This window comes from Anoxybacteroides rupiense (genome assembly GCF_014196195.1).
Classification (GTDB): domain Bacteria; phylum Bacillota; class Bacilli; order Bacillales; family Anoxybacillaceae; genus Anoxybacteroides; species Anoxybacteroides rupiense.
Genome location: NZ_JACIDF010000011.1, coordinates 57,672 through 109,326 on the forward strand (window position 1 = coordinate 57,672; position 51,655 = coordinate 109,326).

Here is a 51,655-nt window from a genome sequence, read left to right on the forward strand (position 1 = left end):
ATTGCTGCGTTGGTCGGTTTTGGCTTGGGAATTGCCGGAGCGACCATCCAAGGAATTAGCCGGAATGGTTTGGCTGATCCAGGAATTTTGGGCATTAATGCTGGAGCTGGAGCCATGATCGTCATTTTTATGCTTTTCTTTGGAGGGCGCATGACAGTGGAAAGCGATTGGTTATCAATTTTAGCGATGCCGCTGTTTGGATGGGTTGGCGGATTGGGTGCCGCCCTGCTGATTTATCTATTTGCTCGACAGAATGGCCATTTAGATACGCAGCGCCTCATTCTTGTGGGAATTGCCGCGGGGTCTGGCTTTGGGGCTCTATCCTTATATTTATCGTTAAAGATGAATCCACAGGATTTTGAAATGGCGACGGTATGGCTGGCGGGAAGCATTTGGAACGCCAATTGGCAATATATTGTTGCCATGTTGCCGTGGATCATTCTGCTGGTGCCGATTATTATAAGCAAAGCTTATATTCTCGATTTGTTCCAATTGGGGGAAGATAGTGCAAAAAGCTTAGGGGTTTCTACTGAAAAGGAAAAAAATATATTGCTACTGACGAGTATTGGTATTGTCAGTGCGTGCGTGTCTGTGTCTGGAAACATCGGCTTTGTTGGTTTGATTGCTCCCCATATCGCCAAGCGTCTCGTCGGCATTTATCATCAGCGCGTCATCCCTATTAGCGGAACGATTGGCATGTTGCTAGTAGTGGTTTCAGACTTTATTGCTAAAACGGTTTTTGCACCTGTCGAACTGTCTGTCGGAATTGTCATCGCCATCATTGGCATTCCTTACTTCGTGTACTTGCTATTTAAAACGAAAGTGTAAGCGAACAGGGGACATCTCGAAAACTGAAAAATGGAGGGTTGCTTATGGAGCTGAGCCAATTGCTGCGAGATCGCCGTTCCGTTCATATATTTGAAGATCGTTCTGTATCACCTGAGCTTGTAATGGAGCTGCTTGATACAGCTGTTTGGGCTCCTAATCACCGTCTGACTCAGCCTTGGCGGTTTATTTTAACATATGGAGAAGGCCGTAGAAAAATTGCTGATGCCGTGCGGAAAATGAAAGAAAACAAAGAAGCGGACCCATTGAAAAGAAAGGAAATCGGCCAAAAATTTTACGATAAAATCATGTCTATTCCGATGATTTTAACGGTGTTGATGAGGGAGGACCCTAATTTGGTGGTTAGAGAAGAAGATTATGCAGCAACGAGTTGTGTGATCCATAATTTTAGTCTGCTCGCATGGGAAAAGGGGATCGGCATGGTGTGGGAGACATATGGATGGCTGCATGATCCTATTTTTCGGAAAGCGATGGGAATTCAGCCCGGAGAGAAAGCCGTTGGCAATCTCCATATCGGCTATCCTGCAAAGATTCCACCCGCTCGGCCGCGTATTCCAGCTGCGCAATTGACCACTATTTTTAATCAAGCATAAAGCCGAGGTTCGTCGTATGTTACAGGAAAGTCATATTAGGGGAACATTGATGACGGAGAGTTGGAGAGGGAGAACGCTGTTGATTTATCTTCCTCCCTCCTATGCAAAAGGCGTTAGCCGATATCCAGTTGTTTATGTTCAAGATGGAGGATATTTATTTGATCCCTTTCAAAGTGATGCTCTAGTCCAGCTTGAGCGGATGTTTGCCCACGGGGAGCTTCCGGAGCTTTTATTTGTGGGGATTGAGACAAAGAACCGATTGGATGAATATACACCGTGGCATGCGAAGGCGCTATCTGAACGGTTTGCCGATTTTGGCGGAAAGGGCTCACATTACCTCGCCTTTCTTGCCGAAGAACTTAAACCATATATAGATGCTTCCTATCAAACAGATGGATGTCAGCGACAAACAGGCCTGGTCGGAGCTTCTCTTGGCGGTCTCATCTCGATGTATGCGGCTTATTTATATCCGCATGTATTTGGCAAAATCGGCTGTCTTTCAGGTTCATTTTGGTATGAAGGTTTTCTTCATTTCATGGAGTCACATATAGTTGCCTCCGATTTAAAGATTTATATGGACGTAGGAAGCATAGAGGGCATTGAAAAACAAAATGTTCAACGAGAAATGGTTTCAAGAACAAAAGCAGCCTATGCGATATTAATGAATCAACAGCTAAGCAACAAGAGACTCAAATTTGTCATAGAGGAGGGGGCTCCTCATGCTCGCCCTTTTTTTATTAAACGATTTCCAAGCGCAGTGAAGTGGTTATATTCAAATACAGAAGGGGAGCAGTAGAAGGCGGCTGATGATTCGATGAGCAAGAAAGGAGGGAGTAGGGTTGGATGCTAAAAAAAGTGAGTTGTTTTCTTCAGCTGTTCATACGGCAGGCGTTAGTGAGTTCACAATTCCGCGAACGAAGCAGCGTGTGATGTATTCTCACTATGGGAATCGTGAATATCGGATTTTTGTCGCTCAACCTTATGCGGATCCGCCTCCTTCGGGATTTCCGGTGATTTATGTACTTGATGCCAATTCGGTATTTGGCACGATGGTGGAAGCGATGCGCGTGCAGGCAGGACGTTCTGATCGCACAGGAGTTGTTCCTGCGGTGATTGTTGGTATTGGTTATCCAACAGAAAAGCCATTTTCTCCTGCCCGTTTTTACGATTTTACCATGTCTGTTCCGGAAAGCGAATTACCTGCTCGTCCAGATGGAACCGCATGGCCGGAAATGGGAGGAGCAGCGGCTTTTTTGGAATTTATTGAAACGGAACTGAAGCCTGAAATAGAGCGAGAATGGCCAATTGATCGGGCGAGGCAGGCCATTTTTGGCCATTCTCTCGGCGGCCTCTTTGCTCTGCAGGTGCTTTTTACGAAGCCGACTGCTTTCAGAACGTATATTGCTGGAAGCCCTTCGATTCATTGGAGCAAACAGCTATTGCTTGAAGCGGAACAACGCTTTGTTGCTCGCATCAAACAAGAAGCGCTCAACGTTGACGTACTTCTGGCGGCTGGAGAGTTGGAAAGAAGCCACAAAAGCCGAATTAACGCTCATGCTGAAGAACTGGCGGAACGCCTTTCCGCTTTAGCTGATTTGGGGGTATATGTGGAGTTTCAGGAATTTGCCGGAGAAGGGCATGTTTCGGTATTGCCAGCCCTCATCAGCCGAGCTCTACGGTTTGTATCGAGAAACAGCGTATAACGAATCGTTTCGTCCTTAGGTTGCATCAAATGTTCATCTTCACATGTTAGGCAATAAAAATATCAGTGCCATTAGAGATGGCAGACAAAAAGGGCTCGGATCGGAAGATCTGAGCCCTTATTATTATTTGAATCTCAATCGGATACAAGCTGCTTTTCTATGAGAGCCATTCTCTTATTCTTAAGTTAGGAGCGGGGGATATCAAGGTGTTATTATTGGCATCATCAGGTAAATGGTATGGTTCTAACCTTCACCCCATGAATGCCAGATCCCGTCCATTCATAAAGAATGCAAACATTCGAAGGTAAGCTTTATCCATTATCGCTGTTCATTTTTATATCATTTTCTTTAATTGGGGGATTCATTTATTTCTTTAATAGCAAGTAAATAAAATAAGGTGCGCCAATTAAAGAGACCATAATCCCGGCTGGAATGCTATTGGGATCAAAGATATTTCGGCCGATCAAATCAGCGATTAATAAAAACCATCCGCCAAGGAGCAGCGCGATAGGAATAAATAGTTGGTTTCTCGGTCCTACTAACGCTTTTGCCATATGCGGTGCCATCAGCCCGATGAAAGAGATTCCGCCCGTCACTGAAACGGTGGAGGCGGCCAAGGCTACGGCTGCGAGAAGCAAAGAAATTCGTTCTTTTTCAACCGACATGCCGACGCCAACGGCTACCGGTTCACTTAACCCAAGCAAATTCAAGCGATTAGCTTTATATAAAGTAAAAGGAATAAGCGTGATTAACCAAGGAAGCAAGGCCAAAATAAAGGGCCAATCATCGCCCCAAATATTCCCGGCAAGCCATTTAGCGATAAAATCGACTTTTGCCCGTTCAGCGGATGAGATTAAGACAATCATCACTCCAGAAAGCGCCATTGAACATCCGACACCAATGAGCACGAGTTTTACTGGTTGGAGACCTGCCTCCTTTTTATATGACAACCCATAAATGAGAACCGCTGTAAACAAAGCGCCTATAAAAGCAAGGAGCGGAATCAAATACACAAAGGAATCAGCACTGACAGGAAAAAAGAGAAAGAAAATGGCTACAGCAACGCCGGCGCCGGAATTAATTCCTAAAATACCGGGATCCGCTAAATCGTTTCGTGTTACTCCTTGTAAAATCGCCCCAGATAGTGCCAACGCCATCCCCGCTAATAAGGTAATGATGATGCGAGGGAGACGGATCGAAAATAAGATAAATTCTTCTTTAAACGTTCCTTGGCCAAACAAAGTCGGAATAAGCCGATCATAAGAGAGAGAAGCATAGCCCATTCCCATTCCAACCACGATTGTCAAGATAATGAGTGCGAGTAAAATACATATAATAATGCGCTGTTTTTTGATTAAAGCCGATTGAATCATGAGAATGTTTTTCCTCCTTTATGCACGATGAACAGGAAGAAAGGCAATCCCATCATCGCTACAATGGCTGCCACTGGCGTTTCATATGGTGCATTGACCGTGCGCCCAAGCGTATCAGCTAAAAGCATAAGCGTCGCTCCAACAATAGAGGACATAGGGATAATGTAACGATAATCCGTGCCGACAATCGCCCGAACGATATGAGGAACCATTAAGCCAATAAAAGTCATATTGCCGACAAGGGCGACTGAGGCGCCAGCCAGCAAAATAACAACGATGTACAAAGTCGCTTTAATTTGCGTAATTTTTTGTCCTAATCCAACGGCTACTTCTTCATTTAAACTCAAAATCGTAAGCTGCTTTGAGAGTAAAAGCGAAACAAGGATACCAAGCAAAATAAACGGAGCGATCACTTGAAGCTGTCCCCATGTTGTTCCAATCACACCGCCGGCGGTCCACATCGATACATCTTTTGATATTTTAAAATAAATCCCAATTCCTTCTGCGACCGCATATAGAAAAGTAGAAACAGCGGAACCGGCTAAAACAATGCGCAGTGGGGAAAAACCGCCTTTTTTGATAGTGCCAATGCCGAATACGAGGAATCCTCCGGCGGCAGCACCGATAAAGCAGGCCACCATCATACTAAAATAATTAGCCGAAGGCATAAAAGCAATGGTGATCGCCAATGCGGCATTGGCGCCAGCAGTAAGTCCAAGCAACCCCGGATCGGCTAAGGGATTTCGCGTCATTCCTTGCATAATCGCTCCAGAGGTGGATAAGGCAGCTCCTACGAACATGGCCGCCACCTCGCGGGGAAAGCGAAGCTCGCGAATAATCGAAAAGGGCTCTCCTTTGATATCAGTGGTGAGAGCGAGCCACACCTCTTTTAGCGTAGTATCTGCCGCCCCGAAGACCATGGCAGCTGAAAACATAGCGATCAATACAAATAAGGCGATTATAAGCTTGTATATAAATGGAATCGAACGATTTAAGTTCGCTTTCATGTAGTTCCCTCTTTTCGTGTGTATGTACATAAAGGACGAGGAATTCTTGCTTTAAGAATTCCTCGTCTGTGCTTTACCATATACTAATGGAGTGCTCGTGATATAGAAACGGATAACGCTCTTTTTATTTGTCTAAAAAATGCTTAATAAAGAAATCGAGCTGATAATCCAATGTAAGTGGATCGTTAAAGTAAAATTCTCTAGCATCTGCTTCAAATACATGATTGTTTTTGACTGCTGGAATGTTTTTATAGGTTTCTGTTTCTTGGAATGAGTTATCAGTATCTGGGTTTTTGCTAATAATTAGATAGTCGCCAGCAAATTGAGGTAATGCCTCTAGCGATAATGCATAGTAGCCTGGCTTTAACGCTGTTTCTTCTACTTTTTTCGGCATTTTTAGTTTCATTTCTTGATACAGTATCTCAGTTCCTCTTCCCCAATTATTACCAAATACATAAATTTGTTTGTCAAAATTTTCGATGACAGAAACAGTAGCATTCTCGCCAATTTTAGCCCGAATTTCTTCTCCGGCTTTTTGTGCGCGTTTCTTAAAGTCGTCGATCCAAGCTTTAGCTTCTTTTTCTTTATTTAAAAGTTTTCCGATTTCCAAAAATTGTGTGAGGTAATCTACTTTTCCGTATGTATACGTGACAGTAGGAGCGATTTTGCTTAGTTTATCAATATTTTTAATATTGGATAACCCAATAATCAGATCGGGCTTTAATTCTATGATTTTCTCGATGTCTTCATCCGATACTTCCGCTACGTCTTTTAGTTTATCTTGGAAGCGGGGATTCATTTTAGACCATGAGTCAACACCAACTAAATTTACTCCTAAAGCCATGACATGGCCCGCAAAAGAAGAGAGCACTACTACGCGCTTTGGATGTGCAGGAACTTCGATTGGACCATTTTCAGATTGGTACGTAATCGTTTCCGCTTCTTTTTCTTTGGAAGCCGAACTGTTTTTCGTTTCGGTTGTTTTGCCACTGCAAGCGCTCATAATAAGCAAAAATAGGAGCATGATCGGGATTAAGATTTTTTTCATTGGATGTATTCCTCCTTAAGTAGACTATATGTGAGACACATTGGTTTCTGCGTGCGAGGATCCTGCCCGATTTCGGCATCAATATGAAAGACCTGCTTGAGCACGTCACGCGTAATGACTTCTTCGCAGCTTCCCGCCTTGACAATTTCCCCGTTCTTAAGGGCAATAATATAATCTGCGAAACGAGCTGCTTGATTTAAATCATGAAGAACCATGACAATCGTTCGTTTTTGTTCTTCGTTTAATTTTTGCAGAAGCTCTAAAACTTCCAATTGATGTGCCATATCGAGATAAGTAGTCGGCTCATCAAGGAAAATGATATCGGTTTCCTGTGCAAGCGCCATGGCAATCCACACGCGTTGGCGCTGTCCCCCAGACAAAGCGTCAACAGATCGGAATTTGAAATCTTTTGTTCCGGTCACTTCAAGCGCCCAGTCAATGACTTCATAATCTTTTTTGGTCAAGCGCCCGAAACCTTTTTGATATGGAAAGCGGCCATAAGAAACCAATTCCCCGACCGTCAGGCCCCCCGGACTTTCCGGAGTTTGCGGAAGAATGGCCATTTTTCTTGCGAGAATCTTCGTGTTTTCGCTTGTGATTTGCTTGCCGTCTAATATCACGGTTCCAGCTTGTGGTGCGATAATACGAGTCAGCGCTTTTAATAGTGTGGATTTTCCGCATCCATTTGGTCCAATAATGGTTGTGATTTTTTGATCGGGAATTTGTATGCTTAAATTTTTAACAATTAAGCGCTCATTGTAGCCAATACTTAATTCATTTGTATATAAGCGAACCATGCTCCTACCCCCCTTTATACATATCCGCAAAAGGATAAAAACGATAATCATTATCAATTCAATATATAATTTAAAGCTATTTTTTTTCAATTGTCAATCACTATTTGTTGTAAAATAGGTCAAAAGGATGTATATTTAATTGAGAATGATAATCAGTGTTTGAGTTCTGGGAGAGGTGGAATATAGATGAATCATGATGAATTATATGATGTGACGATTATTGGCGGCGGGCCGGCGGGTTTGTATGCTGCATTTTATAGCGGATTGCGAGAAATGAAAACAAAGCTGATTGAGTATCAGCCGCAATTGGGAGGCAAGCTCCATGTCTACCCGGAGAAAATGATTTGGGATGTGGGAGGACATGCACCGATCACAGGGGAACAATTAATTGAACAGCTTGTCAAGCAAGGATTAACCTTTAATCCTACCGTGGTTCTCAATGAAAAGATTGAAGCGATGAAACGAATGGAAGATGGCACGTTTATATTGCAGGCCGCTTCTGGGCGTCAGCATTTTTCGAAAACGGTCATTGTTGCAGTGGGGAGCGGGATATTAAAGCCGCAAAAATTGGAGATCGAGGGCGCGGAAAAGTTTGAAGTAGCTAATCTGCACTATACAGTGAAGTCGTTAAAGCGCTTCAAAAATAAAACGGTCATTATTTCAGGAGGAGGCAATGCGGCTATTGACTGGGCGAATGAATTAGTGCCGATTGCTAAAAAAGTGTATTTGACGTATCGGGGGGAGATGCTGAAAGGCCATGAATCGCAGGTGACGCAGCTTCTGAACAGCTCGGCCACTTGTTATTTTCATACCTCGATTACGAAATTGATTGCCAGTGAGGATCATGAACGGATTGAACGAGTCGAGCTAACCAATCAAGAAACAGGAGAGGTCATCTATTTGGCAATTGATGAAGTCATTGTGAACCATGGCTATGAGCGCGATTCCTCCTTGTTGGAAAAAAGTGAACTGAATATTCAAATGATGGATCATTACTACATCGCGGGCAATGCCAATAGTGAATCTTCTGTACCAGGGCTTTATGCGGCGGGGGATATTTTAAAATACGATGGGAAATTGCATTTGATTGCGGGAGCCTTTCAAGATGCCGCCAATGCAGTCAATAGCGCGAAACAATTTATCGAACCTAAGGCTGATAAATTTGGCATGGTATCATCCCATAACGAAATCTTTAAAGAGCGTAACCGAGAATTGATAAAACAAATGATGAAATAAACGTTTTTAGCTGCAAGCCCAAGATGGCGCTTTGGAAATGTAGCTGGAAGGTATCACATATGACTTGATGAATGGGAGCTTTTGTATTACAGTAATAAATAAAGATTTGTAAGAAAAGGAGTTTTTTCCGTTGGCAGTATTTATGAGACTTCGATTTCCAGTTCTTTGAACCATCAATTGAATATCGTTCAAAGACTCTGCCTATGTGCAGGGAATGGGATTGGTCTGCCTATTTGCGGGAAAACGAGATCCATATAGATGTTATATGGTGTTCCATTGGCTAAGACGCCGATGGATGCTGCTTAATCATGCAATCATAAAAAAGGGGGAGACAAGTGCCCCCTTTTTATTGTTAGATCGATGCAAGCAATCTAAATACCGATGGCTTTTTTATGGCAGTTATCAAGCAGCCAAACAGCAAAAAGATCAACATGCTCTTCAGATTCCGCCACTGAAATGTGAGGGGGAAATTTGATGTGAACATCGATTGTCGAGCGAAAAGGGGGCTTACACACAGTGAAAGCTCATTTCACATGGCCCCCATCGTTGAATCGTGCTTCATCGCTTTCCTTTTATTTTGGAAGAGACTGTCTTATATTGAAAGGCTAGATCCATACTTCCATCCTCTGGATAGAAAGCATTTTTTCTATGCAGCAAAATGCACAGATGGGTCAGGTCTTGACAAGACAGTCTCTTTTATTTTGCATCATGCTGGAATGATAATGGTTATTTTTAATGATGGCGATCACTGGAGAACACTATGTGAAGGAAAAACGATGGAGGAATTGAGATGTCAAATAAAAAAAGGTTAGCAGCTCAGCTGATGGCTGCGTCTTCTGCGATCTTTCGTTGTCCGGTCTGCTCTGCAGCTATGGAGCTTCAGCATGTGAAAAGCTTGGAATGCATAAATCGTCATACATTTGATTTATCAAAGGTAGGATATGTAAATTTATTTACTCACTCTCCTAAAGTGAAATATGAAAAGCAAATGTTTGAAGCAAGGCATCTCTTATGCCAAGCCGGCCTTTTCGCGCCGATGAACCAGGTGATTAGCGACTACATGATTCATGAGTTAGTTGATACAGATCAAGTGATTAAGCTATTGGATGCAGGCTGCGGAGAAGGCTCTCATTTATTTCATCTCAAGAAATATGTAGAGAGAAAAACGGCCAGTCGCTTGCTCGGCGTTGGAATCGATCTTGCTAAAGAAGGGGTTTATATAGCCGCAAGAGAATACCCGAATTTGATTTGGTGCGTTGCGGATATTGCTAACTGTCCATTTAGGGATCGACAATTTCATTTTATTATGAATATTTTATCGCCGGCTAATTATGCAGAATTTCAGAGAGTGTTAATGAATGGTGGAACGATGATAAAGGTGGTTCCCGGCAAGCAGCATTTGCAAGAGATAAGAGAATATTTTTATGGACAGACAGCTAGAAAAGCCTATACAAATGATCGCACGATTCAACGATTTCAAGACGACTTTCGAATAACAGCTATCGAACGTGTCACATATAAAGCAGCCATCGCTCAAGAATGGATGGCTGCGGTCATTCAAATGACCCCTTTATCTTGGGGAATTGCAGCCGAAAAGCAGCAGCAAGCGTTGCGGATGGAAGTGAATGAAATCACGATGGATTTGACCATTTTATTTGGAAAAAAATAAATAAAATTGTTTCAGGAATTTATAATTTTTAACACACCATGCACCGAGAAGTCTCCCACCTCTACACGAAGGCAAGATAGGAGAGGATCATCATTCATTGGTGCTTGTAATGGAGTTGATTGGATATGGTCGAGATGGTTTGGCGTGGTCTGGTGCTGAATAGCACGGCTTCGATGCGTGAAAGCGGCATTGTTTACGACTTCGTTACGAAAATACCTTCAACTGTGTGGGTGTTTATGACATCATTTTTTAGGATGGAAAAAATTTTTATCAATCGCCTATTTACATTTACGCTACGTAAAGGATTATAGTGAAGATGTCAGGAGGTGAAAGCGTGGAATATACGGTGCATCAGCTGGCGAAGCTGGCCGGAGTGACGGGACGAACATTGCGGTATTATGATGAAATTGGGCTTCTCAAGCCCGCTAGAATCAGCTCATCTGGCTACCGCATCTATGGGCAAAAGGAAGTCGATATGCTCCAGCAGATTTTATTTTATCGCGAGCTTGAAGTGGACTTAGAGACGATTAAGCAGATGATTTATTCTCCCAGCTTCGATGAAGTGGAGGCACTGAAAGAACACCGTACACAGCTTCTGGAAAAACGCAGGCAATTAGATTTATTAATTGCCAATGTAGAGAAAACATTAGATGCGAAGGAAGGGAGAAGAATTATGAGTGATCAAGAAAAATTTGCGGCGTTTAAGCAAAAATTGATCGACGAAAATGAGCAAAAATACGGAAAAGAAATTAGAGAAAAATATGGAGATCAAACGATTGACCGTGCCAATCAGAAGGTGCTGAACATGACAGAGGAACAGTATGCCGAGGTGAAGAAGCTGGAACAGGAAGTGCTTGATACGTTGAATGAGGCTTTTTTGACGGGAGATCCAGCAAGCGATTTAGCGCAAAAAGCCGCTGATCTGCATCGGCAATGGCTCAGTCATTTTTGGGAAAGCTATACGAAAGAAGCTCATGTGGGAGTTACGCAAATGTATGTGGATGATGAACGGTTTGCTGCTTATTATAACCGCAAACACGCTGGAGCAGCCGAGTTTCTGCGAGATGCGGTGCTGATTTATACCGGAATGAAAAAGCAATAGTCAAAAAACAAAGAAGAAGGGAGTCGGCTTGGTCCACTCTCTTCTTTTTGTGCTTGGCCAGCATCTGATGACAAACAAAGGAGTTGAACAGATTTTGGATGATTCGCTACAATAGACAATACAGATTGAATGTGGAGGAGATCCAATGAAAATTGAAGTATGGTCAGATTTTGTCTGTCCGTTTTGCTATATTGGAAAACGGAGATTAGAGCAAGCACTTGAGCAACTTTCGTATAAAGACCAAATTGAAGTTATTTTTCGCAGCTTTGAGCTAGATCCGAATGCAAAAACACAAGATGATATGACGATTGTGGAGCATCTGGCTGAGAAGTATGGCATTTCCACCGAAGAAGCAAAACGAATGACTGACAATGTGGCCAAGCAGGCAGAATCTGTTGGTTTAGTGTTTCGTTTTGAGAAAATGAAGCCATTGAACACATTCGATGCTCATCGCCTCGCTCAATATGCGAAAAAGCAGGGGAAGATGAGCGAAATGGCTGAAAAGCTGTTTTATGCCTACTTTACTGATTCTCGAGAGATCAGTGATCATCATGTGCTAGCAGAGCTTGCTGAAGCCATTGGCTTGAAGGGGGAAGAAGTAAAGCAGATGCTTAAAACAGAACAGCATGCCGAAGAGGTAAGAAGTGATGAGGCAGAAGCGCAACGCTTCGGTGTAAGAGCCGTTCCTTTTTTTGTTGTGAATCGCCAGTATGCGATTTCAGGAGCTCAGCCGACAGAGATATTTGTGCAAGTTTTGCAAAAAGCATGGGGGGAGCAGCAGTCTTCATCTCGAAAAGAGATCGCGCCAAATGACGGCGCAGCTTGTGAAAATGGCAGCTGTTCGCCGCGTTCATGAAAAAATTCATGCTGAAAGCGCTGATTCAAGGCTATATGGCCGTCCTCCTACAGTTTATTTATCGATCGTGAAAAAACGGGGCTCGGTTTTGACAGAACCGTCTGTTTTCAGCAAGGCCGTGTTCATTGTTTCGATAAAACATCATGGAAAAAAGGGAGCTTTACACAGCTCCCTTTTTATTTTTGCTCTATTTTTTCTTCTTTTTTGTCTTCGTAATTATTGTAGTCGTATTTTGTTCGATCGACTGGCTTAAATCCTTTCGGTGTATAAAAGCGCAATAGATCTTCATAGACGACTTTATCAGAAAGGCTTAATTTTGTTCGTACAATTTGTTCGTCACGTTCGATCTCTTTATTTTTCTCAATTGGTTCGCCTGTTGGCGTTTCGTAATATTTTCCATTGATTGCTGTAACGGTCGGAGTGACGAAATCACCATTACGGAATGGCACAATTTGTTGATGATCTGGCGACAATAGATCCGTACCGAATTGAATATAATTTTTCGTGTCAATTCCTAATAAATGAAGCACTGTTGGCAATAAATCGATTTGTCCGCCATATTGGTGCATCACGCCGCCTTTTACTCCCGGAACACGGATAAATAACGGTACTCGTTGCAATTGTGCATGTTCAAAAGGAGTAATTTCTTTACCAATCACTTGCGACATGGCTTCATTGTGATTTTCAGAAATGCCGTAATGGTCTCCATACAAGATGATGACCGAGCGATCATACAAACCAGACTGCTTCAAATAATCGAAGAACTCTTTGATCGCTTCATCTAAATATCGAGCCGTTTGGAAATAACGGTCTACTGAACCATCACCTGTTGTCGCAGGCTGAATCGTTGCTTCCTTATCATTAATCAAATAAGGGAAGTGGTTGGACAACGTAATAAATTTAACATAGAACGGTTCTTTTAATGTTTGCAACAACGGTATGGACTCTCTAAAGAACGGCTTGTCTTTTAAACCATAGTTTAACACGTCTTCGTCATTCATATCATAGTAGCTTGCATCAAAGAAATGGCTAAATCCGAACGATTTATAAATTTCGTTGCGGTTCCAAAATGTTTTATAGTTGCCGTGGAATACCGCAGATGTATAGCCAAGCTGGCCTAAAATCGCAGGCGCTGCTTGGTACGTATTTTGTCCTTTTGTTGTAAATACCGATCCTTGTGGCAAGCCAAATAAGGAGTTCTCTAGCATAAATTCAGCATCAGACGTTTTCCCTTGTCCAGTCTGATGGAAAAAGTTATCAAAATACATGGTGTTAGGGTCGCGTGTTAACGAATTTAAAAACGGCGTAACTTCCTGTCCATTTAATTTGTAGTTAATGAGGAAGTTTTGGAATGACTCTAAATGAATATAGATGACGTTCATTCCTTTTGCTTTACCAAAATATTCAGGATTAGGCTTTGCATAAGTCGCTTGCACATGGTTCAGTACGGTCGTGACATCGCTCTTATTCGCAAATGCGCGTTGTGTCGATGACTTCATGCTTTGAATCGCATCATAAATCACATAGTTATACATACCCAAATATTTGACAATATAGTTACGGTCAAACGTTCTTGTTAGCAGCTGCGGACGGTCAATTTCCGCTAGCGCCAAGTTGGTAACAAACGTAAAAATGGCGGTAGCAAACAGCAAGTTCTTTTTATAGCGCTCTAAGAAAATAGGCTGTAATTTTGCGCGCTGTTTAATAATAACAGCAGCGATAATGATGGTATCTAAGAAATAAATAAAATCGTACCATTTTAACAGCTCTAATACACTTCCGCCTAAGCTGCTGAAATTGTTCGTCTGCGTTAGAGTCGGAAATGTGATAAAGTCGCTGAAAAAGCGATAATATACAATGTTAGCATATAAAATAAACGACAAAACAAAATCAATCAAAATCAGCCAAATATATGAACGCTTTCCTTTAGCCAGCAAAGACAGACCTAAGAAGAAAAGCGCCGAACTGACGGGATTTATAAACAGCAACCACTGTTGCATAGAGTTGCTGATGCCTAGATTGAATTCCATTCGATAGGCAGTATATGTTTTCATCCAAAACAATAAAACCGCTAATGCAAAAAAGCGGAGGTGTGAGTCGGATATGCGCTGGAACCATCGTATAACACTACTACTGATCCCCTTCATCTTTTTATTCACCTCTATTTTCTCTTATTCTCTCATTCTAGATTTTTAATATATGGAGCACGAATTGCATTTATGACCAATTGCTGAGATTTATATATAAATGTCTAACTACTATATTATACAGGAAAACGCTCATGTCAACTAGCATAAAGTTGTGAATATTCTTTAAAACAACGAAGCACATGGCCATTAAGCAGCAAGTATTCTTTGTTTTTAGAGCATTTAAACGTTCAGCATAAAAAGTTGGGTCGTTCCCTTGTGGAATAATTTACCTCAAACAAAATGAAAAAGCAACTATTATACATGTGAACATTTACATCAATATGAAATTTGCCTGTTTTTTGCGATCACTGGATTAGACAACATGGCTTATAGACAAATCAATGTGTCTGGGAGCGTCTGGTTGTTCGATTTTGGGTCGCGCTGGAGCGTAACCGAGACAAGTCACGGATTTGTCTCCAACTATCGAGAATAGGGAATTCGGTTTTTGAGTATATGTCCCATCTTTTAGTTGTATCTAAGCATAGGATTCGCGGGAGATCGTGATGCTTAAAAATGAGGATTGCCAATCTTGCATTTATCACAGTTTGGCAAGCAAAAGCTCGTCGCGAATGGGAATATCATCCTATCTATTCAATGGGCTGCTTGGTTTTAAGCTCCTTGCCTTTTCTACAGCATTGGGAAATACTTGAATAATCGGATCTCCTCTGTTTGGATAAAACCGTAAGTTGTGATCAGTTCCATACGGCGACAGCCTTGTTTTTGAGCAAACATTTCCAATGTCGTCAATAAAGCAGTGCCTATTCCTTTTCCCTCTTCGCGGCTGTCTAATAAACAATTTCACAAACGGCTTCTTTCATAAATATATGCGAGAAGTCCTGCGATGTCTCCGCAATAATTAAGTGCAGCAAATCCATTCAGTGTGCTCCATTCGTATATTTCTATGGAAATGACCATGGTTGAGCTGCTCGGTGTTCGCTGAAAAAACGTTGGACGGATTTAGGATCAAGATGATGAATCGAAACGATCTTCATCTTTCCACTCGTTGTTATTCTTTGCTAAAATCATGGTACAAGACAGATGCATTTTTTGGTATATTTTTGACATGTATGATGAAGGGTAAGGAGTATCAGCCTATAGGTGTGACTAAGGGAGGAAGGCATAACATGATGAATATGAGGAGATATATATTTGACCCTCCGAAAGTGCTAGTGGCGGGTTTTGCACTCATTATTTTGCTAGGTGCAACGCTATTAACGCTTCCGGTTGCTACAAACGATGGCAAGGGGCTTCCGTGGATTGATGCTTTATTTACAGCGACATCAGCAACCTGCGTGACAGGGCTTGTCGTAGTGGATACAGGAACGACGTTTACGTTATTTGGACAGCTGGTGATTTTAGCTTTAATTCAGGTTGGCGGTTTAGGGTTTATGACCTTTGCCACATTTTTTGCTTTTTTAATCGGCAAACGCATCTCATTAAAAGAGCGGCTTCTGCTTCAAGAAGCATTAAATAACTTGTCAATTGAGGGAATCGTCCGGCTTGTCAAACGGATATTGGTGTTTACAGTAGTCATCGAATTGATCGGGGGGCTGCTGTTGACGATTCGCTTTGCCTTCGATATGCCTCTAGCAAAGGCGTTTTATTTTGGAATGTTTCATGCCATTTCCAACTTTAATAATGCTGGATTTGATTTAATGGGCGAATTTCGCAGCCTGACAGGATACGTGGAGGACCCTGTTGTCACTCTTGTCGTATGTGCATTAATTACGCTTGGCGGAATCGGGTTTATCGTTATGAACGAAATATATGAATACCGGCAAACGCGCCGCTTTTCGTTGCATACCAAATTAGTTTTGATAACGAGCGGTCTGCTTGTTGTGTTCGGTACGCTGTTTATTTTTTTATTGGAGTTTCATAACTCCAAAACATTGCAACCGTTGTCCCCGTTAGGGAAATTTTTGGCATCCCTTTTTCAAGCCGTAACGCCGCGAACTGCTGGAGCGAACACATTAAACATTCCGGATTTAACGCAGCCTACGCTGTTCCTCATTATTTTCCTTATGTTTGTCGGGGCATCGCCAGGGTCGACAGGTGGAGGAATTAAGACCACAACTTTTGTAACCCTTTTAGGGGCGGTTTGGTCGCAAATTAAGGGAAAAGAAGATGTTACTTTCTTTAAGAAACGGATTGTTTATGACACGATTTATAAGGCATTGACCGTGACATTAAGCGGTTTATTTATCGTCATAGTAATTACAATGCTGTTAACGATTACAGAGCCCGGCCAAGATTTTTTAATGATTTTATTTGAGGCCACATCAGCGTTTGGTACGGTTGGTTTGTCGATGGGATTGACCCCGCAGCTGTCTCCGATCGGAAAGGTGTTGATTATGTTAACGATGTTTGCCGGCCGTGTAGGTCCGTTGACGATTGCTTATGCTGTTACGTTGCATCGCAAGCCCGATCCGTTTCGTTATCCAAAGGGGAGAATTATGATTGGATAAAAAACGTTAAAAATCAAAGCAAGCGTGAGAAAACAGCAAAAATAAAAGTAAAACGACAATAAAATACGGTTATTCCTTCCAAATCTCTTCTTTCTGCTTCTTTACAATAAAAATCGAAGAGAGTAAGATAACACCTATAATTCATAGATACATGAATCGCTGAATCCGTTATGGAGCGGGGGAACCAATATTGTAACCATTTTGTTACTTGGGGTGAATCCTTAAATAGGAGGGGCTACTCTCATAGTCCCAACCCGACAGCTAACCTCGTAAGCGTTTTGGGAGGGATGTGGAGCGCGCTGTGCAACCGTTAAGGACATCCTTGACGGTTTTTTGCGTTTTTGGGAATTCTATGTGTAAGCATAAAAAGTTCATGAGAAATTGATCGTTAAAAGGAGTAGAAATAATGGCGTCATTAAAACGTTTATTAATTGGTTCGCCGATGGAGACGAAGCGGCTGAAGCATGAGAAATTGCCGAAATGGAAAGCGTTGGCTGTATTCTCATCTGATGCTCTATCATCGGTTGCGTATGCAACAGAGGAAATTTTGCTTGTGCTGATGTTGTTAGGAACGAGCGTGTTTTTCTATTCGTTGCCGATTGCGTTAGCGATTATAGTACTGCTTTTGGTTGTCACACTATCTTATCGGCAAATTATTTATGCCTTCCCTTCAGGCGGGGGCGCCTATGTGGTGGCGCGGGATCATTTGGGCACGACGACAAGCTTGGTCGCTGGTGCAGCGCTCATGATTGATTACGTTCTTACGGTGGCTGTTAGCATTAGCTCTGGTGTTGCGGCGCTTACATCGGCTTTTCCCGCTTTGCTTTCTTGGAAAGTCGAAATCGCCGTACTTCTTGTGCTATTGCTTATGATTTTAAATCTTCGCGGCATTACAGAATCCGCCACTGTCTTTGCGTATCCGACGTATTTGTTTATTATTTCTGTACTTGTGTTAATAGCTGTTGGCGGATGGCAGCTTTGGCATGAAGGGTGGAACGGATTTAATCATAAAGAGCATGCTTCTTTTGAACATTTCTTTACATCTGGATATAGCATGTTTATTTTGTTTCGAGCGTTTGCATCCGGATGTTCAGCTATGACAGGAGTAGAGGCCATTAGTAACGGCGTTCCCTCCTTTAAGCCGGATTGCTCCAAAAATGCGGCGCTTACGATGGGATGGATGTCTGTTTTATTGGGGACGATGTTTTTAGGGATAACGATTTTAGCTACAGGTTTTGGGGTAACACCTGTAGAGCATAAAACCGTTATTTCACAGATCGGCCATCATGTGTTTGGCAACAGCCTACTCTTTTATTTATTTCAGCTGATTACGATGCTTATTTTAGTTTTGGCGGCGAATACAAGCTTTGCTGGGTTTCCGCAGCTGGCATCCATTATTGCAAATGATCGATTTTTGCCAAGAAGTTTAGCAGCACGAGGAGATCGTCTAGTGTTTTCAAACGGTATTATTTTGCTTAGCGTATTAGCGATTCTTTTAATCATCTTGTTCCAGGGAGAAACTCATTCACTCATTCCACTTTACGCTGTTGGGGTTTTCCTCTCCTTTACGATAGGCCAGGGAGGAATGGTGAAAAAATTATGGAAGGATAAGAAGCGTGCTACTACATTAGCTATGACGATGGCGGGTATGATCGCAACAGGATTGGTAACGATTATTACGATTGTGGCTAAGTTCACGCAAGGAGCATGGCTTGTGATCTTGTCTATTCCGCTTCTCGTCATGATGTTTTACCGAATTCGTTCTCACTACGATAATCTGGGCGAACAGTTAAAGCTTGATGAGCAAGAATGGGAGAGCCGAGAAAAGGTGATGAAACCAAAAGTGGTCATTCCGATTTCAGGAGTGAGTAAACTGGTAGCCCAGTCAATTCAATATGCGAGAAGTATTTCTGGGGATATTACCGCTATCTCCATTGTCTTTCATGAGGAAGAGGAGCAAAAGCTGCGTGCGAAATGGGAGAGATTTTATCCAAATATTGAATTAAAGGTCATTTATTCACCATATCGGACGATTCTTTCACCGATGCTCGACTATATTAGCCAACTGGAAAAAGAGACAATGGGAGCTCCTATTACAATTTTAATGCCGCAATTCATTGTGAAAAAATGGTGGCATACGCTGTTGCATAACCAGACAGCCATTTTCTTGCGTTTCTTTTTGATTTTGAAAAAGGATATTGTCATTGCTACATTGCCATATCACTTAAAAGAATAGCTGCAGGAAATGTCGAGGCAGGGAAAAATATTTCCCCGGAAATCGAACAGTGTCGAATATGGTATATAGAGCATGAACGAGTTTCCCTTGCGATTGGTGATGCATATAGTATCGCAGGGGGAACGAACAATGCTAAAATATGTATCTATGGTGATGTTGGCTTTAGCGGTAAGCCTAGATAGCTTGAGTGTTGGCGTGACATATGGGCTGCGGAAGATGAAGTTCCCGCTCTCATCCATGATTGTCATTGCTCTGTTTTCTGGCGCCATGCTGCTAGTATCCATGTACGTCGGAACATTTCTTATACCATGGCTGCCTGTTCGGGTCGAGCAATCGTTGGCTGCATTCATTTTAATTGCGCTAGGTGTATGGGCGATTTACAATGTATTAAAAAAGCGTGAAGATGAGCTTGAAGAGGCGATGTCTGAATCACCTGCCACTTCAAAAACAGTGAGAATATGGCGTGTTCATTTGAAGCGATTTGGGATTGTCATCCAAGTACTGAAGCGCCCTTCATTAGCCGATCTTGATGGATCAGGCAGCATCAGTGCAAAAGAAGCGATGCTCATCGGTTTCGCGTTATCAATGGATGCGTTCGGTGCCGGCCTAAGCGCTTCATTTCTTGGATATCAGCCGCTTGTTCTTGCTTTGCTCGTATCTGTCATGAACGTAGTCTTTATTCGTTTTGGCCTGAGAGCAGGCTACAAATTTTCGAATGTGAAAATCATGAAAAAAGCGACAATGGTCCCGGGAATGATTTTAATTTTTCTCGGGTTGATGAAAATGTTTGTGTAGCCTAAAAAATCCTAAAGGCCTTGCTTGCCTTTAGGATTTTTTGAATCTTGCTTTTGGAGAGCATAAGTGTTCCGTTATATTTATCCATCGTAGAAATCGGATGGAGCGAATAGTTTTCGGAAAAGAAAGTCATGGATTTTTTCGGCACCCGAAAGCAAACGTTAACCTGTTTTTGCTAACCAAATATGTAAAAGAGCCATAGGCAACGCGCTGTTTCATAATGAACGCGGTATTGCCCGAACATTCGCTTGCTTAAAATCAGCCTGAATTTTACATGTTTAAAAGCTAAGTTTCGTTTGACTAACCTGCGGCTTCTTGAACATCATCCACCGAGAAGTCTCCCGTCTCTTAATAGAGTGGAGGAGTTTTTATTCGTTTGCTTGAATCCTTCTTTTGCCTTCGTTCGTAAACAAAATAGCATAATCATGAGGAGGGTAAAGTATGTTTAAGAAACTATTGTCGAAGCTCGGTGTGGACTCTGCAAAAGTGAATCTTATTTTACAGCAGCCCCATGTGCGACTTGGCGAAAAGATAGAAGGAGAGTTTATCATTGAAGGAGGAACGGTAGAACAGCATATCCGCAAACTCGATGTGGAACTGCATCTTATTGTACGTCATAACGGCCAAGAATATCGCCGCGCAGTAGCAGTCATTCCGGTTGCTCCGTCATTTACTGTGCATGCAGGAGAGAGAAAAGTATGGCCGTTTTCTTATATCGTTCCGCTTCATTTACCGATTACACGCTACAGCGTTGATTATATATTTGTTACACGTCTTGATATTGCTGATGGAGTCGATGCGATGGATAAAGATGCTGTGCGGATTTTGCCGCCAGCTCCATTGGAAAAGCTGTTTGCCGCATTGGACAAGCTCGATTTTCGGGAAAAAGCGGATTCTGGAAAAATCACTACGTATGGCCAGGAGTTTGCGTTTTTCCCAGTAGGAGAGTTTCGCGGCATCATTCAAGAAGTGGAATGTTTCGTTTTCTTTGAAGAACAGGGACTGCGCTTGCGGCTGGAAGTAGATGTGTTAAGCGGATCTTATGGCTATGGGGAGATAGAATTAAAACGGGATATCTTTTTCACATATGATGAAATGAATGAGGAAGAAGCCGTTATGCAAAAGCTTCGTTTATTATTGCAGGAAATGGTGCAACAGCCTCGTGTTCATCCCAGTGTCCATTCCGCTCCTTTTTATCCGCAGGCTGCTCCATACAGCTCTCATTCTGCACGTCATTCTCACGGAATGATGGGGGCGATTGGCGGATTTGCGGCCGGAATGCTTGCGGGCATGGTGGCGGAAGAACTGCTTGATGATGTCATAGACAATGCCTTTGATCTGGATGATGGAGTAGAAGATATCGTGGATGATTGGTTGGACGGAGATGATGATGGCGGCGATTGGCTGTGATGAACGGAACGGTACAGGTTCATTTTATGCTTTTCGCTTATTGATTGAAATGTGAACGCAAGTGGTGAGTGATTCATTAGCCCTTTGTCGTGTGGCTAGTGAATGGCGTATAATCTAGCCAAATGCACGTTCACCATGAATCAGAGAAGCGCTTGGCAGGAAAAGGGGACGGACGGCCAAGCGCTTTAACATCTAGAGAAATAAGCAAGCACGGTTATTTATGAACGGCGCCGCATTTTTTAGTGACGTTTTTCTCCATTTTTATATATATAGTAAATGGCGATGGGCCGATTGTTATGAGGTGGAGAAAAACATGAATACCGACATCCGCCATTTGGCATGGCATAAGACACTAGAGCTGCATGAATGAATGGGTGAATAAAAAAGCCATTTTGTTCAGTCTTCTGTTTCATAAATAACGTGGCAGGAGGGCAAGTCTATAGACTTGCCCTTTGTTATCGGTTTTACAAAGATGGCTTATGATGATAGGAATGCCAACCATGTTTTCGCTCAAACCATTCTTGGCTAACCACGTTTAATGAAGAATGGAAGCGTTTCGTGCCCCATTTCGCGCACATAGACAAACAGTTGGCCTTTATGGTGGATTTCGTGGTCCATGGCTGTTTGCAGAAATTGGGCAACAGAAAAAGGCGCGCCAAAAATTTTGGTTAGATCAAGCGTACGCTCAAAATCCTCATCTGTTAAAGATTCTAACAAGTTTTTTGTTTTTTCTGTGTACACTTCCGCTAGCTTACGAAGGTCGGTTTCATTTTCTTCGATTTTTTCAGTCAATACCCTCGGATTTCCTTCTTTCGCTGTTTGAGCGAACTGATAGAAGGTAAACAGCATATGGGTAGCCAGTTCCTTTGCCGACATAGAAGTTGGCGCCGGCTTGTAATCGTAACGTTCAGGCTCAATTTTTTGAATGAGTTCGACCGTTACGTGGCGATGTGATAAAAAGTATTGGACAAATTGCTGAGCGCGGCTCATAAACAGTCTCTCCTTTGATCATCAAATTTTTCCTAGCCTTATGTTAAAATGAAAATCAGTTTTTTGCAAAAAATAGGTTTTCGATTGGGCTCATTTGGCTTGGAAATAAGGGGATGCTCTTTGTTTCGTTGACCGGCTATGTGTTTTGGTTAGGGGAATTTTGCCTTTGTTCGTTCGTAACACGCAAGGATTGATCATGGAATCTGCAGCTTTTTCACAAAAGCGGTTTTACACGGTGTTCATCCTTCTGATTGTATGGATCTGGGATTGGATGTGCAAGGTTTGCCTGCTTAGGAAAAGGCTCAGACAAAAGGTTAGTTTTTAAAAAACACATGGCGATCGTTTGCTGAGTTTTGCCATCTAAATGGAGGAGGATGCGGAATGAAGATACATATCGTTTTTAGCAAGCAACGGCAGGAGGACTAGAAGTGGCGAGATTGAAATAACGGGAGTATATTTAAGAGGAGTGAAATATAAGCAGGGCGCTGCGGGGATTTACAGAGGAATCCTTGATCCCCGCAACATTTCTGCTTATCATCGAGACAGCAGCTGCTTTTTCAAAGGAATGCGGCATTCTGCAATCGGTTTGACGATACGAATGACGGGTCTGCTTCCCAGTAAAAATATCAGGGCTATTGAAATAATGATTAGTAACGGATAGCCGTTAATTTTAGCAATGATATCCGGAAAAGGCGTCGCGTCGTGCAAATATTTTAAAATAAACCCATGCAAAATATACACATAGAACGTTCTCGTCCCAAGCGTAGAAATGGTCAACTTTCTTTCCGGAATCAGTGCCAGAAAACAAAACGTCATGAAAAAGCTAGCCATATACAGAAGCAGCTTAAAGAGAACGCCTGTTTCCTCGCTGACGCCTAAGGTCGTGTAGGATTTGGAACCGTACAACCATTCTGCAGATGAGCTAGGAGCCATCCAGTAAATGACCAGAAAAGCGCATAATAAAGCGACTCCTGCTGCGAGGCGAAAGCGCTTTTCCAACAGAATCGAAAAATGCTTCTTTTTCAGCAAAAAGCCAAATAAGAAAAACGGAAAAAACGTAAATGTACGAGACAAGCTTAAAAACTTTTCCACATCGGTAAATCCGATAAGAATCCCTAGCAATATGGTTAAACCAATCGAATAGATTTTCGGCAGCTTCGCGAAAAGATACAGCATCACATTCCACGTAAACAAGCTTAATAAAAACCATAGTCCCCAATGCGGAACAAGAAAATCTAAAGAAAGATCGTCTTGTTCATACAAGAAGGCATAGTAAAGGGAATAAATCAGCTGGAAAACAAAATACGGAAGCAGAATTTTCTTGGCCATCTTTTTTAAATAGCCTTTTTTATGGAAGTTTTTTGAGAAATATCCTGAAATCAAAACAAACGCCGGCATATGAAATAAGAAAATCCAAACATACACACTATGGACCAATTCGTTTTTTTCGATATACGGACGCAGAAAATGTCCTAAAACCACCAAAAAAATCAGAAAGAGTTTCGCATTATCAAAATAATAATCTCGCTCTTTCATTTTTTCCTCCCAATCCATATTTTTATTGAAGATGTACGGCATAGGTTCATCATATAAAACCTATTCTAACATAAATTTTTACAAAGAAACTGTGCATTTGCTTCTAGGAAGAATGTGCTAAATGATTCATGCAACTTGGAAAATAGACAAAATTTCGGAATAATGTGGTACTTCTGTACTGTAAAAACAGAATATCTTTTGCTTGATGGCTACCCGTCATTTTCATGGCAGTGAGAGGTTGGATGATTTCGAGCTTTGTCACGCGAATACATAATGAAGGCAAGTCTACAGAAAGATTTTTGATTGTCAAGTTTCCAGCGCAAGGATCTTCTAACGACAGATGTGTTGGTGATCCAATAAGAATCAATGGCCATCGCTTTTGTTAAGTCCGATCAGTCTGTATTTTTTAGTAAAATAAAGTACAATCCACCCTTGTGATATGCATATTCGATCAAATGCTCAACTGTTCTAGGCATGTATTCTCTTTTGCAAAGCCCTGTTTGGCTGCTTTCATGACTCTTCTTTAACGCTCCATTAAGTTTCAATTTTTAATGTATCAGCCTTCATTATTATTTCTCCCTTGGCCCAGTTACAAATAGAGACTGTTAACTCAAATGAGATAGGAGCAGAAATGAAGTTAACAGCAAAAATTGTAAAAGACGATTCTGAAATGAAAGCAGTGGAAGCAAGAGAGAATAAAAACACGTACATCGCTACTTAACTATAAAAAACAGATGGATGGACTATTGAAATATATGATTTGAACGGGTTTAAGTCTTCAGTCGATACATTTATGAGTAATAAAGTCAAATGGCAGCTAAAGTGGGCAGTGGAGTTATTGGCTTTGTCGTTACATTATATCTAGCGCCAGAACCTACGTGGTCCAAAATATTAGCGGGTTTATTAACTGAAGACTCAGCTTCAATTGCTTATGCAGAAGGTAAAGCCATATAGAATGCGTATATGGATTCCAAATATTACTTGGCAAGAGTGAAGGTTTAGCATATATACAGGAGTAAGGGGGGATTTGGTATGTGGATAGAAATAACAATACTTCCTATATTGTTCCCCCCTTATTCGATCATAGCGGTACAGAAAGTCCGAGCCGGAAGCTTCTCTCTTTTACTTACCGTTTGGATGTTTTTAGCTTTTGGCGGAATCATTGTTTACCTTATAATCTGGCATCTCTATTTAACAGGAGACATAAATCGGCTTCCTGCTCATAAATGACCATTCCGATGATGTCGGGGGGCGAAAGAAGTGTCACTGCTGCAAAAACAGCCATACGTCATCGCTGCTGATCCTCCATTTTTCTCGACACCTTCGCTTTGGCCGTATTTGCGATCCGCTTTTTTTCTGTGACTCATTCGCCATATTCCCCTTATTCCGTTTGCCATTACCGGATCGTGCTGGTTGTTGTTATTGATCTCTTATCATTCTAAGTATATGCCGCCTAGCGGAGCCTTTCCGTTGGGGGGTTTTGAGTTGGGACGAATGAAAATATAGGTATTTTCCGCAATCAAAATTGTGGAAAATACGGATGTTTTTTCTCATTTTATTTGATAGATTAAAAGCAAGAGTTGTAAATCTTGAAAAAGACAGGAGAACGATAGGGGGGATTCGAAATTGTAAAAAACGATTGAAATTTGGGGGGAAATTGAAAAAAGAGAGTTTTTTGGATTTAAGTAATATTGTTTTGGTGAAGTAATTATATAAAACGGATTTAATTTTTCGACATGGAGCGTAGGCGATGCCTACCCGACACAATACGTGATTGGACCTTTTGGAAATCTCGCTCAAAAACGAGTTCATGGCTTCTTCGATTGAAGAACGGGCCGGATGAAAACAATTCGCAATCACCGTTTCTTTAAGCCATCTCTATCATCGCTCAATGGGGGTTAAATCCGGTGAATAAGGCGGTAAATCAATTAACAAAATCCGTTCGTTCTTCGCAAGAAAATCCTGAATGAGTTGGGAATGATGAATGGTGGCATTGTCGACGACCACGGTAGTCAACTTCTCTTTGTAATGATTCGCCATCAACTGAAGAAACGACAAAAATTCCCCCTGTTTACAAGACGAGAAGGTTTTGGTGCAACACTTCTCTCGTTATCGCGTTCAGCGCACCAAATAAGGTCACACTCGCATGATGTCCATACGTGAGCACTTGTTTTTGTTTGCCTATTTCTGACCATGTGGCATGAAGACTTTGATAAGTGCGAATATGCGTCTCATCTTGATACAGGAGGATCATGTTATGATTCAGAAGTTTTTTTATTAGGTCGATTTCCTGTTGAAACTCCTGTTGTTTTTCTGGATCCGCTTTGGCCAACACATAGGTTGGTGAGTATCGCTCAAACGTAACCACCAAAGTATACGTAAAATCCCTGTACCACTCATCTCTATACCATAGGTACGGCGCACATTCTCACGAATGATCGGTGTCGTCCGCCCAATCGATAAGATAATCAGAAAGGGACGTAGCTAGAATGACTTGCTTGAGTTCGTTTTGTCGTTCGGCTGTTAAAAAGCAGGAGGGTCCCAGTCCGCATTTTCGCTCTAATAAGGCCTCTATTCCCTCTTTATGAAACTTTTTAACGTAAGTAGCCACGGATTGACGATAAGGATGACATAAATGAGCGATTTCTTTTCCAGTATAACCTTTCATGACAAGACGAACCGCTGTAATACGCAGACGTAAGTGAACATGGTCTTGTTATTTCTCGAACTTTCGTCAATCAGTGGGTGTAAGACCATGAGTAATCATAAGACGTGCCATAGTTTCTTCTGCTCCTTCGTTCTTAAGTTCTAACTATAGAGTATGGACAGGAACGAAGAATGATAATCCAATCAGGTCGAAACAGTTAATCAGCTATATATAGAAGTTAAGATGACTAAATACTGTAAATTAAAATTAACTTCTTTCGGCATTCGGAGGTGGAAGATCAGTGTAGGTACAGAGAGCTCCATTTTTAATTTGTCCATAATAAATAAAAAAGGAGGATATTTTTGTGAAGAATAAATATCTTAGTATTTTTGTACTTGCATTCCTTTTTCTGATTTTATCCCCTGCATTTGCATCGGCATCAACACACAATAATAAGTCCCATGATTATGAGGTTCATGTCGTTTATTATGCTTCCGGGGGGGGGTACTGGTTCCTTTTACAGTTGGTACGGATATAACAATGAACATAACAGTTAGTTATCCAGGGAAGATTATTACGTATGAAGATATATATGCATATATTGTTAATGGAGCTCTCTTTCCATTCAAATGTAGTTTAAATGTAGGTACTATTAAATATTATAAAGATGATTCCTACTGGTCAACCCATTCCCTTCCTTATGTAGGTAGTTACATTGCAGATCCTAATAATATAACAGGTTTTAGATACGGAAAGCCCAATACCGATTTAGTTGATAGTAGTACCTATAAGGCAATAGGAGCTGTAACATATAGTAGTTCAAGTACAACTCCTATGTCATTTGTTGTTGATACTACTGAAGGAGTGGTGGATTAATTTTATGGAAAAATCAAAACGAATAAAGTTAATACAACTTACACTTATTGTAGGATTGTGTATTGTAGGATTAAGTTTTTCAAGTGTTTTTCATCATTCTTCACATGTAAAAGCTGAAAGGGAATCTCTAAATCAAAACGCGTATCTTTATTTAAAACTAGAGCACAAAAAAATAAAGGAACAGGCTGTAAAGCCTTTTCTAAAAATTAATGGGAAATCTTTTACTAATAAAGAGTTTAACGAGTTCCAGATAAGCAGAAATATTGTAGAATTAAATAACGGAAATTCATTATTAAGTGATGAACAAATAAAAGATGAGTTTATTCAAAATGCTGTGTTAGAAGAAGAGGCTGAAAAACAAAATATTGTTGTTGATGAAAGTGAAGCAGAAAAATTTACAAAACAAATGCGTCAAATATTGGAACAATCTTCTGACGAATATGCAATACAGTTTCTCCAAGACTATCTTTCGGCATTAGGTATCTCTGAAAACGAATATTGGAATCAGTATGCTGTGTTAGCATATAAAAAAGCTTTAAAAATCAGCAAATTGAAACAACAGTTTTTTAATGAACGAAAAGCTAAAACTAAAGATGTTAATATTGATGAACTACAAAAGGCTTGGGAAAAATATCAGAAGGATTTGGTAAAAAAATCAAAAGTAGAATTTATTCAAGGATCAATATCGGAAGAAAGGAAGTGATGAATATTAAGGATATCCACGAAACACAATCTATGGAGAAAGCCCATAATACGGAGAATGATGAAATCTTTTCTTCAATCGAGGATTTACAAAATATAGTATCGGGAGGGAAATTGAAAAGAAGCAGCCTTAATTTTAAGATTTATCCTAAATGGATTAAATATGTAGGGTATTTTATAGTTGTAAGTATTATTCTTATGCCCTTGATTCTATTAATTCTTAATTTATTGATTTAACGTGAAGGACCTTGGGATTTCAATGGTGTATGAAATTTTGTATTTAGAATGCTGCTAGGGCAAAAGAGAAAAGGTAGGTATTCTCTAATTTAGGTCACCCATGGTGTTAGCTGGACATGACAGGCACATGATCGATCCCACTTGATCCTCAACATTTGCCCCCAAGTAAATCGATTGGATCTGGCACCACGAGTTTTAGTCCAAAAATCTTAAGGAAAGGAGAATCCTACCTAATTTTAAACTTCCCATCAAAAGAAGCCTCCAACTTCTGAATGAAAGGAAAGTTGGAGATGAAGTTTGGTAGGCGCATAGTAAAGTCATTTCTCTCGATTTTTTGTGATATAATCAGCCCAAGATAAAAGAACAGCTGTTTTTTATGAAATGAGGCTAGTCATTCAGTATTACCTCCTACTTACGATGCTCTTGTTCAAGTCGTAAAAGACCGCAGAAAAGAAATAAGCGCTCATGGAAACAAAATATATTTTTCCGGATAACGACCAATCTTACAAAACTGTCGTATCTAATCCTTTTAGGCCATTCTAGAAAAACACATTGCATTACTAATTAGATATAAACGAAGATACGGGAAAAATCAGGATTTCGACAATGCTGGTGATATCGAGAGCGTTCAGGAAATCGGTCGTTTGAAATAAACGTTCGACCATCAAAAAGTGCCAGGCTCATTCGAGGGAAGACCTAATTGCTTTCTCAAGACATATATGGCGATGATGATCTCATCGCCTTGCTTCAGCAATGGTGATGTCAGCGCTGTAAATACACTAGAATCACAGAAAATTTGATTGTCCAGCTACTCAGAAAGCTTGTATAAAGCTCTTGGGCAGTACAACGATTATTATTTTATGATTTAATATCCAGAAGAGCTCTCCCGTTACACGCATGTAAAGCAGTCCCAGCCTGTAAAGGGCCCTCTTCATGAAAATGGGCAGCTTTCCAATAGCCTTGTGATCGAATCTTCATGGAGCGCTGCGATCTCAGAAGCGTTGATTCAGAAATTACATAAAGGGGAATCTAGGTATAATCTGGTAATATTGGATCAAGAACGGTCGCCTATTCACATATTCAATGATGTTCAGTGGTATCAAACCTTTAGTAAAGATTTGAGTGGTACGGCGGACGAGGCGGGCATAGAATAAGATACATGGTGGAAAATGCTCTATTTTGCGCCGCATCGGCTTCCATTTTACCGAATGAATCATGTATAATATATATAAAAGATCTGTATAAATAAAATAAGGCCAAGGATGCTGCAACACCCTTGGCCCTGCAATAACACGGTTCCCTGCAAGGGGGATCAGCCATATGGGGAAATAGTCCACCGATGGGCTGCTAACTCAAGGGTGGGCTATTTCTTTTGGTGAAAGGATAGAATAGAAACGATTAAGCTTGCGAAAGCGATCGCAAACATTAACGCTTCAAACACCGTCATCGGCATCACCCCCTTTCTGAGGATAAAGGGGTTACATGCCGATCCACCCTTGAGTTCTCCCGTATTATTGCCTTTCTATTATACAATATATTTACAACTGTTGGAAACGGAAGATCGAGAAGATTGATGTTTTGTTTTGTAGAAATGTAGACAAGGGCCGTTTGATTTTTCGACATGGTTTACAGCAGTCCAACGACATGTGAAAGTACACGGCTGACCGTTGCCCTTTTGCCTCATGCTATGGGCAAAAACGCCAGCGAACACATGACATGTGTCTGATGAACATTCGCTGTTGGTTGGAAGTATGTCGGCGACCGCGGAAAAGCGGCGAATCAGATCGTTTTTACGGAGAGATACGGAGGAATCCATGTCTATTTTCAAGTTGTATTTATATAGATAATATTCTGCCCCTTGTTGATTTTTACGAAGTATACACAGAAGGGGCTTTGCGGCAAACGAAAAAAGATAGAATACTTGGTTAGCTAGAAAAAGAGGAAAAAATGGCCGAAGGGGCCTGTATCCCTTCGATAGATTGAATTAAATTAATCCTAGCTTGATCGCTTTGACAACGGCCCCTACTCTTGAATCGACATCAAGCTTTCGGATAATGGAAGATATGTGGTGTTCGACCGTCCGGCGGCTTATCTTTAGCTGCTCGCTAATTTCTGCATTGGTATGGTCTTCAGCAATCAGCCGAAGAATGGTTAATTCCATCTGAGTAAGAGGAGGGCTATAATGAGTTAATCGGTCGGTTGGAAACACTTTGATCCCTAGATAGCTTTGTTTAATAGCGTTAGCCAGTTCCAATGAGGAGTTCTCTTTTGTTACAAACGCATATGCTCCAGCCTCATAAGCAGCGTGAATGTATTCGTCATAATCGTATCCGGATAAAATGACGATTTTGCATGCTGGGTATGATCGGGTAATTTTCTTTGTCCACTCAATTCCGCTTTCTTCTTTCATTTTTATATCCATGACAATAACATCAGGATGATGCTTGCGTATTTCCTCTAGCAAGCCGGCAGGATTACAAATGGTGCCGACGATTTCGAAATCTGTTTTGTCCTCTAGCAATTTGCGAATTCCCTGCATCATGAGCAAGTGATCATCTACTAATAATACTCTGATTTTCATTTGACTCCTCCCCGTCTATTTCGATTGGCAGAGAAATGGATACACATGTTCCGGCTCCAGGTTCCGATTGGATGTTGAGAGTGCCTTTTAGCTGATTCACCCGTTTTTGGATCGTCACTAAGCCTAAATGGCGGTTTTGCAATAATGCTGATAAATGGTTGGGCATCTTAAATCCAACACCGTGATCTTTTACTTTAATATGAAGATCATGCTGTGTTTCCACAACGGAGACAAGAATGTCTTTTGATGACGAGTGTTTTATCGCATTGTAAACCAATTCCTTGATGATTCGAAATACTTGGGCAGAAAGAGCGACTGGGATGTTTTTTAGCTGTGAGCGATAGTCGATTTGTAAAATAACATTATAGTTCATTTCACATTTTCTTTTTAATAAAAAGAGGCTGCGCTTTAACCCTAAGTCTTCTATGACGGCAGGGTATAGCTCATGGCACATTTCTCTTATCTCAAAGATGCTGTTGCGAATCCCTTCTTCGATCTCTTTCAAAATATCTTTGTTGATGTTTTGACTTTTGTTGAGCCATTCAAGCTTATGAAGAAGCAGGATTAAATTTTGCAATATTTCATCATGAAGAAAATCAGACAGCTTCCTTTTTTCTTCTTCTTGCTCATTGAGCAACAGCCAATGAGACTGTTCGTGAATAAGCGACTCTTTCATAGCTTCCTTTAATTCGTTTTCAATTTGTTGCAATGTTGCGGAGCTAGCGAATAACTCCGTTGCATCGAGGCGAATTTTTTCAATCAGCTCTTGTTCTTCCTTTTCAAAAATGGTAGCCGTCGTTTTTTCGCTGATGATAATCCATCCTCGTATCGCATTTTCTATCTTCATAGGATAGAAGAAGATGCTTTTTCCATGGATATGCGCTTTGTTCGTGTGGTCTCTCTGATAGAGATATGACAGCAGCTGTGCATCGTCAAAAGGCAGGAAAATTCCTGTTCGGTGCAAAACAACGGGAGCGCTATCATTTTTCCATATTAGGCATACGCCGCTAACATGCAGGGTTTGATGAATTAAATCAGCAACCAGCTTGGCGCAATGCCCCAAATGCTGCCCATTCAGCAATTGCTGGAGAATCAGCAATTTTTCCTGTTGAACTTTTTGATGCTTAAGCTGCTATTTTTTCATTTTTAAAGGCTCCAACCATCTATTCATCAGACTATAAACAACGAAAGCACAGATGAGCAAAGTATTTAGTAAAAGCGCTGACGGTAAGCTGAAATCACTCAGTATCCATGACAATAAATTAAATACAAGCAAGCCCGAAAGAATAGCTAATAACTGAAAGCTGATTTTGCGCAAATGCTCTTGAAAGTCAATGATTTCTTGCTTGGTTAGTAAATAGGATATTGTGATTGGAAAAACGATGATGCTGCTTAAACTATAATGAAAAGGGATCCCAGGAAGCATAGGGAGCACATCAGGAATCAAGCTAAAAATGATAACAGGAACAAATGATAAAATAAGGCCAAAAATTAAAAGATACATTTGATTTTTCACCTTATCGGAATTCGAGCGAATATGTAAGAAACATAGAACGATGCAAGCGAGCAGCGAGATAATAATGTTGGCGACAATACATGGCCGCACCATCATTTGAATAATAGTGTCATGCTGTGCCCCAGCTAAAAAATAAAGAAATATGCTAAAAACCGCAATAAATAGTGTGGACGTTCGTACTTTCCGGAAAAACGCCGGTTTTGTAGACGAAGGGAAGTGTTCAAAAAATTTTAATAGATAGTAAGGTGCTAATGAAATGGAAAGAACCTCTACATCCTTTGCCAGTTTTATATTCCAACTGGAAGGAGTTGCTAAAGCAATGGCTAGCCCGCTAATCAGCATAAGGACTAGGAAATGCTGTACGACAACTGAATTTGGTTTTTGGGTATAGCTGTAAATTCCGATGAATAAAAAAGACATTCCTATAAATTCCATAAAATAACACCGTTGCTCAACATATTGATCATCCGCTATTGGCAATATATAGCAAAATATGATCACAGACATAAATATCATAACAAACTGTAGAGATCTTTGAGTCATACTATCCCTAACTTTCTAAGTGAGTTTGGAGAGAATAAAGCATTTGGACATGCTGAGCTATTGCTAGCTTAGACTTTCTCTTTCGAAAGTAAACTCAGATGCTATGATGGAATATTTTTCTATTAATGTTTGAGTTATTCCCCATAAATTTTGGTTCATAATACCTACCTCCAATTGAATTTTATACTAAAATTTTACACTATATTACATGATTTGTCATTGTTTTTGGAGAAAATAGAGATTCTCTATAGGTTAATTTGTGGAAAAATAGGGGTTTTTGATCATATATAAAATGCGGCTTGAAGATTTAATAAATAATGATCTCTGGAAAGTGGAGGATTGAAAAACAAAGCGAGTTATATAAATTCGGATGGAAAAGTCACAATAAACGGATGGGGTCCAAAATAAATGGTAGACAAAGTAAAAATGACTTTGTCTACCATATGATAACGGCTGTTGCTTTGTGTTCGCTTTTATTGTTTACTCGTTTCTTCAATCAGCGACAGCAGTGTATGTAGAGCGTCCGTGGCTTGGGAGCGGGTCATGTTTTCGATATAGTTGGCTTTGTTGCGATAGAGCTGGTAGATGGCTTCGCGCAGGGAGTCATTTGTTAATTCTTCCTCCATTAACACATCGGCATATCCTGATTTTTTAAATGAACGTGCGTTTAAAATTTGGTCGCCGCGGCTCGCTCCTTTAGAAAGCGGGATAAGCAGCATCGGCTTTTTTAATGTTAAAAATTCAAAGATGGAATTTGAGCCGGCTCTTGATAAGACAATATCCGCCATCGCCATGATATGCGGCAGCTCCTCGTGGACGTATTCAAATTGTTTATAACCCTTTTCAGCGGCGAACTTTGGATCGATGTTCCCTTTTCCGCAAATATGGACGATTTGAAAATCAGCGAGCAAGGTTTGTAAATTGGCGCGTAATGCGTCGTTGATGCGTTTAGATCCAAGACTTCCGCCCATGACGAGCAGAACGGGTTTGCCTTTTTCAAATTGGCAATGCTTCCGTCCTGTGTCGGCACTTCCTTGCTTGAGCTCTTCCCGAACGACCGCTCCGACATAAATTCCCTTTTGCTCGTTTACGTGCGGTAGTGTTTCGGGAAAGGTGACGCAAATTTTAGTGGCAAATGGCATCGCGATTTTATTGGCCAACCCTGGAGTGATATCTGATTCGTGGATAATCGTCGGTACGCCATTCAACCAAGCCGCGACAATGACAGGGACGGAAACGAATCCGCCTTTGGAAAAGACGATACTTGGCTTTTCTTTTTTGATCAGGCGGTATGCTTCGAATGTTCCCTTCAATACCTTGAAAGGATCTTTAAAATTGTTCCAGTCAAAGTAGCGGCGCAGTTTTCCTGTGGAAATGGGGAAATAGGGAACATTTTCTACTTGGGAAAGCAGCTCCCGCTCGATGCCGTTATGTGAACCGATATAGCCAATGCTCCAGCCGCGTTCCTTTAATTTTGGAATTAACGCAATATTAACCGTTACATGGCCCGCTGAACCGCCGCCGGTAAGCATAATTTTTTTATTCAATGTTCATCACCTGTCTTTTATTCATGATTAGAAAATCTTCTCCATATTCTTATCCTTTGAATCTTTTTTTTCATCGTTCCGTATTGTATTATAGCAAAGAACTGTGTACAAATCTTTGAAAATAACAGGGATAAGAAAATGCGGAATCATCAGAGGCTTAGTCTTCCTGCATTTCGCAAGCCAGAACAGCCATAGGCAGAGAAAAGCACCTGAACGGAGTCGGAAAAAGGAGCACTAAGCGATCAGAAACGGCTGTTCATGAATCATCATGGAATGGATCGCCAGTCTGTATTTTGAAGAGGTGAATGTATGCGTGGCTTGCTGATTTTGTTATGCGTTCTGTTGATCTATGGAATGATTCCAACGATATGGATCCGACGAAACGCATGGCGGATTTACAAAAAGGGAATGAGAAAGGGAGCCGTTGCATTAACATTTGATGACGGTCCCGACCCATATTATACGCCGCAGCTGCTTGACTTATTAAAAAAGCACGATATTAAAGCAACTTTTTTTGTTGTGGGAACAAGAGCAGCAAAATATCCCGATCTGATTCGCCGGATGGATCGGGAAGGACATGAAATCGGCCTCCACAATTACCGCCATATTAGCAATTGGATCTTGTTTCCTCCGTTTTTGCAACGAGGATTGCGCAAATCGGCGTTGATCATTGAGAGAATTACGGGAAAACGGCCCGTTTATTATCGGCCTCCTTGGGGTCATTTCAATTTATTTACATGGACGCTGCAAGCGAAGTATCCCACGATTATGTGGACGCACATACTCGGGGATTGGAAAGAAAGCATTGGTGTCGATGAATTGCTGCGCCGTTTAAAAAACGGGTTGCAGGATGGAGCGATTATCGTGCTTCATGATAGCGGAGATACTTTGGGAGCGGACAAAAAAGCACCTGCTCATATGTTGAAAGCACTAGAGCTGCTATTTGCCGAAGAGGAGGCAAAAAAAATGGAATGGTTGACGATTAGCGAAGCGATCAATGCACACACTAACAAACAGACTTTACGGATGTAGTGAGGAACTATTATATGGATACCAATATGATGTTTTCGTATATACAATCGTATGGATATATCATGATTTTCCTTTTTATCTTTTGTGGAATTGTGGGAATTCCAGCTCCTGAAGAAAGTCTGCTTTTTTTTCTAGGCGTCTTAGTTTCCCAAAAGCAATTAGAATGGTCCTATTGCTTTCTCATTAGCTGGTTCGGTGCTACAATGGGGATGATAACGGGTTATGGAATTGGCCGATACTTTGGTCATCCGTTTATGAAGAAGTACGGAAAATATGTAGGAATCAAAGCAGAGAAATGGGAGCGAGCCAATGAGCTGTTTAGAAAATATGGAAAGTGGTTGGTTTTGTTTGGGTTCTATTTACCTGGCGTGAGACAAATTGTTCCGTATATGTCCGGCATGATTCACTTTCCTTTCCTGTTGTTTTCGCTGCTGGCATGTATAGGGGCGCTGCTTTGGACGGTTCCCATTATGTTATTGGGGATGCTTTTAGGCCGCCATATGCATATTCCGCTTGCGTCGATTCCTTTAATTGGACTGGCTCTTTTTCTACTCTTTCTTGCCGTCATGTGGATTAAGCATGTTTTAAGCAAAAAACAATTTGAAAATTAAAGGGAGCTATCGTCATGATGAGAGTTCTTGTATTGCCGTTATTTCAAATGAGTTCTGGACATCACAAAGTGGCCGATGCGCTCATGGATTTTTTAGAGCAGCAGTTTTCATTCGTTAGTTGTAAAAAGGTGGATTTTTTAAGCTATTGCAATGAATACATTGAAAAGTTGGTTTCCGAAGTGTATCTTCGCTGGATACGTTCACATCCTTCTTCCTATCATCATATTTATAAGATGCTGATGTATCGCGATGTTCAAAAGATGGAATGGATCCATTTGGAGCCATGGATGCCTTATTTCGAACATAAAATGAAGCGGATGCTTGAAAAAGAGAAGCCGCATTTTATTATTTGCACACATTCATTTCCATCGAGGATCTTGCATCGTTTAAAAAGAAGGCATTTAATTGATATTCCTGTTGTTAATGTATATACAGATTTTTTTATCAACGGTATTTGGGGGAAAAAAGCAATCGACTACCACTTTGTCCCGCATCAAGAAGCGAAGAAGGAGTTAATCACAAAATATAAAATTCCGAAGGAGCGCATTGTTGTTACCGGGATTCCTGTTCATGAGACGTTTATGACACGGAAAAATGGATACAGGGGCACCTCCTATCGCCCGCATTTATTGGTCGCTGGCGGCAACCAAGGGCTAGGCAACATTCTTGATTTTTTTCGAAAAATGAACGGTACGAATCGATTTCGTTATTCTGTTTTATGTGGAAATAATAACGAACTGTATGAAGAAATTTTGCGCTGGAAGCAGCCTCATATCCAGCCATTCTCTTATATTTCCAATTGTGAAGAAATGAACCGTTTATACGATGAGGTGGATGCTGTTATCACCAAGCCTGGAGGGGTCACGGTGAGTGAAGTGCTGCACAAACGCATCCCTCTATTTACCATTGGCTATTTGCCGGGGCAAGAGCAAATCAACTTGCGCTATTTAGAATCAAAAGGGCTGATTTACAATTTAAGTAGATTGGAGCATTATGAGCAAAAAATTTGGCGTGTGCTGCATGACCATATGGAAAAAAGCCGTTTCCATCGCCGGGTTGCCGAATATTTTTCGCAAATTGAGCAAACAGCGCAGGACTCATTGAAAGAACTGATATTAATGCATGAAAAGAACCAAAAAGTGCTCTCGAAATGATCAAAAAAGCACCGTTTACCAACTTAGGAAACGGTGTTTTTCTTTAGGAGTGGCAAAACAACCTGCCTTTCTCATATATATAGGCAGATGGATAGATATAGATCGTTATTTTGCGTCTGAGCATGGTTGGAGGAAGATTTTTTGGCAGTCTAAGCGGAAGTGTTTAAAAGGGAAAATAATGGTTATAAATGATTGCTCCAGTAAAAAGAATCATACGAAGGAGATTGAAACATGGTACAATAAAAATTGTGAAAAAAGAAGAGGGGGATTGTAGATGAAGACAACCATTGGCGTCTTATACGGCGGAAAATCGCCTGAACATAAAGTATCACTGCAAACAGCTATGGCGGTGATGAATGCTATTGATCAAACAAAATTCGATGTCATTCCCATTTATATCACCAAAGAGGGACAATGGGCCAAAGGAGAAAAACTGACAAGTCCTGTTCAAGATATAAAGCAGTTGGAAATGAAGCCAGAGGCAAAAGAAATTTTGCCTGTCGCTTTAAATCAAGCGCCAGTTTCGGCGATCAGCAGCGAGCGTCAGGAGGAAGAAACCATTGATGTGATTTTTCCTCTGCTGCATGGACCAAATGGCGAGGACGGAACGGTGCAAGGCTTGCTTGAACTATTAAATCTTCCTTATGTAGGGAATGGTGTGCTAGCGTCAGCAGTGGGAATGGATAAAGTCATTATGAAGAACTTATTTGCGCAAGCTGGATTACGTCAAGTGAAGTATGTGGCGTTTTTGAGAAAAGAGTGGACGCAAGATGAAAAAAAGGCTTATGATAAAGTAGAAAGAGAGCTTGGTTACCCTTGCTTTGTCAAGCCAGCTAACGCCGGATCGAGCGTAGGCATCACGAAATGCAAAAAACGCGAAGATCTCGAAGCAGCTTTTGCTGAAGCGTTTCAGTATGATCGCAAAATTATTGTAGAGGAAGCCATTATCGGTCGTGAAGTAGAAATCGGAGTTATTGGAAATGATAACCCAATATGCTCTGTAGTTGGCGAAATTGTTCCGAAAAAGGAATTTTACGATTATCAAGCTAAATATGAGGACGGAAATACGGAACTTATTATTCCTGCTGATATTACAGAAGAACAATATCAAACCATTCAACAAATGGCGATTGCCGCTTTCAAAGCGCTTGATCTTTCGGGACTTGTAAGGGCTGATTTCTTTTTAGCGGCAGACGGAACGGTGTATATTAACGAGATTAATACGATGCCGGGATTTACTCCATTTAGCATGTTCCCGCTTCTTTGGAAGCACACCGGCGTTTCTTATTCGGAGCTGATTGAAAAGCTCGTTCAGCTGGCGATTGAGCGGCATGAAGAAAAGCAAACGATCACATATACGTTTTAAATGATACAATGAAGGAATGAAGGGGATTTACAATGATTGTTCGCACATTGCGCGCTGTTGAAGAAATGGTAGATGGAAACGGCCTTGCCGAGTCTTTTTATGATACAGCGATCAAAGGTGTTTCGACAGATACGAGAACGATTCAGCCGGGAAATTTATATATTCCACTGAAAGGTGCGAATTTTAACGGCCATGCTTTTGTAGCAGACGCGTTTGCGAAAGGAGCAAGCGCAGCGCTTTGGGAAAAAAATGAAGCGAATCCGCCGACCAATGTTCCGCTTATTTTTGTCGATGACACATTGCAAGCCTTGCAGCAGCTGGCCAACCGTTACCGGAAACAACTGGCTGTAAAAGTAGTCGGCATCACAGGCAGCAATGGAAAGACAACAACAAAGGATATGGTCTATGGTCTATTGGCTTCGACCTATAAAGTGCAAAAAACAGAAGGAAATCTTAACAATCATATTGGAGTGCCACTGACGCTTCTTCGTTTAAAAGAAGATACCGAAATAGCGGTTGTCGAAATGGGCATGAGCAATTTTGGCGAGATTGAGCTTTTGTCCAAGATCTCTGAGCCTAGTGTGGCCATTATTACAAATATCGGAGAATCTCATTTACAAGAGCTAGGCTCACGTGACGGCATTGCTCGCGCAAAACTGGAAATCGTTTCTGGTTTACAGTCTGATGGTGTGTTTGTCTATTACGGAGATGAGCCGCTTCTGCAAACAAGAGTGAAAAATATAAAGCGGCCTTTGCGTATGGTCACATTTGGACAAAAAATAGCGAATGACTACTATCCAACCGACATTTCATTGGAGGTGAACGGCACCTCATTTACCGTGAATCAGGCACCAGATTATCGTTTATTCCTTCCAATTTTAGGGCGTCACCACGTATATAATGCGCTGGCGGCGATTTCGGTGGCGCGTCTGTTTCATGTCAGCTGGGAAGCCATTCAAGCGAGTTTGGCTGAGCTGCAAATGACGAAAATGCGTATGGAAATCATCAAAGCCGTCAATGGGGCTACGATGATTAATGATGCGTATAACGCTAGCCCAACTTCTATGAAAGCAGCATTAGAGCTGCTGTTCGAATTGACGGGATATGAGAAAAAAATCGCCGTGTTAGGCGATATGCTGGAGCTTGGTGATCAAGAAATTGAGTTTCATCAACAAATTGGCCGGATGCTTCAGTCTGAAAAGCTTGATTACGTATTGACGTATGGCAAGCGCGCTGGACATATTGCGCTCGCCGCTCAACACTCGTTTCCAAGCGGCCGTGTTCAAGCGTATGACGATAAGCAAGCGTTGGCCAGGGATCTGCGTTCCATTGTTTCGGCCCGCGATCTCATTTTGTTTAAAGCGTCAAGAGGAATGAGATTAGAAGATATCATCCGTGACTTACAAGCGTAAGGTGTTGGAGGATACGAAATGCGTATGCCTCCCCCTTTCTTTTTGTTGGGGGTGATGGCGGTTGATTGGCTGCTTGTGTATTCACGGCTTTACGGGAGGACCCTATGAGGTTGAGCCGCTTGCTCGTTATGTGCAAGAACAGACCAATTGGCTTGTCGAATTAACGATCTTGCCTGGGCATGGTGAAACGCTTCAGCTAAAAGGAATAATGTACGACCAATGGCTTGCGGCCGCAGAAGCAGATTTGCAGCGTGTAATGAAAAAGTGTGAGATCGTTTATCTGGTCGGCTTTTCAATGGGAGGGGTAATTGCTGCTTATTTAGCAGCGAAATATCCAGTGGGCAAAGTTGTCCTGCTAAGCCCTGCTTTTTATTATATCAATCCTAAGCAGATGCTTCAGGAGATCAGTGGAATGATTCATGCTGGTTTACAGCGGCAATTGCAAGAACATCCGGTATTTGTCCGTTATAAAAAGAAAATCGTTGCAACACCGCTAACTGCGGCGATGGAGTTTCGCAAATTAGTCAGCAAAGTTCGCCCGCAGCTTGCCGATGTACGCGTTCCAATCTTGATTGTCCAAGGAAGCCTAGATGAGATTGTGCCCGTAAAAAGCGCTCAGTATGTATATACAATGGTAGGATCCACGAAAAAGAAATTATTATTTTTGCCTTCATCGCGTCATCAAGTTTGTTACGAACCTGATCGCCATGCGCTGTTTGAAGCGGTCGTGCATTTTTTACAGGAAGATCTTTGAAAATGGTATTTATTGCACAAGAGGTATAGAAATGGTATGATAAATTCCATAATGTCCAAGGCCCATCTTTCCCTTGGAAAGAACGGTTTTGAATAGTTTAAGGAAGTAAAAGGAGAATGAATAGAATTGACAACATTTCAAGAGTTAGGATTAAGTAATGAATTAATGAGAGCCATAAGTCGAATGGGGTTTGAAGAAACCACTCCGATTCAAGCAGAGACCATTCCATTAAGCCTGCAAAATAAAGATGTGATTGGGCAGGCACAAACCGGGACAGGAAAAACGGCCGCGTTCGGTATTCCGTTAATTGAAAAAATAAATCCAAAAACGGACGTGATTCAAGGGCTTGTCGTTGCTCCGACTCGCGAGCTTGCCATTCAAGTATCTGAAGAGCTCTATAAAATTGGAGCGGTCAAACGTGCCCGTATTCTTCCAATTTATGGAGGACAGGATATCGAACGACAAATTCGCGCATTGAAGAAACGCCCGCATATTATTGTTGGAACACCAGGAAGAATCATCGATCATATCAATCGCAAAACGATTCGTCTAGATCATGTGCATACCGTTGTGTTAGATGAAGCAGATGAAATGCTGAACATGGGATTTGTTGATGATATTGAAGCGATTTTAAGCCATGTGCCGACGAAAAGGCAGACGCTTCTTTTTTCAGCAACGATGCCTGAGCCTATTCGCCGCATTGCGGAGCGCTTCATGGACAATCCGCAGCTTGTCAAAGTTAAAGCTAAAGAAATGACGGTTCCCAATATTGAGCAATACTATCTAGAAGTTCAAGAAAAAAGAAAATTTGATATTTTAACAAGGCTGCTGGATATTCAAGCGCCGGAGCTGGCGATTGTATTTGGCCGTACGAAACGGCGAGTGGATGAGCTGGCCGAAGCGTTGAATTTGCGCGGTTATGCTGCTGAAGGAATCCATGGAGATTTAAGCCAAGCGAAGCGGCTGTCCGTGCTGCGCAAATTTAAAGAAGGAGCAATTGAAATTTTAGTAGCGACTGATGTAGCAGCACGCGGGCTAGATATTTCCGGCGTTACACACGTGTATAACTTTGACATTCCGCAGGATCCAGAAAGCTATGTTCATCGCATCGGCCGTACAGGCCGTGCCGGAAAAACAGGAATGGCCATGACATTTGTGACGCCTCGCGAAACAGGACAGCTGCACAATATTGAAAAAACAACAAAACGCAAAATGGAACGGATGCGGCCGCCGACGCTCGACGAAGCGCTAGAAGGGCAGCAGCGAATTGCAATTGAGAAGCTCTTGGCTGTTGTGGAAAGCGAGAATTTATCGTTTTACAAGCGAGCTGCCGAGGAGCTTTTAGAAGAGCATGATTCCGTTTCTCTTGTAGCCGCTTGTATCAAAATGTTGACAAAGGAGCCAGATACAACACCGGTAATGCTGACGGAAGAGCCGCCGCTGCCAGCCAAAAAAGAGAAAAAGCGGATCAATCGCAAAGGCGGACAGCCAAAAGGGGCTGCGCGAAGCCCACAATCGAAAAAGCGGCGCGTGGCGCGATAAAAAAAACGATGCGAAAGGCATCGTTTTTTTGTTCCCGTAAGCCCGGAAGTTGTGCTAAGGATGATAGGGGTTGGGATGAGAAGCGATGAAAGGGGCGATGATGGCTCCGCTTAGAAATCCGAAAAAATGCGCAATAATGTTTAGGTTGGCTCCTGTCAGCGTGACGACAAACCCAATCAGCAATATAGCGAAAATGATATGAGCGTGCGGTCTTTGAATAATGTGTTGATGAAAAAAAGCAAGGTAGCTGTAAATGCCAAATAGACTAAAAACGGCTCCTGAAGCCCCAAGGTGAGTGTACATGGGAGGTGCAAGGAAGAGAGTGGCGATATTGGCCAATATTCCGCCGCCGATGTAAGCTAAGAAAAATCTCCATTTGCCAAGAATTTTTTCCAAGGCAGGTCCAAATAGGATCAGCGAGACGGAGTTCACCAGCATGTGTACAAGGTGAACGTGTAAGAAAAGAGGGGTTATGAGCCGCCAGTATTCCCCTTTAAAAATAACGAGATTGAAGCCAATAAGTGCCTTTAACAAATTGTTAGAGAAAGAGCCAGGAATTAAAAAAATCAGAAAGAAAACGATGTGGATGAGAACAAGGAATGAAACGATTGGGTAAAGCCGGAAAAATGTAGATGGATTTTCCGTGCGAACAAACATAAAACCGCCCCTCTTTTTAAGCTGTTGGTTTAAACGTAGCGACGATCGATTGAAAAACCAAATATGCTGATCATGGTTGATGCAACGATGAATATAAAAAATAAATAACGTTTGCATGGAAGTCATGTTATAGATAAGATTTACGCGCTCGTATGATGCAGTCCAATAACAGACTTGAAAAATCCAGCCCCTTCCTTTCTAAAGCGGATTCGTTTAATCTTTAAGCTATATGGATCAGGAATATTCGAATGGTTGTTTATTAAAAATGTATGTATGGAACAGAAAGGATAGAAGAAAATGATTGCAGGAATCGGAATTGATATTGTCGAGCTGGATCGAATTCAAAAGCTAATAGAGCAAAATGAAAAATTTGTGCAGCGTATTTTAACGAAAAAAGAGAAAGCGATTTTTGATTCGTTGTCAAACGAACGAAAAGTCGAGTTTTTGGCCGGAAGATTTGCCGCAAAGGAAGCATATGCAAAAGCGATGGGAACAGGGATTGGAAAAAACGTTTCGTTCCAAGATGTGGCTTTTATTAATAATGAAAAGGGCAAGCCAGAAGCCGTTGTGACACTGGAAGGACACTATATCCATGTCTCCATTTCCCATAGTCGTGATTATGCAGTGGCCCAAGTAATTATCGAGCGCTTGTCATGCTAGTCTGCATATTTGCCCGTATGGTCTCATATATTGGTAATGCAAAAAGGAGTCATGCTCCTAATGTTGATATGAGACAAAGGGGTTGAAAAAATGAGGAAACATTTGGTTAGCGCATTGCTTGGCATTGTTCTGCTTTTGGGGCTAGCAGGATGCGGTGCGAAATCACAAGAAGATGTTGTTAAAGCGCTTGATGAAAAAATGGACGAAGTCTCCAGCTACCAAGCCACAGCCAAGTTAACGCTCAAGACGGGAGCGGAGCCGCAAGTGTATGATGTAGAAATTTGGTATAAGCAACCACATTATTACCGCGTGAGTTTAAAAAATGACGAGAAAAACCAAAATCAGATGATTTTACGCAACGACGAAGGGGTTTTTGTGATTACTCCAGCGTTGAACAAAAGCTTTCGCTTCCAAAGCGATTGGCCGAAAAACACAAGCCAAGCCTATTTGTATGAATCGTTAGTGAAGGATATTTTAAGCGACAAAAAAGCAAGCTTTAAAGCGAAAGGCGATCACTATGTGTTTGAAACGAAAACGAATTATCCAAACAGTCAAGTGATTCCGAAGCAAGAAATTACTTTAAACAAAAAGGACTTAGCTCCTGTGTCAGTCAAAGTGATGGATACGGATATGAAAGCATTGCTTACTGTACAATTTTCCAAAATTGAATTTAATAAGAAATTTGACAAAAACGCATTTGATACAACGAAAAATATGACAGGAGCACGTTTAGAAGTACCGACGATGGCCAAAGGGGAAAATGAAGCTGCGGAAGTAATGTACCCGATTAACATGCCGACAGGTGTTGAACAAATCGACGAAAAGGAAATCGCAACGAAGGACGGAAAACGGGTGATTATGACGTTTGGCGGCAAAAAATCATTTACTCTTATCCAAGAGGCAGCTCAAGCCTTACCGACATTCGGTTCATCCGCACTTGTCAATGGTGAGCCAGTGGACTTAGGATTTGCTATCGGGGCACTCACAGATCATTCACTCACATGGACATATAAAGGAATTGAATTTATGATCGCTTCCGAAGACTTAACAAAGGACGAAATGGTGATGATTGCTCAGTCTGTCCAAGGAAAAGAAGCGAAATAGAAAAAATGCACAGGCTCAAAAATTCAAGAGAGCCTGTTTTTTTATTATTTTTGTTCCATCATGCGGTGTTTTGCTAGATTACAAGGCCAACAAAGTCAGTCGATTTTATCTGACCCCATGGTTAAAAATATCTTTAGTTGACATCATAAAAATAAAAGACAATAATTTTTTATATAACTGGAAATAGAGGAAGTGGACTACACGATGATACATTCGTTTCATAGAGACACTTGGGCGGAAGTCGATTTGGATGCTATTTTCCATAACGTTACGTCATTGCGCGCCTTTTTAGGAGAGCAGACAGAAATTATGGCTGTTGTGAAAGCGAATGCGTATGGGCATGGCGATGTCCAAGTGGCCAGAACCGCGTTGGAAGCGGGGGCTTCGTATTTGGCCGTAGCTTTTTTAGATGAAGCGCTTGCGCTGCGAAAAAAAGGAGTGGGCGCCCCGATCCTTGTATTAGGCGCGGTTCGCCCTGAAGACATTAACTTAGCCGCTCGCGAACAAATTACGCTCACCGTATTTCAGAAAGAATGGCTGGAAAAAGCCAAAAATTTGTTTACAGAGAAACAGCCGGTTTCTTTTCATTTAAAAATGGATACCGGAATGGGCAGAATTGGCGTGAAAGAGGAAGAAGAAACAAAACAAATTGTTGCGATGATTGAAGAGCATCCGTTTTTTTTATTAGAAGGAGTATACACCCATTTTGCCACTGCCGATGAATTAGATACACAATACTTTTCATTTCAATACGAGAAATTTTTACGCATGCTTGAATGGCTCCCTTATTTGCCAAAGCGGGTCCATTGTGGAAACAGCGCGACAAGCTTGCGCTTCCCTGATAAAGTATTCAATATGGTTCGTTTCGGGATTGCGATGTATGGTTTGTCTCCTTCGATAGACATGAAGCCGCTCTTGCCTTTTTCATTAAAGGAAGCGTTTTCGCTCCATAGCCGCATTGTTCATGTAAAATGCTTGCGCCCAGGGGAAAAAGTGAGCTACGGCGCCACCTATACAGCGGAAGAGGAAGAATGGATTGGAACGGTGCCGATTGGATATGCAGACGGATGGATCAGAAAATTGCAAAACTTCCATGTGCTCGTAAATGGAAGAAAGGTGCCGATTGTAGGGCGGATTTGCATGGATCAAATGATGATTCGTCTGCCGGAACAAGTACCGGTTGGCACGAAAGTCACATTGATCGGCAAGCAAGAAGCTGCTCAGGTAACAATAGATGATGTGGCCAAGTATATAGGAACGATCAGCTACGAGATCCCTTGTACAATAAGTTATCGCGTTCCCCGTATTTTTTTAAAAAAGAAGAGTATAATGGAAGTGAGAAATGTTGTTTTAGATGGCAACGGCTGCTCATAAATAAAAATTTCTCTGTCATCGCCAGAGAAAACCGAATTTGGCTTTGCATCTCCCTTGTTTAATGATATTATAAAGTGGGAGTAAGTATTATAAATGGGAGCGGACTATTTGGCTATAGTTTCCTGGAGGTGTATGTTCATGTCTGAATCGAGCGCAACAACAGAAATCGTCGTTCGCTTACCCCAAGCATTGTTGACTGAGTTAGATGGTCTTGTCAAGCAAGAAAATGGTAATCGAAACGACCTCATTTACCAAGCGACTAAAATGTACATTCGTGAACGAAAAAAGCGGCACATTCGCGAGGCGATGAGACGCGGTTACATGGAAATGGCGAAAATCAACTTGTCGATTGCATCGGAAGCGTTTCTTGCGGAATATGAAGCCGACCATACCGTTGAACGTTTAGTTAGCGGGGGGTAATGCTTTGATTGTTAAGCGTGGCGACGTTTATTTCGCGGACCTTTCCCCGGTAGTTGGTTCGGAGCAAGGAGGCGTGCGTCCGGTATTAGTTATTCAAAACGACATCGGAAATCGGTTTAGTCCAACAGTTATTGTGGCAGCTATAACAGCGCAGATCCAGAAAGCCAAATTGCCCACCCACGTGGAAATTGATGCGAAACGGTATGGATTTGAACGAGATTCCGTCATTCTTTTAGAGCAAATTCGTACGATTGACAAACAAAGGCTCACGGACAAGATTACGCACTTAGATGACGAAATGATGGATAAAGTAGATGAGGCGCTCCAAATCAGTCTAGGGCTCATTGATTTTTAAAGGGGAATACGGTCTGTCTATCTAAATAGCTCGAATATGGAGAATCCGTAGAAAATAGCTGCATCATTTGTAGCTATTTTTATTTTTTGGTAAAATGACCATTATTACATAGTTGGGGGTTAGGAACTTTGGTGACTACAGAAACGCTTATCGGAATCATTGCTGAAGAGCTGCGCTTATCTGTTCAGCAGGTGCGCAATGTGATTTCTCTTTCAGAGGAAGGCAATACGGTTCCGTTTATTGCTCGCTATCGAAAAGAAATGACAGGTGCGTTAGACGAGGTGCAAATTCGCGAAGTGCTCGAGAAATGGAGCTACCTGCAAAACCTTGAAAAGCGGAAGGAAGAAGTGTTGCGCCTGATTGATGAGCAAGGAAAATTGACAGAAGAGCTTAAAGGCGCGATTCAAAAAGCGGTAAAGCTGCAAGAAGTAGAAGATTTGTACCGGCCGTACAGACAAAAAAGAAGAACGAAAGCGACCATCGCAAAGGAAAAAGGTCTTGAACCTCTAGCAGAATGGCTGTTTACATGCCCCATGAGCCCGCTTCCAGAAGAAAAAGCAGCAGCATTCATGGATCCTGAAAAAGAAGTGTACACAGTGGATGACGCACTTCAAGGAGCAAAGGATATTATCGCTGAACAGATTTCTGATAACGCTGCTATTCGCCAATGGATTCGTACACAGACTTGGAACAAAGGTATCATTGTATCGACTGCAAAAGAGGTCGAGAAAGATGAAAAAAATGTATACGAAATGTATTATCAGTACGAAGAACCGGTACATAAAATTGTTCCTCATCGAATTTTAGCGTTAAATCGCGGTGAAAAAGAAAATGTGCTTCGCATTTCTATTCAGGCGCCTGTTGCGGATATTATAGAGTATATGAAAGCCCAAACAATAGTGAATGCACAGTCTAAAGCAGCTTTTTATATAATTGAAGCGATCGAAGATGGATATAAACGTTTGATTGAACCGTCCATTGAACGGGATATACGAAATGAACTCACAGAGCGAGCGGAGGAAAGAGCCATCCACATTTTCGCAGAAAATTTGCGCAATCTTTTGCTTCAACCTCCATTAAAAGGAAAAATAGTACTGGGAGTGGATCCTGCCTATCGGACAGGCTGCAAGCTGGCCGTGGTAGATGAAACAGGTAAGCTATTAAAGATTGATGTGATCTATCCTCATCCTCCACAATCGAAAATGGATGAAGCACGTGAAAAAATGTTGCGTATTATTCAGGAATATGGTGTACAAATGGTCGCGGTTGGAAATGGGACGGCCTCGAGGGAAACAGAACAATTTGTAGCTGATACGTTGAAACAGCTCCCACAAGAGATTTTTTATTTAATTGTTAATGAAGCAGGAGCAAGCGTATACTCTGCTTCGGATTTAGCGCGGAGAGAATTTCCTGATTTGCAAGTAGAGGAAAGAAGCGCGGTTTCCATTGCCCGGCGTGTTCAGGATCCTCTTGCCGAACTTGTAAAGATTGACCCAAAATCGGTCGGGGTCGGCCAATATCAGCACGATGTTTCGCAAAAAAAACTAGAAGAATCGTTGCGCTTTGTGGTAGAGACTGTTGTTAACCAAGTTGGAGTAAATGTCAATACCGCTTCTGTTTCTCTTTTGCAATATGTATCAGGCCTATCTAAGTCTGTTTCTGAGAATATTGTCAAAAGAAGAGAAGAACAAGGTAAGTTCAAAAACCGCAATGAGCTAAAAACGATTCCACGGCTTGGCGCCAAAACGTATGAGCAGTGTATCGGTTTTCTGCGAATCGTAGATGGGAATGAGCCATTAGACAGAACGCCTATTCATCCTGAACGATATGCTGAGGTAAAAAAATTGCTTCAAGGAATTGGATTTACGGCAGATGATATCGGCAGTGATGCTCTTCGCCGGGCTTTACAGTCCATTCCGATAAAGGAAACAGCAGAAACACTTGGTATCGGAGAGCTTACACTAAAGGATATTGTCGATGCCTTAATCCGTCCTGAGCGAGATCCACGTGATGAATTGCCTAAGCCGTTACTGCGAAAAGATATTTTAAAAATGGAAGATCTGCAAAAAGGAATGGAGCTGGAGGGAACCGTCCGCAATGTTGTCGATTTTGGGGCATTCGTTGATATTGGAGTAAAGCAAGACGGGCTTGTCCATATTTCTAAGCTAAGCAAGCGATATGTAAAGCATCCGCTTGACGTAGTAGCGGTAGGTGAAGTGGTCAAGGTTTGGGTGGAAAGTGTCGATGTTTCCAAAGGGAGGATTTCGTTATCGATGCTTCCATTGGAGCAATAGAAAAGCTTTCATTATGTTTTTGTCGCAAAATAAGGGAAGCTTGAAATCCAGCTTCCAACGGGGGAGAACTCCACCATTAGAAAGCCAGTCCATATATTTAGCTTTTCGTCATGCATCCGCTTGACGAAGTCTGAACAACGCCGCTTTCAGTTCCGTTGATAGTTCTGGGAAGCGGCGTTGTCTGGACACCGTTCAAAATAAGCTCTATATTGATACAAATGTTACCATCTCCAGTTTATCAATAAGTGGTATTAACGCTTTTTTGAAATAGCCTCTTTCTTTTGGTAGAAAAACCAGCACTGGTTTAATAATTTTATTTGATAGCGATTTTTCTCATAATAAGCTCGGCGCATTTGATTTTTTAACCATGTCGGCATAGGAAATACCTCCATTTTGAAAAAAGGTAGTATATAATCTATGTATTAAGAAGTCGTCCTGTGCTAAAGAAGGTGAAAAGAAAATGGAGCAAAATGAATTACAGAAGCTGGTTGAAAATATATCTTTGCAATGTTTTAACAAACCATTTCAGCATCAAGCTTTGTTTAACCCGCGCTTACGAACGACAGGCGGCCGATATTTATTGCATTCCCACAATATTGAGCTGAATCCTAAATATTATGAAGCGTTTGGTGAAGAAGAGCTCATTTTGATTATTAAGCATGAGTTATGCCATTATCATCTTCATTTAGAGGGAAAAGGATACCGGCATCGGGATCGAGACTTTCGAGAATTGCTTCTTCAAGTAGGCGCGCCCCGCTATTGTCGGCATCTGCCTCATCAAAAGCATCAAGCACAGCGGAAGTTTTATATGTATGCTTGCTTGCAATGTGGCTTGACATATCAGAGAAAAAAAAGAATGGACCTGCAACGATATGTTTGCGGAAAATGTACCGGCCGATTAAAAATGATCGAAAATATTTTGGGAAAATGGTGTTGACATCTATAATATTTGTATGTTAAATTATAAAAGCCGTCGCTGATAAGCGATGAAGCTAAACGAATCCGAAAAAGTCATTGACAATAGAGAAAACCATCGCTATAATAAAAGACGTTACATGAGATGCGCTATGTTTATTCCGCAATAGCTCAGCGGTAGAGCAACCGGCTGTTAACCGGTAGGTCGTAGGTTCGAATCCTACTTGCGGAGCCATTGGAGAAGTACCCAAGTGGCTGAAGGGGACGGTTTGCTAAACCGTTAGGTCGCGTTTTTGCGGCGCGCGGGTTCAAATCCCGCCTTCTCCGCCACTTTGATATATGGTGCTGGCCCGTTGGTCAAGTGGTTAAGACACCGCCCTTTCACGGCGGTAACACGGGTTCGAATCCCGTACGGGTCATCGTTTATTATATGTCGGGAGGCGATGGGGATTGTTTAAAGACATCACCTCCCTTTTTGCTCGCTTTAGGAGGATTAGCTCAGCTGGGAGAGCGCTTGCCTTACAAGCAAGGGGTCGGCGGTTCGATCCCGTCATCCTCCATTTTGGTCGACGAATAAATTAAGGTCCCGTAGTGTAGTGGTTAACATGCCTGCCTGTCACGCAGGAGATCGCGGGTTCGAGTCCCGTCGGGACCGCCATGACTGAAAGTTATTAGTAATTGATGGGCTATAGCCAAGCGGTAAGGCAACGGACTTTGACTCCGTGATGCGCTGGTTCGAATCCAGCTAGCCCAGCCATTTGGTTTATAGGTTTACATATGAGCCATTAGCTCAGCAGGTAGAGCATCTGACTTTTAATCAGAGGGTCGGAGGTTCGAGTCCTCCATGGCTCACTTTTTGCGGGTGTGGCGGAATTGGCAGACGCACCAGACTTAGGATCTGGCGCCTCACGGCGTGGGGGTTCAAGTCCCTCCACCCGCACCATATAAAGTTTTGCGCGGTCGTGGCGGAATGGCAGACGCGCTAGGTTGAGGGCCTAGTGGGGGCAACCCCGTGGAGGTTCAAGTCCTCTCGGCCGCATAAAAATCATGCTTGATTTTAAAAAGATAATTTGGTATAATTAAAAAGCTATATTTTGCGCTCGTAGCTCAATTGGATAGAGCATCTGACTACGGATCAGAAGGTTAGGGGTTCGAATCCTCTCGAGCGCGCCATGCGGGAAGTAGCTCAGCTTGGTAGAGCACATGGTTTGGGACCATGGGGTCGCAGGTTCGAATCCTGTCTTCCCGACCATCTGAATCGAATATGCGGGTGTAGTTTAGTGGTAAAACCTCAGCCTTCCAAGCTGATGTCGTGGGTTCGATTCCCATCACCCGCTCCATTCCAAATAATGTTCTTTGAAAACTGAACAAAACGAAGCGTTAACGAAAAATTTCGGTATAGTTAGTCAACCGAAATTTAAATAATAGCCAATCAACTTTCTTTTGGAGAGTTTGATCCTGGCTCAGGACGAACGCTGGCGGCGTGCCTAATACATGCAAGTCGA

At 41.7% G+C, this 51,655-nt stretch carries 46 protein-coding genes, 12 tRNA genes, 1 rRNA gene and 1 riboswitch (1 of these 60 running past the window's edge); of the genes, 41 read left to right on the forward strand and 18 right to left on the reverse strand.

The genetic code is table 11. The features are described 5' to 3' along the window. The 4 genes in view from GGQ95_RS15480 to GGQ95_RS15495 are tightly spaced (at most 44 nt apart) and all read left to right on the forward strand, a layout consistent with a single transcriptional unit that may run on beyond the window. Positions 1–828: the 3' portion of a FecCD family ABC transporter permease gene (locus GGQ95_RS15480; protein WP_044742585.1), read on the forward strand. Its footprint begins 198 nt before the window's first position; only the last 828 of its 1,026 coding nucleotides appear in the window; the start codon falls outside the window, past its left edge; its stop codon occupies positions 826–828. Positions 829–872: 44 nt separating this feature from the next. Next, positions 873–1,439, forward strand: a complete 567-nt coding sequence (locus tag GGQ95_RS15485) for a nitroreductase family protein (protein ID WP_183187111.1) — start codon at positions 873–875, stop codon at positions 1,437–1,439. 34 nt (positions 1,440–1,473) lie between these two features. Then, positions 1,474–2,235 (forward strand): alpha/beta hydrolase, encoded by a 762-nt coding sequence (locus tag GGQ95_RS15490; protein WP_183187124.1) that lies wholly within the window; start codon positions 1,474–1,476, stop codon positions 2,233–2,235. 43 nt (positions 2,236–2,278) lie between these two features. Continuing rightward, a complete protein-coding gene (locus GGQ95_RS15495) occupies positions 2,279–3,142 on the forward strand; it encodes an alpha/beta hydrolase (RefSeq protein WP_280528803.1) in 864 nt (287 codons plus the stop codon). Positions 3,143–3,507: 365 nt separating this feature from the next. On the opposite strand, the gene GGQ95_RS15500 is transcribed toward GGQ95_RS15495, so the two are convergent. From GGQ95_RS15500 to GGQ95_RS15515, 4 genes are all read right to left on the reverse strand, one after another. Further along, complete coding sequence (locus GGQ95_RS15500) at positions 3,508–4,515, reverse strand: FecCD family ABC transporter permease (RefSeq protein ID WP_044742582.1); 1,008 nt, start codon at positions 4,513–4,515, stop codon at positions 3,508–3,510. Further along, positions 4,512–5,522: a FecCD family ABC transporter permease gene (locus GGQ95_RS15505; RefSeq protein WP_183187112.1), complete on the reverse strand. Its 1,011-nt coding sequence runs from the start codon at positions 5,520–5,522 to the stop codon at positions 4,512–4,514. The genes GGQ95_RS15500 and GGQ95_RS15505 overlap by 4 nt, the downstream gene beginning before the upstream one ends. A gap of 124 nt (positions 5,523–5,646) precedes the next feature. Further along, positions 5,647–6,570, reverse strand: a complete 924-nt coding sequence (locus tag GGQ95_RS15510; RefSeq protein ID WP_183187113.1) for an iron-hydroxamate ABC transporter substrate-binding protein — start codon at positions 6,568–6,570, stop codon at positions 5,647–5,649. Continuing rightward, positions 6,567–7,367, reverse strand: coding sequence for an ABC transporter ATP-binding protein (locus tag GGQ95_RS15515; protein WP_183187114.1), 801 nt, complete (start codon positions 7,365–7,367; stop codon positions 6,567–6,569). Before GGQ95_RS15515 ends, GGQ95_RS15510 begins: the two co-directional genes overlap by 4 nt. A gap of 186 nt (positions 7,368–7,553) precedes the next feature. Here GGQ95_RS15515 and GGQ95_RS15520 point away from each other — a divergent pair, with 186 nt between their 5' ends. The 4 genes from GGQ95_RS15520 (at position 7,554) to GGQ95_RS15535 (ending at position 12,230) form a co-directional block, all read left to right on the forward strand. Next, positions 7,554–8,603, forward strand: coding sequence for an NAD(P)/FAD-dependent oxidoreductase (locus GGQ95_RS15520; RefSeq protein ID WP_183187115.1), 1,050 nt, complete (start codon positions 7,554–7,556; stop codon positions 8,601–8,603). Between the two features lie 790 nt (positions 8,604–9,393). After that, positions 9,394–10,272 carry a putative RNA methyltransferase gene (locus GGQ95_RS15525; protein WP_231734632.1) on the forward strand — a complete coding sequence of 293 codons (879 nt, stop codon included), beginning with the start codon at positions 9,394–9,396 and terminating at the stop codon, positions 10,270–10,272. A 334-nt stretch (positions 10,273–10,606) separates the two neighbouring features. Continuing rightward, positions 10,607–11,374 carry a MerR family transcriptional regulator gene (locus tag GGQ95_RS15530; protein ID WP_312856949.1) on the forward strand — a complete coding sequence of 256 codons (768 nt, stop codon included), beginning with the start codon at positions 10,607–10,609 and terminating at the stop codon, positions 11,372–11,374. Positions 11,375–11,519: 145 nt separating this feature from the next. Beyond that, a complete protein-coding gene (locus tag GGQ95_RS15535; RefSeq protein WP_066148980.1) occupies positions 11,520–12,230 on the forward strand; it encodes a DsbA family oxidoreductase in 711 nt (236 codons plus the stop codon). Between the two features lie 176 nt (positions 12,231–12,406). On the opposite strand, the gene ltaS is transcribed toward GGQ95_RS15535, so the two are convergent. Both ltaS and GGQ95_RS18430 read right to left on the reverse strand, forming a co-directional pair. Then, positions 12,407–14,377 carry a lipoteichoic acid synthase gene (gene ltaS / locus GGQ95_RS15540; RefSeq protein ID WP_066148981.1) on the reverse strand — a complete coding sequence of 657 codons (1,971 nt, stop codon included), beginning with the start codon at positions 14,375–14,377 and terminating at the stop codon, positions 12,407–12,409. A gap of 669 nt (positions 14,378–15,046) precedes the next feature. Further along, entirely contained in the window at positions 15,047–15,166 is a 120-nt protein-coding gene (locus GGQ95_RS18430; RefSeq protein ID WP_312856950.1) for a hypothetical protein, read from the reverse strand. A gap of 380 nt (positions 15,167–15,546) precedes the next feature. Between GGQ95_RS18430 and GGQ95_RS15550 the strand changes: the two genes are divergently transcribed. The 4 genes from GGQ95_RS15550 to GGQ95_RS15565 all read left to right on the forward strand — a co-directional run bounded on the left by GGQ95_RS15550 (position 15,547) and on the right by GGQ95_RS15565 (position 21,325). After that, entirely contained in the window at positions 15,547–16,884 is a 1,338-nt protein-coding gene (locus GGQ95_RS15550) for a TrkH family potassium uptake protein (protein ID WP_369815535.1), read from the forward strand. A 147-nt stretch (positions 16,885–17,031) separates the two neighbouring features. Further along, positions 17,032–17,175: riboswitch (cyclic di-AMP (ydaO/yuaA leader) on the forward strand. A gap of 115 nt (positions 17,176–17,290) precedes the next feature. Next, positions 17,291–19,120: an APC family permease gene (locus GGQ95_RS15555; protein ID WP_066148983.1), complete on the forward strand. Its 1,830-nt coding sequence runs from the start codon at positions 17,291–17,293 to the stop codon at positions 19,118–19,120. 129 nt (positions 19,121–19,249) lie between these two features. Next, a complete protein-coding gene (gene ytaF / locus GGQ95_RS15560) occupies positions 19,250–19,915 on the forward strand; it encodes a sporulation membrane protein YtaF (RefSeq protein ID WP_066148984.1) in 666 nt (221 codons plus the stop codon). A gap of 441 nt (positions 19,916–20,356) precedes the next feature. Further along, positions 20,357–21,325, forward strand: coding sequence for a sporulation protein (locus tag GGQ95_RS15565; protein WP_183187117.1), 969 nt, complete (start codon positions 20,357–20,359; stop codon positions 21,323–21,325). Positions 21,326–21,850: 525 nt separating this feature from the next. On the opposite strand, the gene GGQ95_RS15570 is transcribed toward GGQ95_RS15565, so the two are convergent. From GGQ95_RS15570 to GGQ95_RS15590, 5 genes are all read right to left on the reverse strand, one after another. Continuing rightward, positions 21,851–22,315, reverse strand: a complete 465-nt coding sequence (locus tag GGQ95_RS15570; RefSeq protein WP_066148986.1) for a DinB family protein — start codon at positions 22,313–22,315, stop codon at positions 21,851–21,853. A gap of 534 nt (positions 22,316–22,849) precedes the next feature. Beyond that, positions 22,850–23,851, reverse strand: a complete 1,002-nt coding sequence (locus tag GGQ95_RS15575; RefSeq protein ID WP_044742564.1) for an acyltransferase family protein — start codon at positions 23,849–23,851, stop codon at positions 22,850–22,852. A gap of 1,881 nt (positions 23,852–25,732) precedes the next feature. Continuing rightward, entirely contained in the window at positions 25,733–25,909 is a 177-nt protein-coding gene (locus tag GGQ95_RS15580) for a transposase (protein ID WP_159719240.1), read from the reverse strand. Positions 25,910–25,922: 13 nt separating this feature from the next. After that, positions 25,923–26,222, reverse strand: a complete 300-nt coding sequence (locus tag GGQ95_RS18435; protein WP_236546382.1) for a hypothetical protein — start codon at positions 26,220–26,222, stop codon at positions 25,923–25,925. Between the two features lie 57 nt (positions 26,223–26,279). Then, positions 26,280–26,546, reverse strand: a complete 267-nt coding sequence (locus GGQ95_RS15590) for a helix-turn-helix domain-containing protein (RefSeq protein WP_370514195.1) — start codon at positions 26,544–26,546, stop codon at positions 26,280–26,282. Between the two features lie 492 nt (positions 26,547–27,038). Here GGQ95_RS15590 and GGQ95_RS15595 point away from each other — a divergent pair, with 492 nt between their 5' ends. Both GGQ95_RS15595 and GGQ95_RS15600 read left to right on the forward strand, forming a co-directional pair. After that, a complete protein-coding gene (locus GGQ95_RS15595; protein ID WP_183187118.1) occupies positions 27,039–27,374 on the forward strand; it encodes a hypothetical protein in 336 nt (111 codons plus the stop codon). Positions 27,375–27,378: 4 nt separating this feature from the next. After that, positions 27,379–28,077 (forward strand): SurA N-terminal domain-containing protein, encoded by a 699-nt coding sequence (locus GGQ95_RS15600; RefSeq protein ID WP_183187119.1) that lies wholly within the window; start codon positions 27,379–27,381, stop codon positions 28,075–28,077. Positions 28,078–29,676: 1,599 nt separating this feature from the next. On the opposite strand, the gene GGQ95_RS18890 is transcribed toward GGQ95_RS15600, so the two are convergent. The 5 genes from GGQ95_RS18890 to murG form a co-directional block, all read right to left on the reverse strand. Further along, the gene (locus GGQ95_RS18890; protein WP_221212134.1) at positions 29,677–29,766 is read right to left on the reverse strand and encodes a putative holin-like toxin; all 90 of its coding nucleotides are present in this window, start codon (positions 29,764–29,766) and stop codon (positions 29,677–29,679) included. A gap of 531 nt (positions 29,767–30,297) precedes the next feature. Then, on the reverse strand, positions 30,298–30,894 hold the full coding sequence (locus tag GGQ95_RS15605) for a response regulator transcription factor (RefSeq protein ID WP_082063503.1): 597 nt from the start codon (positions 30,892–30,894) through the stop codon (positions 30,298–30,300). Beyond that, entirely contained in the window at positions 30,866–31,993 is a 1,128-nt protein-coding gene (locus tag GGQ95_RS18440; protein ID WP_244963769.1) for a sensor histidine kinase, read from the reverse strand. The genes GGQ95_RS15605 and GGQ95_RS18440 overlap by 29 nt, the downstream gene beginning before the upstream one ends. Positions 31,994–32,026: 33 nt before the next feature. Beyond that, complete coding sequence (locus GGQ95_RS18445; RefSeq protein WP_244963770.1) at positions 32,027–32,830, reverse strand: hypothetical protein; 804 nt, start codon at positions 32,828–32,830, stop codon at positions 32,027–32,029. Between the two features lie 596 nt (positions 32,831–33,426). Beyond that, positions 33,427–34,500: an undecaprenyldiphospho-muramoylpentapeptide beta-N-acetylglucosaminyltransferase gene (gene murG, locus GGQ95_RS15615; RefSeq protein WP_080862872.1), complete on the reverse strand. Its 1,074-nt coding sequence runs from the start codon at positions 34,498–34,500 to the stop codon at positions 33,427–33,429. 309 nt (positions 34,501–34,809) lie between these two features. Here murG and GGQ95_RS15620 point away from each other — a divergent pair, with 309 nt between their 5' ends. From GGQ95_RS15620 to cshA, 7 genes are all read left to right on the forward strand, one after another. Beyond that, a complete protein-coding gene (locus tag GGQ95_RS15620) occupies positions 34,810–35,532 on the forward strand; it encodes a polysaccharide deacetylase family protein (protein WP_066148990.1) in 723 nt (240 codons plus the stop codon). A 14-nt stretch (positions 35,533–35,546) separates the two neighbouring features. Beyond that, positions 35,547–36,143: a DedA family protein gene (locus GGQ95_RS15625; RefSeq protein WP_066148991.1), complete on the forward strand. Its 597-nt coding sequence runs from the start codon at positions 35,547–35,549 to the stop codon at positions 36,141–36,143. 14 nt (positions 36,144–36,157) lie between these two features. Continuing rightward, positions 36,158–37,297, forward strand: a complete 1,140-nt coding sequence (locus GGQ95_RS15630) for an MGDG synthase family glycosyltransferase (RefSeq protein WP_066148992.1) — start codon at positions 36,158–36,160, stop codon at positions 37,295–37,297. A gap of 274 nt (positions 37,298–37,571) precedes the next feature. Continuing rightward, the gene (locus GGQ95_RS15635) at positions 37,572–38,663 is read left to right on the forward strand and encodes a D-alanine--D-alanine ligase (protein WP_066148994.1); all 1,092 of its coding nucleotides are present in this window, start codon (positions 37,572–37,574) and stop codon (positions 38,661–38,663) included. 32 nt (positions 38,664–38,695) lie between these two features. Then, the gene (locus GGQ95_RS15640; RefSeq protein ID WP_066148995.1) at positions 38,696–40,075 is read left to right on the forward strand and encodes a UDP-N-acetylmuramoyl-tripeptide--D-alanyl-D-alanine ligase; all 1,380 of its coding nucleotides are present in this window, start codon (positions 38,696–38,698) and stop codon (positions 40,073–40,075) included. Between the two features lie 61 nt (positions 40,076–40,136). Beyond that, entirely contained in the window at positions 40,137–40,829 is a 693-nt protein-coding gene (locus GGQ95_RS15645; RefSeq protein WP_159719244.1) for an alpha/beta hydrolase, read from the forward strand. A gap of 126 nt (positions 40,830–40,955) precedes the next feature. After that, entirely contained in the window at positions 40,956–42,371 is a 1,416-nt protein-coding gene (gene cshA, locus GGQ95_RS15650; protein WP_066148997.1) for a degradosome RNA helicase CshA, read from the forward strand. 54 nt (positions 42,372–42,425) lie between these two features. Here cshA and GGQ95_RS15655 read toward each other — a convergent pair whose 3' ends face one another. Continuing rightward, a complete protein-coding gene (locus GGQ95_RS15655) occupies positions 42,426–43,028 on the reverse strand; it encodes a rhomboid family intramembrane serine protease (RefSeq protein ID WP_066148998.1) in 603 nt (200 codons plus the stop codon). A 297-nt stretch (positions 43,029–43,325) separates the two neighbouring features. Between GGQ95_RS15655 and acpS the strand changes: the two genes are divergently transcribed. The 6 genes from acpS to GGQ95_RS15685 all read left to right on the forward strand — a co-directional run bounded on the left by acpS (position 43,326) and on the right by GGQ95_RS15685 (position 49,235). Continuing rightward, complete coding sequence (gene acpS / locus GGQ95_RS15660; protein ID WP_044742002.1) at positions 43,326–43,688, forward strand: holo-ACP synthase; 363 nt, start codon at positions 43,326–43,328, stop codon at positions 43,686–43,688. 90 nt (positions 43,689–43,778) lie between these two features. Then, positions 43,779–44,792 carry a LolA family protein gene (locus GGQ95_RS15665; RefSeq protein ID WP_044742001.1) on the forward strand — a complete coding sequence of 338 codons (1,014 nt, stop codon included), beginning with the start codon at positions 43,779–43,781 and terminating at the stop codon, positions 44,790–44,792. Positions 44,793–44,996: 204 nt separating this feature from the next. Beyond that, a complete protein-coding gene (alr, locus tag GGQ95_RS15670) occupies positions 44,997–46,166 on the forward strand; it encodes an alanine racemase (RefSeq protein ID WP_183187120.1) in 1,170 nt (389 codons plus the stop codon). A 138-nt stretch (positions 46,167–46,304) separates the two neighbouring features. Next, a complete protein-coding gene (locus GGQ95_RS15675) occupies positions 46,305–46,586 on the forward strand; it encodes a CopG family ribbon-helix-helix protein (RefSeq protein ID WP_044741999.1) in 282 nt (93 codons plus the stop codon). A gap of 4 nt (positions 46,587–46,590) precedes the next feature. Next, positions 46,591–46,941, forward strand: a complete 351-nt coding sequence (ndoA, locus tag GGQ95_RS15680; RefSeq protein ID WP_003253417.1) for a type II toxin-antitoxin system endoribonuclease NdoA — start codon at positions 46,591–46,593, stop codon at positions 46,939–46,941. Between the two features lie 128 nt (positions 46,942–47,069). Then, a complete protein-coding gene (locus GGQ95_RS15685) occupies positions 47,070–49,235 on the forward strand; it encodes a Tex family protein (protein ID WP_066149000.1) in 2,166 nt (721 codons plus the stop codon). A gap of 251 nt (positions 49,236–49,486) precedes the next feature. Here the strand turns inward: GGQ95_RS15685 and cmpA are convergent, their stop codons facing one another. After that, a complete protein-coding gene (gene cmpA, locus GGQ95_RS15690) occupies positions 49,487–49,612 on the reverse strand; it encodes a cortex morphogenetic protein CmpA (protein WP_139788175.1) in 126 nt (41 codons plus the stop codon). 83 nt (positions 49,613–49,695) lie between these two features. Here cmpA and GGQ95_RS15695 point away from each other — a divergent pair, with 83 nt between their 5' ends. From GGQ95_RS15695 to GGQ95_RS15760, 14 genes are all read left to right on the forward strand, one after another. Next, positions 49,696–50,172 carry a SprT family protein gene (locus tag GGQ95_RS15695; protein ID WP_183187121.1) on the forward strand — a complete coding sequence of 159 codons (477 nt, stop codon included), beginning with the start codon at positions 49,696–49,698 and terminating at the stop codon, positions 50,170–50,172. 138 nt (positions 50,173–50,310) lie between these two features. Continuing rightward, positions 50,311–50,385: transfer RNA gene (locus GGQ95_RS15700), tRNA-Asn, on the forward strand. Positions 50,386–50,387: 2 nt separating this feature from the next. Beyond that, a tRNA-Ser gene (locus GGQ95_RS15705) sits at positions 50,388–50,480 on the forward strand. A gap of 17 nt (positions 50,481–50,497) precedes the next feature. After that, positions 50,498–50,569: transfer RNA gene (locus GGQ95_RS15710), tRNA-Glu, on the forward strand. A 68-nt stretch (positions 50,570–50,637) separates the two neighbouring features. Then, a tRNA-Val gene (locus GGQ95_RS15715) sits at positions 50,638–50,710 on the forward strand. Between the two features lie 22 nt (positions 50,711–50,732). Further along, positions 50,733–50,808, forward strand: a tRNA-Asp gene (locus GGQ95_RS15720). 24 nt (positions 50,809–50,832) lie between these two features. Next, a tRNA-Gln gene (locus GGQ95_RS15725) sits at positions 50,833–50,907 on the forward strand. 22 nt (positions 50,908–50,929) lie between these two features. Continuing rightward, a tRNA-Lys gene (locus GGQ95_RS15730) sits at positions 50,930–51,002 on the forward strand. Between the two features lie 6 nt (positions 51,003–51,008). Beyond that, positions 51,009–51,093, forward strand: a tRNA-Leu gene (locus tag GGQ95_RS15735). Positions 51,094–51,106: 13 nt separating this feature from the next. Continuing rightward, positions 51,107–51,189: transfer RNA gene (locus GGQ95_RS15740), tRNA-Leu, on the forward strand. A 57-nt stretch (positions 51,190–51,246) separates the two neighbouring features. Next, positions 51,247–51,323: transfer RNA gene (locus GGQ95_RS15745), tRNA-Arg, on the forward strand. Between the two features lie 2 nt (positions 51,324–51,325). After that, positions 51,326–51,402: transfer RNA gene (locus GGQ95_RS15750), tRNA-Pro, on the forward strand. 14 nt (positions 51,403–51,416) lie between these two features. After that, positions 51,417–51,490: transfer RNA gene (locus GGQ95_RS15755), tRNA-Gly, on the forward strand. Positions 51,491–51,590: 100 nt separating this feature from the next. Next, positions 51,591–51,655, forward strand: a 16S ribosomal RNA gene (locus tag GGQ95_RS15760); the annotation flags it as partial.

What these genes read in the sequence shown, in the direction of transcription:
- GGQ95_RS15485 (WP_183187111.1), top strand. Translation starts at nt 873, where the DNA reads ATGGAGCTGAGCCAATTGCTGCGAGATCGCCGTTCCGTTCATATATTT.
- GGQ95_RS15500 (WP_044742582.1), bottom strand. Translation starts at nt 4,515, where the DNA reads ATGATTCAATCGGCTTTAATCAAAAAACAGCGCATTATTATATGTATT.
- GGQ95_RS15505 (WP_183187112.1), bottom strand. Translation starts at nt 5,522, where the DNA reads ATGAAAGCGAACTTAAATCGTTCGATTCCATTTATATACAAGCTTATA.
- GGQ95_RS15510 (WP_183187113.1), bottom strand. Translation starts at nt 6,570, where the DNA reads ATGAAAAAAATCTTAATCCCGATCATGCTCCTATTTTTGCTTATTATG.
- GGQ95_RS15515 (WP_183187114.1), bottom strand. Translation starts at nt 7,367, where the DNA reads ATGGTTCGCTTATATACAAATGAATTAAGTATTGGCTACAATGAGCGC.
- GGQ95_RS15520 (WP_183187115.1), top strand. Translation starts at nt 7,554, where the DNA reads ATGAATCATGATGAATTATATGATGTGACGATTATTGGCGGCGGGCCG.
- GGQ95_RS15525 (WP_231734632.1), top strand. Translation starts at nt 9,394, where the DNA reads ATGTCAAATAAAAAAAGGTTAGCAGCTCAGCTGATGGCTGCGTCTTCT.
- GGQ95_RS15535 (WP_066148980.1), top strand. Translation starts at nt 11,520, where the DNA reads ATGAAAATTGAAGTATGGTCAGATTTTGTCTGTCCGTTTTGCTATATT.
- ltaS (WP_066148981.1), bottom strand. Translation starts at nt 14,377, where the DNA reads ATGAAGGGGATCAGTAGTAGTGTTATACGATGGTTCCAGCGCATATCC.
- GGQ95_RS15550 (WP_369815535.1), top strand. Translation starts at nt 15,547, where the DNA reads ATGAATATGAGGAGATATATATTTGACCCTCCGAAAGTGCTAGTGGCG.
- GGQ95_RS15555 (WP_066148983.1), top strand. Translation starts at nt 17,291, where the DNA reads ATGGCGTCATTAAAACGTTTATTAATTGGTTCGCCGATGGAGACGAAG.
- ytaF (WP_066148984.1), top strand. Translation starts at nt 19,250, where the DNA reads ATGCTAAAATATGTATCTATGGTGATGTTGGCTTTAGCGGTAAGCCTA.
- GGQ95_RS15565 (WP_183187117.1), top strand. Translation starts at nt 20,357, where the DNA reads ATGTTTAAGAAACTATTGTCGAAGCTCGGTGTGGACTCTGCAAAAGTG.
- GGQ95_RS15570 (WP_066148986.1), bottom strand. Translation starts at nt 22,315, where the DNA reads ATGAGCCGCGCTCAGCAATTTGTCCAATACTTTTTATCACATCGCCAC.
- GGQ95_RS15575 (WP_044742564.1), bottom strand. Translation starts at nt 23,851, where the DNA reads ATGAAAGAGCGAGATTATTATTTTGATAATGCGAAACTCTTTCTGATT.
- GGQ95_RS15595 (WP_183187118.1), top strand. Translation starts at nt 27,039, where the DNA reads ATGAACATAACAGTTAGTTATCCAGGGAAGATTATTACGTATGAAGAT.
- GGQ95_RS15600 (WP_183187119.1), top strand. Translation starts at nt 27,379, where the DNA reads ATGGAAAAATCAAAACGAATAAAGTTAATACAACTTACACTTATTGTA.
- GGQ95_RS18890 (WP_221212134.1), bottom strand. Translation starts at nt 29,766, where the DNA reads ATGCCGATGACGGTGTTTGAAGCGTTAATGTTTGCGATCGCTTTCGCA.
- GGQ95_RS15605 (WP_082063503.1), bottom strand. Translation starts at nt 30,894, where the DNA reads ATGAAAATCAGAGTATTATTAGTAGATGATCACTTGCTCATGATGCAG.
- GGQ95_RS18445 (WP_244963770.1), bottom strand. Translation starts at nt 32,830, where the DNA reads ATGTCTTTTTTATTCATCGGAATTTACAGCTATACCCAAAAACCAAAT.
- GGQ95_RS15620 (WP_066148990.1), top strand. Translation starts at nt 34,810, where the DNA reads ATGCGTGGCTTGCTGATTTTGTTATGCGTTCTGTTGATCTATGGAATG.
- GGQ95_RS15625 (WP_066148991.1), top strand. Translation starts at nt 35,547, where the DNA reads ATGGATACCAATATGATGTTTTCGTATATACAATCGTATGGATATATC.
- GGQ95_RS15630 (WP_066148992.1), top strand. Translation starts at nt 36,158, where the DNA reads ATGATGAGAGTTCTTGTATTGCCGTTATTTCAAATGAGTTCTGGACAT.
- GGQ95_RS15635 (WP_066148994.1), top strand. Translation starts at nt 37,572, where the DNA reads ATGAAGACAACCATTGGCGTCTTATACGGCGGAAAATCGCCTGAACAT.
- GGQ95_RS15640 (WP_066148995.1), top strand. Translation starts at nt 38,696, where the DNA reads ATGATTGTTCGCACATTGCGCGCTGTTGAAGAAATGGTAGATGGAAAC.
- GGQ95_RS15655 (WP_066148998.1), bottom strand. Translation starts at nt 43,028, where the DNA reads ATGTTTGTTCGCACGGAAAATCCATCTACATTTTTCCGGCTTTACCCA.
- acpS (WP_044742002.1), top strand. Translation starts at nt 43,326, where the DNA reads ATGATTGCAGGAATCGGAATTGATATTGTCGAGCTGGATCGAATTCAA.
- GGQ95_RS15665 (WP_044742001.1), top strand. Translation starts at nt 43,779, where the DNA reads ATGAGGAAACATTTGGTTAGCGCATTGCTTGGCATTGTTCTGCTTTTG.
- alr (WP_183187120.1), top strand. Translation starts at nt 44,997, where the DNA reads ATGATACATTCGTTTCATAGAGACACTTGGGCGGAAGTCGATTTGGAT.
- GGQ95_RS15675 (WP_044741999.1), top strand. Translation starts at nt 46,305, where the DNA reads ATGTCTGAATCGAGCGCAACAACAGAAATCGTCGTTCGCTTACCCCAA.
- cmpA (WP_139788175.1), bottom strand. Translation starts at nt 49,612, where the DNA reads ATGCCGACATGGTTAAAAAATCAAATGCGCCGAGCTTATTATGAGAAA.
- GGQ95_RS15695 (WP_183187121.1), top strand. Translation starts at nt 49,696, where the DNA reads ATGGAGCAAAATGAATTACAGAAGCTGGTTGAAAATATATCTTTGCAA.